Below are 57,671 nucleotides of genomic sequence, written 5' to 3'. Positions count from 1 at the left end.
GAAACTGTCCTCGGCCAACGCTACCAGAGGGTCGTTGCCGGTGATACCAGTCAGTTCCATCATGTAACGGCTCTTTATCGGCGATTTAAGCACCAGGCCCTGGTCCGCGGATTCTATCCTGTAAGTCGCTCTCAGGTCCTCGCTGTAGTATTCTCCGGCGTATTCTGCTCCCTTGCCGGAAATATCGTATTTCGAAAACTTGTACGGCGAGTCGTAATAGGTGGTAGTTTTCTCGCCGCTCCTCCACTCGATCCGCTCGACCACCCCCGCCCCGTCACGGAAAACCGACAGCGTGGCGTTGTCTCCCTCCGGAAAGAACTCGGTCGCCGAGAGCGGCAGCAGCTTGAATTTCCGGCTGCCGGGGAACCGCCCGGTCAGCATCTCATTTTCCAGCCGGAGCGACAATTTCCTTCCAGATTCCGTCACGTACTCACCGCTATAAACGTCGTAGAGTGACGGATCGGCCCCAACAGGGACTCTGGGGGCCGGGGCGCGGTCCCGTTCGGGGAGCTCCATGGCGTGCCATTGAGCCAGGCAGAGGTCCGCGATTTTATAGCACATTCTCCTGGGGCTGAAAGTATGGGTGTTGGACAGGCAGAGAACAGTCAAGCGCTGATCCGGGAAGCGCAGCATGTAGGCGAACGAGCCGGCCCAGTCCCCGTCGTGCCCCGCCGTTCTCAGCTCCCGGTACTCGCCGACCCACAGCCCCAGCCCATACTTGATCGCCTCTCCGTTGTTAAGTTCGCCCGCGTCTTCCATGCTGGCGGCCATCCCGGGCGGGCCGACATCCCCTGTGTAGAAATTCCGGTCCCATAGAAGCAGATCCCCCAGCGTGCTGTGAATGTTGCTGGAACCGGTAAACACCGGGTTGAAATAGTGCTCCATCAGCCAGCCGTCGCCCTCATCCGGGATATAGCCCAGTGCGCGGTTTTTGACCACCATCCGGCGGTCATCGAACACGCATGAGTTTTTCATCCCCAGGGGCTCGAATATTTCCCTGGAAACGAACCGTGAAAGCGGCATGCCGGAAACGCGCTCGATAATCAGTGACAGCAGGTTGTAAGCGGAGTTGCTGTAGACGAAATCCGATCCCGGCGCGAAAGCCAGGTTTTTCTGCCGGTAAATCAGTTCGAACAGCTCCTGCCTGGTGATGGCGTTTTCGAATGGGACGCCCTCCAGGGTCAGCAGCCAGACCCAGTCTCTGACACCGCTGGTATGGTTGAGCAGGCGTCTGATTTCGATTTTTGGGCCATAATCGGGGAACTCGGGGATGAATTTTCGGATATCGTCATCCAGCGCAAGCTGGTTTCTTTCGGCGAGAATCAGGATGCAGGCTGCGGTGAATTGCTTCGAGATCGACGCGATGTCGAAAACGGTGGCGGGAGTTACCGGAAGGCCGTAGTCCAGATTCGCCAGACCGTAGCCGCGCTCAAATGCAATCTGCTGGTCCTTGAAGACGGCCACCACGCAGCCCGGACCACCCGGTTCGAGCACTTCAGCGACCAGGCTGTCCACTTTCGCAGCCTGAATAAATGATGCTACGGGTTTACCGGATTCTGGTTTGTTGATGGAACAATAGGCGGTTAGTGCCAAACAGGCAGGCAGAAAAAATCCGATCATGTTCTTTATCATTTTTCACTCCGGACGGGGTGGCAGCGGGAATAATGCAAGTTTTACCGACATTCCCCATATTAAAATTGAAACTGTTGGAGACGGCTTTTTATTTTGGTTCGGCCTTCCAGGCCAGTGCCAGCTGCAGCAGGCCGTCGAAAGTGCCTTCGTGATAGAAGATTATCCCCCGGGCGGAAGTGCTGCCATGAGGCGGACAGTCACCGATTGCCGGGTCCGAATGGAAACAGGGGTTGCGCGGGTTGCAAAAGAGCACCTGGGTGGGGTCCCAGATCAGCCCCAGCCAGCGGGTACTGTCATCACTGGAGCGGATGGCAACCAGCGCCGGGTCTGCCACTTCGTCCACCATCCTGCCGGGGTGGTCCCCAATGAACCACCAGCCCACGTCTTCGATGGTGCGGATGTCAGGCCGTCCCCTGACGTTTATCCCCCAGACTATATTGCTCCTGACGTCGGTCCAGTCCCGGGCCGGGAATTTCCCGCTGAAGTGGGTTTCTTCGTGCAACTGCACGGCCCTGCCGTCAACGGGGAAGAAGGTCCGGGAGTGGCTGGTATCTCGGAAGGCGGTCATCCCGTCCGGGCGGCTGGGAGTGTTGATGGTGTTGTCCGGCTTGAAGCAGACCAGGGTGCGGATGTCTACGACCGGCTCATCGGTGGCGTTTTCGATTTCGATGGTCAGCCTGAGCGCCATTGAATCCGCCCTGGCCCGGGTCCGGAAGACCACTCCTTCGCGGGGGCTGCTTTCATACCAGGCTGCGCTGGAATCGGCGGCGAACTGCCAGGGGGAAGCCACCGCTGGGTCGGCGGCGTGGCTGGTGTTGGGCAGGTATTTTCCCCAGCAGTGTTCGGGCAGAGTTAACTGAGCGTAGCGTTGCCGGTCCCAGGGTGAATAGACAAAAAGATCGGTCCTGCCGTGTTCGCGAACCCCGGCAAAGGTCCCAAGTTTAATTCTTCCCGCGGAGCTCGCATTTGAATCGCTGTCAACCCGGGTGCAGCCGGCCAGCAGGCAGGCCAGGGCCAGCCAGGCCAAAATTGCCATCATCAGCCGTATCATGATTATTCTCCCTGTTAATTCCCACCGCTGTTTTCCGCTTCAGCCTTTGGCCCGAGATATACGGTGCTGATCACCAGGTCGTCGTACCAGCAGGTGTTGTCTTGCTGCGCCTGGTGAATATAGACTGCGAACCAGAAAAAATTGAGCCTCAATACGTCCGAATCCCGCCAGCGGAGGTTTTTCACGTGCAGCAGCTTTTTCCCGTCGATCCAGAAAGCCTGCTCGCCGTTCTTCTGGCCCGGGTCGTTCAGCCCGACCATCACCTCGTAGCAATACCACCGGCCGCGTTCAGGCACGAAAGGCACCTCCGGTAGAAGGTGGTTCGAGTAATGCACACTGTCGCGCCCCGGCTTCATTTCCGGCCAGGAACTGGCGAAACATAGCGCACCCGGCGGCGGGTATTTCTTCCAGTTGCGCCAGGGATCGAGCATTGTAGTGAAAAAGTCGGTGCCATTCGGCATGATCCCGGCTTTGCCGAACCCGGAGTATTTGTCATCGGTGCGGCTGCCGCCGATCATGGTCCAGTGCATGTGGTTGCCCTCGTCGAATTCGGGAGCGAATTTAGCGTACCAGCGGTAGTAGAGCCGGTCGTAGCCGGGCATGAACCAGCACTGCACCTGCGCCACCGAAGACTGGCCGTCGTTGGCCACAGCAGTCAACCGCAGGCTCCGCCGGCCGCTGAACACGTGCTCCGGGTTGGTTTCGTAGCCGCCGTGGGCTGGCGTGCGGATATTCACTTGGTTCCATTTGCCGGCCAGTTCACCGGACTCAAAATCATCGGCGAAAATTTTTCCCGCCTTCAGTATAGATGGATAGATAAACGCAGATAGAAGGAGGTAAAAAAAGCAGGCAGGAAAAAAATTCGATTCGAGACGGGCCATTGAGATTGTCCTGATAACTGGAAGTTTACAGCTGGTGTGTAACTTACAATTGTATGCCGTAAGGACAAGTTGAACATCCATGATAAGTATAGTCAAGGGGGAAACGGAGATTCCCCATACCCCCACGGATACGCTCCGGCGGTTTTTTTCATTTGCCAGCTGTTGTTTGCCGATCTTTTTTATCTTTTGTAAGGTCCGCAGGTCAAGCGACCAGACATCCATTTGCCATCTCAGGGGCATTTTCCCCTTCACGGAAGATTGAGTTTGGGTCAACCCGGCGTCCTCGAAACAGTTGGGAGTCATGCAGCCTTTTTCCGGCTCATGTAGTCCAACATTCTGCAAGGCACGCCGGGAAGATCGGTATAAAAACAGCTGTATGTGACGGGGCGTTAAACAGCCTGTTGCAGCGGCTCGAAATCGCTATTTCTTCAGATCAACGACCGAGCAGGTATTTAACCAGTTTGCGGGCCACGGCCAATGTGGCTTTGTTGTGGTTGCCACGGGCCAGTTCTTTTGCGTGAACCATAGCCAGTTGGTCGTTCCAGCGCGGAGCCAGCTTGGCCGCCTCGATCAGCATGGTTTGCAGGTGTTTATTACGCTTTTTTGAAATGGGGCCGCGATATTGTTTGCCCGCCGATTCATGCTGAGCACTGCACAGGCCGCAATAACTGATGGCCTGACGCGATAAACTGAAACGTGAGGCTTCCCCTATTTCCAGTACCCAGGTCAGAGCCAGCACTTCACCCACACCTTGAATGCTCATCAGACGTTCTACTCGCTGTCGAATCAGGTTGTTGCCTTTCAGCGTTTTAAGCAGTTTTTTCTGGATAGCGCTAAACAACTCAAGGTTGCTTCTGCTCAGCGCTAATAGCTCCTTTACCGATGTCGGCACATCTTCAATACGCTCAAGCAGGGAATTGAAATATCTTTTTCCATGAATGCGCCTTTTGTCGTAGGTCGCGCCCACTTCCATCAACAGGCCGGATATTTTGTTCTTCATCCCGACGGCGTTGCGTACGACCATGTTTCGGTAGCGCAGAATGCGTCTCAATTCACGGAACTCTGTCGGGGCCATATAGCACTCCGGCAGCAGGTTGACCCGCAGAAGATCGGCTATCTTCTCGGCATCGGCCCGGTCATTCTTTTTCTTGGCCGCCGTGATCGCTTTGAGCATCTCGGGATGGGCAACCTTCAGTTCCAAGGCATGAGGCTTCAGAAAATCATAGACCCAACCTGTGAACATGGTGGCTTCCATTGCACCTATCCAGTGGCCTGGTAACTCGGAAATCCATTCCAGCAAAGCCTTGCGCTCTGCCGATACCGCTCCCTGCCGGATCAGTACACCGTCTGAGCGTTTTACGCAATAAGCTATCGTTTTCTTGTGTATGTCCAGGCCAATGTAATAAATTGAATCCATGGGAGCCTCCTGGTGATAGTTGATTTCGCCACGGCAGTGTGCCGGTCCGACCGCTTGATCTTACAAGCTATCTGTATCACCGGAGGCTTCCGCTTGTTTCGAACACTTATGCATTCTAACAGTTGGTGATAAAAATTAAGGTGCACTTCTCTGTAATTGCAACAAAATTTTCCGTTTTCCTTTCCAAAGGTTAAAATCTTTCCTTGAACTGCTGCCCGCAAACGAGTCCGGTTTGATAAGTAGACCGAAGCCTCCACCGCCTGAATCTGCCCTAGTATCTCCTCCGGCATCTCTGCCAGAAAAGTTTTAAAATCGTCACGTGTGCCCCCCCCTCCCCCTGGTATGAACAGTGGGAGAATAGCCTCTTCTTTCTGCTTAGACCCGGAAAATCATTGATGTTCACGATGAGGACGGATAATTTTTCATAGAGACGATGGAAATCTCTCGCTTCAAGCTGAAAAAGATGAAAGTTGTCGCTCGGAATCGAAAAAGAAGGCGATCTTTTCCTGTTTCAATTTTGATATGGTGAATGTCGATTGAATACTCTGGAGTGAAGGAGACCGTTATGCGGATTTCATTTACATTGCTGCTGGCAACTTTGCTTTGTGTGGCAACCACTAAAGTTGCCCTTGCCATGGACGAGCCCTCGGCCGAAGTGGTCCGGGTCGAGCGCGAATTGATGCAGCAGGCCGAGCGTGACATCGAAAAGTACCGGAAAACTGATGCCCGGATCCGGTTTGTAGATGCAGAGGGCCAGCCGATTTCCGGCGTACGGGTCAGCATCAAGCAGCAGAATTCGCCGTTCCTGGTGGGCAGCATCATCTTTGACCAGATCCGCGAGGGCCAGCCCTACAACCCTGAAACCTACCGGGCGCGCTTTAAGGAGATCTTCAATTTCGCCATTTTCCCGTTTTACTGGGCGGCCTACGAGCCCGAACAGGGCAAACCCCTCTGGCGGCGGATGGAGCCGGTGCTGGAATGGTGCCTGACCAATGGGATCACCGCCAAAGGGCACCCGCTGGTCTGGACCGCCCCCAGCGGCAAACCAGCCTGGATTGAAAAATATTCGGACAGCGAGCAACTGGAATACCTGGCAGCCCGGGTAAAGAACGCCGTGGGCGGTTGGACCGGCCAGATAGATCTCTGGGACGTGGTCAACGAGGCGGTGAACACGCGGGCCTGGACGGACGACAGCAGCGGGGTCTGGATTGCCGTGGGGCCCGAGGTGAACGCCGGCCTGGTCGAGCAGGCGTTTGGCTGGGCCCACCAGGCCAACCCGGGTGCACACCTGGTGCTGAATGATTTCTACCAGATTACCAAAGAGGAAACCCGGGAGAATTTCTACCAACTGGTCAAGGAACTGCTGCGCCGGGGAGTGCCAATTTCAGGCCTGGGGATCCAGGCCCACGAACCGCGCCAGGAATGGTACCCGCCCCGCCAGGTGCTGAAAACCTACCGGCGGATTTCCGAACTGGGGCTGCCGCTGCACGTGACCGAGTTTACACCCCAATCCGGGGGTAAGCAGATCACCGGCGGCTGGCGTACCGGAGAATGGGACCTGGAGGCACAGAGCCAGTTTACCGAGCAGATGCTTACCCTGGCGTTTGCCCAGCCCGGCATGATGTCGTTTAACTTCTGGGGCTTTACCGACCGCAACGTCTGGCAGAAGGGCGGCGGCCTGCTGGATGAACGTTACCGGCCCAAGCCGGTCTACCACAAGGTCAAAGAACTGCTGCACGAAAAGTGGCGAACCAACCTGGAACTGACTGCCGATGCCGGGGGCGAGGTCAGCTTCCGGGCTTTTTTGGGAGATTACTTGATTGAACTGAGAATAGCCGGTGGCCGGGAAAAGGCATGGGATGTGAAGCTGCGGCGAGACGAACAGAACAGTTGGGTTTTTACGGTGGAGAAGTAGGCAGTGCCCCTGGCTGTTGATCCAGCGGGGGCCAGAGGTCGGTGCTCAGGTATTTGAGCCCGCTGTCGCAGAGCATCACGGCCACGGTACGTCCCCGGCAGGGACCTTCCAGCAGCTTGGCAGCGGCGGCCACGTTAGCGCCCGAGGAAATAAAGATAACCATCTGAACTTCGGATGACCTGCCCGCCGATAATTTCGAATATTGCCCACCATTTCTTCCAGCATTCAATCAAAGGGAATCCCCCGCAGCTTTGCTCCGGGGCTAACCGCCTCAGATCAGCTCTAGGGTGAACCCGCGTGTTCGCCCGTGGGGTGGAGTCAAAACCGATCAAATCGAACATCCGTTACCCCGCAGACTCGCATGCAGAGTATTTCATTTGTCGTACCCAGCTAAAAGTATCCGGCAGGCTTCCACGAGATCGGTGGCTTCGTAAGCGTTTGCAACTCCCAGCGCCGGGCTTTTTATCCTGTAACTGCCGAGAAACTCGGCCGCCTTCCGGGCCCGCAGCAAGGCTCTATCATATTCGGCGCCGGCGGAACCCTGCTGCGTGATCAGAATAATCAGGCTGTCGAACAGATCGGTGCTAGCTTCGAGGTGCTGGAAGCCGTACTCATCCTCCTCGATCCGGCGCCGTAGGGCAGGAGGAAGGTCAGCGGCCAGAATTCGGTCGAGGGCGCTCCTGCACTGGTGGATTTTTTCAATCATCGGAATCCAGTCCAGGGCGTCGTCGGTTTCAGAAGAGCAGGCCTGGTAGTGGAGGTGCTCTTTCATCACTGGAATTGGAAAGATCGAGTCGGCCCTGCCTGAGGCTACCGCATTTATCCGCGGCCGGAGATAATACCGCCAGGCCTTGACATTGGCCACTGCTGTTTCCAGCAAGTCGTAGAACTCTTTCATCGCTGGTGCCGCCGGGCCATAGAGACTGTTGAAGTAATCATCCAGCAGCTGGTCCGTATCGAGCTCGGGGTCCCACAGCGTTTGCGCCAACTGGTAGTTGATCAGCCGGCGAACCCCCATTTCAGCGATTGATGGATGCATGTAGTGAAGGCCTGCGATCCCCGAATTCAGATAAAAGGGAATATCGTTGGCCATTGTGGTCTTGAAAACCAACGGCAGGTCCCTGAAACCGGAGATATTGTAGTATTCGCCCAGCAGGAGCTTGCCCCTGTACAGGCAGGATTCGGAACTCCAATCGAGCAGCACTTGCAGGTATTTGCAGTTTACCTCGGTGCAGAGCGTGTCGTTGAAATTATGTGCGTAACAGCGGCCGATCGGAAAGTAAGTCAACACTATGTTGTCATAGTCGAAATCCGCGGGAAGCTCGCGGGAAGGCAAAGTTTTGGTCTGCACGTATATCAGGCTGTGGACCGGGATGTCCCTGTCGAGTTCACCGGTATGGTAAGCTTGTTTCAGACCCTGCCGTATTTTGTAAACCAGTTCCAGCAATATATCCGTGTCGTTTTTGTCCTCCGCGCTGCACCTGGCGCAGCTGCACCATTCACCTCCATCCAGGGGCCAGAAACTGAACGTATCCGCATTATGCCCATCGCCATTGCGGAGATAGACAATGATGTTTTTCATCAGTTCGGCAAAGCCTGATTCGCTCGATGTGCAGTAGTTGGTGCCGAAGGGCCTTACCGGGAAGAATCTTTCGCCTTCCCTGGTTATCCCGTACCATTCCGGATGCGCTTCGGCGTAAGACAACGTGCCGTCATTGTCGAGATCGCCCCTGTATTCATCGCCGACTGGATAGGGGTCCTCCGGCAGACTGCCGTCATCGTGGAACAGGCTGTGGTCGTATGGGTAGGGTTTGTCCGCCCTGAGAAGCTCGTAATAGGTGACATGCTCCCCGGCGGTAAGGCCGATACCGAGTTTCTTCATCGACCGCCATTCCTCTTCCCTGTTCCAGAAGAAGTTAAGGCGGTTTCTGGCCATCCAGGTAAAAAACGCATCGTCACCCCTGTCGGTCAATCGGCCCTCCCAGGTCATGTCATTGACCTCGGCCTCCACTTTGCCGTTTGAAACCCAGAAGCCTCTTATCTCCGCCGCCGGCTGCCTGGTAATATCCAGGTTGCCCAGCACCAGTCTGTCCCTGCGGGGAATAATCTCTCCATCGGGGCCCGGAGCATACCAGCGGCATCCGAGTAAATTCAGCAGGTGGTAGACACCATAGAGGGTTCCGGACCTGGTTTTCCCCCTGATAACAATTGTGTTTTTCCCGTCTAGCCTGCCGCTTCTGATAATGAATGCATCGCCGCTCGCGCTTTCGATCTCCCGGTCCAGCTCTCGATAGATGTTCCTGCCGGCCGTCTGCCCGACAACGATGACATTATCGACTTCCATCACCTTATCCCCGGGTTCGAGGATCGGGATTACCGTGCTGTCACTTTGATCCAGGCCCGCTATCCTGCACAGGAATGTCCTCAGTTCCATCGCCGCGAACGCCTCGGTACAGACAGTAGCTGCCCGCTCATCCCGGCTGTTCCAGTCAACCAGGTCCTCGCTGCCGGCTGCCGCAGCGTTGTCAGCGTAATCTCCAAAATCCGTAACGATCGCCAGCCGGGCATTACCATTGTCTGAAATCAGCATTTCTTCCCTGGAGCAGGCTGCGCAGAAAGACAGCAAGATGAACAACAGGATTTTACTCGCTGGCGATTCAACCGGTCTTACCATGATTCCTCTCAAACGGATTCAAGGATGAAAACCGAACTGTTCGTTTCGAGATAGAAGTAAATTCAGGCAAAACCCGGGATCGTTGACTTTCAGCGTGTGGGCGCCAACGCTATGTTGGCCTTGATCAGGTAGCTGCAGTCACACCTGGCGGTGGCGTCCGGCATCAGCACCAGCCCGCCTACCGGTAAGGCGTTAATCCAACAGCCGGGACGGATTCCACCATAGTTCTCAGTTGAGCCGCCGCGGGTGAGGTCTAGGTAGCCCATCGTGGCCGAGCGGAAGACCAGCATCTCCGGGCAGCCGGTGATAATCCCGCAGGCGTAGGAGCGGGCCATGCTGAAATCCAGGCGCATGCCGGTCTCCAGTTCCCAGGCGCCGGGTTCGAGGTAGACCGTATTGCCGATAACCAGCGGCCGGGAACTGTAGTTGTAGCCTTTCTTTTTCTCTATGCCCACATCCCAGAGCCTTACCCCGCACGAGGCGCGGAAGGCCCTCATCTTTCCGCCAAACTCAGAATCCTGCTTGAAACGGGTGTCCTGGTAGCTCATCAGCAGCACGTCCCGCTCGCTGCTCAACACCAGCAGGGTGCCGAAAACCTTCTCCTGAGAACGCCAGAGTTCGCTCCCGGTGCGGGCGTCCAGCGCCAGCAAGGTCCCCTCGGGGTGGAGGTCGCTTTGGGTGAGGGTCCTGCCTGCCCGGTGGGGGTTGCGCACCACCGCGTCAGAGACGGCCAGCGGGCGGTCGATCAGGTACACCGCGCCGCCGCCGATAGCGATGGCGTTATGCCGGATCGAATGCTCGGGGGTGAAGCTCCAGAGCCGCTCGCCGGTGGAGGCTTCCAGGGCGAAAAACCGCTTCGACTCGGAGAACAGCTTGTTCATGTCCGACTCACGGTAGGAGTACTCGAGGACGTGATCGGTGTTCGCCACCGAACCGTAGAGGATACCGTCCTGCACGGCCAGGTAGCCCCAGAATTTACTGCCTTCACTGTTTTCATCGTCGCCGGGGATCGTGTACTCGGCGATTTTCCTACCGCTGGCCACGTCCAGCACCAGGCAGCTCTTGCCCGCGAAATCACCGTCGGTCGGGTTTCCCGGCGAGCGGAGATAGAGCCTGTCGCCTTCCAGGCAGATATTGCCCTGGGTGGCCGCGGCTCCCACCAGGTGTTCCTGGTCGTAGGCCTTCATCAGGTCCATCAACGGGTAGGACCACACCGGGCGGCCGTTGTAGGCGTCCACTGCGCGCAGCTCGTCGATCCCCTGGACGAACAGCAGACCCCGGCTGAACAGCGGCCCCACTCCGCGTCCGTGGCGCGAGGGCATCAACTGGTCGCTGTCCCGGTACCAGAGGATGGAAAGTTTTCCGCCGACCAGGCTGTCCGAGCTCGAAAGCGTGTTGGCCGGATCGTGGTAGAGGTGGCTCCACTCGGGGTCGGCCCCGGCCAGCGCTTCCCTGCGCTCGAGTTCCATCCGCTCCGGCCGGCCCACACAACTCATCCCGCCCCAGGGCCGCATCAGCCGCCGGGCCTCGGCCCCGGCGAACGCTTGAGCTTCCTGTTCGACCGACTGGGCGGAGACAACCAAGTTGGCGAAATAATCCGGGTAATCAGTTGCCTGAGGGTCGGCCAGGTGGACCGTGACCCGCGTGCCGTACAGCCCGGCTGAATCGAGTAGACGGCGGGCGCGGGCCACCCGCTCCGGGTCCGGGTCGACGGCGTAGATCCGCAGGTTGGTCAGCCGGGCCAGCTCGAAGGCCAGCCGGCCATCGCCGCAGCCCAGGTCCACGCAGTAGCCCTCGGTAACTCCCGTGCGCTCGATTATCTCGCGTGCGGCCCGCTCGTACAGGCTGTTGTCCCCGTAAGGCTCGTTGACCCGCGGCTGGTGGATATGTTCCGGCCCGGAAGTCGCCTCTCCGCCAAAGCAGTAGATCGAGCCATTGTCCGAGCTGACGAACAGCTTGCCCCCGCAGGCGGCCAGTCCCAGCGGCCGGCCCTCGATCGCCGCCGACCAGGCCAGCCGTTCACCGGTCAGGTCCACCACGGCCACGCGGCCGTCGGCCGTACCCATCACCGCCTTGTCTGCGGCGACAATCAGCGATACACCGCCGGTGAAACCCGGAGTTGGAATATTCAGCGAGGGAGCTTTGAGGTAATCGCGGGGGCTGGCCTGGCCGTTACGGTCACGGACCGGCCGCTGCTCGAACGCGCTGTCCAGGTCCCAGCCATGAAACCCGGAGCGGTCGGAACAGTAGAGCCATCCATCGGGAGTGCAGGCGACCGCCGTGGCGTGCAGCTCGTTGACTGCCGCCCGCGAGCCGTCCGAGGCGCGGAACAGCGCCTTGTGCGGGCCGGCTCTCAACTCGGTCGAGCGTGAGTTGCCGGCATCGGCCAGAAAGAACCCCGCCGTGGCCATCACCCTGGAGCCACCGAGCGAGCGGTTGTTCTGCTGGTGGAAGTAGCGGAACCGGCCGGTGTGGCTGTCGAACGCGGCGGGGACCGAGCGGCCTGTGGGCACCAGCAGGGTCGTGCCGTCGAGCGCCAGGTAGCCCTGGGCCGAGACTCCGCTTCTGGCTCGCGCTCCGCCGTGGGGCTTGTCCATCACCATCCCCCCACTGCTGTCGTTAACCCAGATGGAACCGCCGGTGCGGGCCTCAACGGCATGGAGGTAAATCCCCTCGCTGGGCCAGATTCCCGCGGCGAAAAACACCGTGTCGCCAACCACCGCCAGCCCGCCTCGCGCGGGCCAACGCGAGACCAGATGGTCATTGCCCAGCACCAGGCCACCGCCGGGGCCGCCGCGCACTTTCCACTGAAGCCGGCCGTCGGCGGCCGACAGGCAGTAGAGGAAACCGTCATCGCTGAGAGCGTAAAGCCTCTCTCCCCGGACAGCCGGGGCGAAACGCACTGGCGAGCCGGTAAAGAAGCTCCAGAGTTCCCTGCCGCTCTCCGCGTCCAGGGCGTAGAGCTTGCAGTCGGCGCTGCTGCCGAAAAACAGTTTTCCCCCGGCGGCCACTGTGTGGAAGGCGTAATCAAACGGCATGCGGGTGTCTACTCCCCGCCAGGCGGGTGCCGGGGGCTGGGCCGGATGGAAGACCCACTGGAGGTAGAGCCTGTCGGGCAGCGGCTCGGCAGTGAATCCACCGCGGGTGGCATCGGCCCGATACTGGTTCCAATCCGCCCGGAGCGGGCAGGCTGCGCAAAGCAGCAGGATGGCGGCGTAGGAAATGACAGAGAGCATGGTGGGCTTGGCTCCTGTGGCGAGAATGTGTCCGGGCCGCTGCCAACAGGCAGGCGGCCGGTATGTCCCGGCGGGGACAGAGGCCGAGAACAGAGTATCAGGGTTTATACCGACATTCACCAAATCAAAGTTGATAGAGATTATCTAAATCTGCTTTTTCGATTTTGGAGCCGGGCTTTCGCTTTTTCCGTCCCGAACCAAGAGTTTCTTTATTGACTTTCATGCTAAATTAGCCGTTCTCACCAGGAGTATCAATGAGTTTCTGGCTCTGAGCAGGAAAAAAGAGACTGTTCTCCCACTGTTAATACAGTGGAATTCGCCATTTGGGGGTAGTGGAGCAGTGAGGATCGAGGGGTACGTTGCAAAAAAAGACAATCCGCCTTTAGCCGCTGAGCGGCTTTATCTCTGTGCTATGATAATCAGGCCTGCCCGCAATGGAAATCGTCGATTGCGGGGCGCCTTTGGCTGTCGTAAATGCACTCCGCACAGGGGTATAACCCCGCATTATTCATGAATCTTGAAAAAAGAATTTACTGCCGGAAGTAGCCGGGATGGGAGCTGTCCGTTTCAGTCTGGGAAGAGCTACTCCGGCAAGTGAAATCGATTACGTGATCGATCGGCTCGGGGCCTTTTGTTAGCCGTACCGGCCGAAATCCCGGTAGGAGTCGAAGAGGGTGGTGATGTTCTCGAGCGGAGTGTCAGCCTGGATGTTATGCGCCGTGCAGAAAATGAAGCCGCCGTGGGGGCCAAGAGTTTCAAAGCGCTCTTTCACCTCGCTGCGGACCTGGTCCGGAGTGCCGAACGGCAGGGTCTTCTGAATCGAGATCGACCCGTGGAAACTTAAATTCTCCCCGAAAAGCCTTTTCAACACCCGGCGGTCCATATCGCGGACATCCGGTTGAAGCGGGTTAAGGATATCGAGTCCGCAATCGATCATATCCGGGATGATCGATTTAATCGAGCCGCACGAGTGGTGCGCCACATGGAAGCCGTACTTTTTCCCGAGTCTGATAAATTCCCTGAAACCCGGCGCCAGAAATTCCCGCCACATCCCGGGTGAGACGATCTCCCCGTTCTGTGTACCGAAATCATCTCCGGTCATGAAAACATCCATCCCCCCCGGGCCCGCAGCCTCGAACGTCCTGCGCGCATACTCGAGATAAAACTCCACGGTGCGGCTGAAAATGCACTCGGCGATCCCGGGGTTCAGCACGAAATCCATCAGGATCTGCTCGATCCCCCTGAGGTACATCGCAGGCTTGAGTTGAGCGCAGCGGTTCATCCGGTCGCCCATGAAGACCACGACCTTTCCGGTTGCTCGAGCCTCAGCCACCTGGGTGCGCACACACTCGTAGTCGAACCAGTCCGGGCTGGGCCAACCGGGATAGTCCCTGATTTCCTCGACCGACCCGGCAGCGGCAAGCGGAAAGTCCTTGACTTCCCAGTAAGTCCCGCCGGAAGGGAGCTCCATCCGCAGCCGCTTGACTCCCCAGTGGTCCACCCTCCAGGACCCGTCCTCTGCTGACTGCAATTTCGGGCCGGTGTATTCAGGACCGGAGATGTAGCGGAAGTCCACATCGAGGTGCTGAAGCAGTTCCTCCCGACAGGAAAGCCCGAAATGATCGATCAGCCGCCGGGTGATCTCGGGTGCCGCCCAGTAGTCGATTGGCACGCGGTCGGGCTCTTTATGAGCCAGGGCGAGCTCGAATCTTTCGACGGAGTCGGTCAAACCTGTCTCCCCCGCTCCCTGACTGAGCGGGGCCCGACCTTCCAGAGCACGGCGACCAGGGCCGCGGCCAGGAATACCGTGGAGCCGAATGTGGCAAAAGTCACCTTGTAGCCCGCCCTGTCGATCAGTGCTCCAGCCCCCCATCCGGCAACTGTTGCGCCGAAATAGCCCATTGCATCGATAAAACCGGCCGCCCCGGCGGCTCCTTCCTTTTTCCCGAAGTCCTGCGCCGCGTGGCCGACCATCAGCATGTGAGGCCCGTAAGTGCAATAGCCCACCAGGGCAACGACCACTACTACCAGAACAGTATTATTGGGATCGATATAGGCGAAAGTCAGCGAGAATACCCCGAGCAGTGTAAGCAGCACCACAATCACCGGTGCTCTCCGGCCACCGAAAAACCGGTCCGTGGCCCACCCGGCCGTGAACGCCCCAACCGCCCCTGCGAGGGGGTGAATGCAAAGTTTCATGATCTTCTTGAAATTCGCCATCAGCGTACCCGCTTCACCATCGGCGTGCGCATCCAGGTAGGCGGGCATCCAGTTGACGAATCCGTAGCGGTTCGCATCCAGCAGGAAAAATGCAACAGCAATTACCCAGAGATATGGATTACTCAGAGTCAGGATTACGTTCCGGTAAATAGTCCGCCTTCCGTTCCCGGCGCCGCTTTTTTCCTCTCCCGGCTCTTCTGCACCAACAGAGGGGAGCCCGAGCTGCAAAGGGTCGTTCCTGATCAGTATCAGGAAAAGGATACCGATGGTGAAAAGGATCAGTGAGGGAACCAGGAAGACCATTCTCCAGTCGCCGCTTAAGCTCTGTACGTAATAGCCGGTAAGAAAAGTGGCCAGCAAAACTGACGCAGCGGCGCCGAAATGGAGGCAAGTGCCCCAGAGTCCCATTACCTTTCCCCGCGCGGAGACCGGGAACCAGAAGGCCATCAGCCTCACCAGCGGCGGCCAGCCCATCGCCTGGAAAAATCCGTTCGCTCCCCAGAAGATCAGCAGGAAGCGCAGCACGCTGCCCCGGTCCGCCTGGGCAGGTGAGGCGATCATGACGAGAGCAAAAACACAGAGGTTCATTACCGCCGAGCCCAGGGCGCCGATGGTGGAGATAGTCCGCGCGCCGAAACGGTCTCCGAGCTGGCCGTTAACAAACTGGCCCACGGCGTAGAAAATGGTGAGCATCGAAAACACCTGGCCGAACTCGCTCGCGCTGAAAGAGAAGGCTTCCGAGAAAGGAGTCTTGGCCAGTGTCATATTGTAGCGGCAGAGGTAGTACGAGAAATAAGTGATCCAGGCTGTGGCGAAGATCCTTATCTGCCATTTCCTGAGTTCGTCATTCCTGCTCAAGGCCATTGATTTCCCTTCGAAAGTGGTTCAAAGGATTCCCCGGCCGGTTATTCAGCACTCACCGGCCTTTAAAAGCTCCAGTCAGGATACGGTAGAACAGAATCTGCCATTCCCCATATTATAAATGAAACCGATAAAGATCGCCTTCTTTTTCGATTCTGAGCGAAATTCTCTCGTCTTTCCCTTCTTGAATCGAGAGACCCGGCAGCAGACGAGCTCGCCGGAGGCGGCTCTAGTGACTGTTCGGGAAGTAATCTGGGGCAACCGGGGATCCAGCTTAAAAACGGTCTTCGCAGACCAAGGGGGATACGATTTCCCGGTTGCTTCAACCAATCCTAACACTTACCCTCTATTATACAAGGGGGATTTGCTTCCCCCCTTTGCCAAAGGGGGGGCAGGGGGGATTTCAGCTTGAGTTGATCGGACCATTGCCAGAGCGTCGAATTATTACTTATACTTCCGGGACACCACACTAGTGGTTGTTTCATAACCCTCAAATGGAAATGATATGAGTGTAAAGCATAAAAAAACGAGAGAACCGGTCATTTTTAAAATTCGACCGCCGCAGGGACGGGTTCCAAACCCTCCCCGGCCTGTCTTCCATGCAATTCAGCAGTTATGAAACACGCTTCTGAATATATCCTCGGAATTATACTTTAGTAAGTGAAGGGAAATTTGCAAAACAATTGATCTTTAAAAACCAAATAGGTATAATATGAATAAGTTCATATTTGCTTAATTGGCCGCCGGGTGTTAAGTCTTTAGGGTCACAATGCCCGGTACTTACTTGTTTGTTGCATGACTCCAGAGCATGGAATCAAGTTAATGATCGGCAACTCACGCTTGAGTCGAATCGCGATTTCAATCCTGACAGCCCTGCAACTTGCCGCACTGCCGCTGGCCGCCGAGATAATTATCGACGAGGGTTTCGAATCCGGCGCGCTCGGAGATAACTGGGAACGCTACAAAAACGACCCGGAGCGCGGGGATTTCGAGTCCCGGCCGGAGCACGTGCACAGCGGGAAAAAATCCTATCGGATTACCACCTACGCCGTAACCGGTGAAACCAGGCTGATCCGGGGGCACGAGTACAAGGAATCGGACAGCTGGCTGCGGGCGTGGTTCCTGCCCGGCTACGATACCACCTATATTCGCTGGTACGTCAAGTTTGCCCGTGATTTCGATCAGGGCCGGGGCATGCACTGGTGCCAGTTCTGGGGCTGCCGTCCCGATAATCCGCAGTCGGTCCTGGGCGGGGCCGGACGCAGGCCCACGGGCGAGGACCGGTTTATCACCACGCTGGACCTCAAGCCAATGCCCGATACCGATCCTCCCGGGCAGGTGGCGTTCTACACATACTGGCCCGAAATGAAACAGGCGCCCGACGGTTACTACTGGGGCAATTTCTTTTACCCCGACACTCCCGTGATAATCGAGCGGGACAAGTGGTACTGTTTCGAGGTGATGGTCAAGACCAACCGACCGGGGGAAAAGGACGGCGAACAGGCCGCCTGGGTAAACGGGGAAAAAATCATGCACATCACCGGCATGCGCTGGCGTGATGTGGAAAGCCTGAAACTCAACATGGCGATGTTCGGCTGTTATATCGGCTACTGTGAGCACGACTGCACCTACTGGATCGACGACGTGGTGATCAGCACCGGGTACGTCGGCCCGCTGCGGTGAGGATCACGAACCAATTGCGCGTTCGGCGGTTAACCTGTAAACTATTAAGCCGGATTTGAAGATTCGGGTTCACTCTGAGAGCTGGAGAGAGAGAAGATGAACGCCAGGAAAAATATCGGCAGGAGAGATTTTATCAGGACTTCGGCGGCCGCCCTCGCGGCGGCATCGCTGACAGGCCGTGGCGAGCTGCGGGCCGCGGCGGAGAGCAAATCCCGCGTAGTCCGCGTGCACAGCTCCGAGGCCACCAGGCCCTGGGACTACAGCGCCAACGCTCCCTGGGATCACACCGTGGAGCCGCGTGACGGCAAGCCGGGAAAGATCGCCGAGCGGTATTTCGACTATATCAACGACGAGGTGGTCGATTCCATGCTCGAGCGCGGGCTGCGCGAACTGACCGGCAGCGGAACGGCCACGGAAGCCCTGCGCAAGCTGATGCCGGGAGTGGCGCCGGGCCGGAAAATCACGATCAAGCTCAACCTGAACAACGCAACCTACGATCCGGAAATCACCAACAACCGGATGGACCAGACCATGCCGCTGGTCAACTCCGTGATCGGTCTGCTGCACGACGGGCTGGGGATCGAGCAGGAGAACCTCACCATTCTCGACGCCTCGCGCTGGGCCCACCCGGTAATAATGAAAGGCCGCTGCCGTTTTCCTCAGGTCAACTGGATCGATTCCACCGTACCCGTACCCGACCGGTGGGACAAGTCGGAAACGGTGACCTTCACCAGGGACGAGCCGCTTCCCGGCGGCGCTTTCTGGATGCCGAAAGCTTACACCGGCGCCGACCACATCATCAACATGTTCCTGATGAAAAACCACGGCTGCGGGATCACCGGCGCGATGAAGAACCATTTCGGCTCCATCCCCTCGCCCAAGAAACTCCACGAGGGCCTGGGCGACAAATCATACATCGCCGACCTGTGCAACACGCCCAGTATCCGCGACAAGGTGCGGCTCAACCTGGCCGACGCCCTGTTCGCCAACTGGCACAACAACGTCTGGTGCCCCCGTCCCTGGAACACGTTCCCCGAGCAGTCGCCGAATTCACTGCTGATGGCCGCGGACCCGGTGGCGATCGACTCGGTGATGCTGGACCATATCGCCGAGGAAATCGACACACAGGGAGACAACGCCCCGGCCTGGGTGCGCGACTGCCTGAACCACCACTACTTCCTCGAGTACGCCATGACCGAGCACGGCCTGGGCGTGTTCGAGCGCAAGCCGTACAAACGGATCGAATACAAAGTGGTGGAAATCTGAGCGGGACTGGTTTCACCCGGCGGGAAAGAGTTTACGCAAGCGGTCGCGGTCCGGGAACCTGACCGGAATTTCAGTCTGCCAGGTAAGTGCGTGCGTAACAGTCTGCGTACCCGCGCAGGGAAGCCAGGTAATCTTCCAGCCCCAGCAGCTGTTCGTCGCAGATCAGGTAACTCATGTCCGGCCGCCGGTTGGCGAAATTCCTGCCCCGGTCCTGACGGTGGAAATACTTCTTTTCCGCCGTGTCCATCCCCTTGGGCACCCTGGATTTTTCCCACACATTCACGAGGTTGCCGAACGAACTCTTCCGGTCAGCGAGGTTGCGCTCCACGATCCGGGCGGCCTCCAGCAGCGCCGAGTGGACGGCCTGGTGGCTGACGAAACGCTGCTTGTGGGCCCGGGTGATAGTATTCTCCAGTTCGGAGAGCGCCAGGTATGTCCGGGCGTTGTGGGCGATCAGGCCGGCGATGGATGCGAACACCTCCATGTCGTAAGCGTGCCTGACACCGGCGGCGATGTTCTGGCGGCAGATCGTCTCCGCTCTGCGCATCAGGGGCAACTGCTTCCGCGAGCGGGCGACCATCTCCGCGTTTTCCGTGTTCCAGAACGGGTCGTATTCGATGGCGTCGCCCCGCGGCAGGTCGGGCAGGTGGGTTCTGCCGATTTCACCCCAGTGCCAGACCTTGCGCTCGAAGGAGTCCATGAAATAGTAGCTGGCCCGGTTGAGCAGCTCGAACAACTCCTTCACGTCGTGCGCGGCGGACCCGTAGTAGTTTGTGAAATACTTGTCGATAAACTCCTCCAACGACGGCCCGCTGCCGCTCCAGGCGTACTCGGCCGCGTTGACGAACCGCATCATCCACACCTGGTTGTGCAGGCCGGAGGCATCCCAACTGGCCACGATCATGCCCTCGTACAAACCCGAGCGCGATGCAGTGGTCAATGTCTCGTAGGCGTTTTCCAGCGTGGTGCCCGGGTGACGGCTCTCGCGGTAGAAATACGGCAGAAACGGTTCCTCCAGCCCGGGGTTGAGAGTGTAAACCCAGTGCGTGTACCCGTCGGCCAGCCCCTTCCGCGCGATCTCCAGATCGAGGTATTCGGCCATCAGCGGGCCGCTTTTCAGCGGCTTGATCTTTTCCTCGGGCCTGTACTCCGGGGTCCAGGCAATAAACTTGCGTCCCCTGCTGACGATATACTCAGCACAGCGGTTGACGAACTGCATGTAGAACGAATAGCGTCCCAGCCTGTCCACGTGCTCACCGCAGGCGCAGTCCGGCCCGCGGCCCAGCTCGAAAGTCTCATCTGAGCCGATATGCAGGTACTCCACCCCCGGAGTAGCCTCCATCGCCTCCCGCCAGAGATCGAACAGCAGCTCGTAGGCGCCCTCTTTAAGCGGACAGAACTCCCAGTTTGACGCAGGGATTTCGCGAAGGTGAGTGTTCCGCGGCCATTTGAGTATGTAGCTGACATGGCCCAGACCCTGGATCAGCGGAACGAGCTGGACGTGATAGTCAGCCGCGTAGCGGGTCAGCTCCCTGATCTCATCCGCGGTAAACGCGCCCGGTGCGCCGATTTCCGGGTGGCTGACATAAGCGAACTTATCTTCCCACTCCCAGATCAGCATGTTGATTTTGTAGTCGGCCAGATCGCGGATGAAGTCCTTCAGGTATTCCATGCGGTCCTGGTGGTGTTTGGTATCGTAATGAACCGCCCTGATCGGAATATCCGGCTTGTCGGTTATGCTCACGCTCCGGAGTTCGTAGCCGTCCCTGCCGGGCTTCACCATTTGCAACAGGGTCCTGGTTCCGTAGAACAGCCCCGCGGCGCCGTCCGCTTCGATCCTGATCCCATCGGGTCCGGCCTCCAGCGTGTATCCCTGGCCGGTTTTCCAGGACTGTCCGCCGCTGTTTAGCAGCACTATCCCGCCCGGGCTATCGCCCTCGCCCACTACCGCCTCGATGCCGAAATCGCTGTTGAGCCTGGCGGCCAGATCCCTGGCGGTAAATGATTCGTCGCCGCCGGCCGTACCCTCGATCTTGATGGTCACTGTACCATCGAAGCTGTACTCCCCATTTCCCGGCAGCGCTTCCTGCGGAGACGGAATAACATTGATCCCCTCGCGCCACAGGGCGGTCTGCTGAGCGTAGCTTGCCACCGGAAGGAGAAACGACACCATGCAGCTCAGCCAAATCGTTTTTATTTTCTCCGTCATTTCAATTTCCTTGAGTCAGGTAGAGCTAAAACGACAAATGAGTCTAATATGAATTTGTTCATATATGTTTAATGGCTGGAATTATGTCAAGTTTCTTCCGGCATGGCGAACCGGTTCCGGATACACTCGAATAATACCAGAGGATTTTATTTCCGACAGAGCGATGGCTGTCTGCCGATGCAATCTTAAGAGCACAATTCAAAAAGGACTTGCCTTTTCATGCCCGAAACGGCAATATGCTTTAACGTGAGCGGCAGTAAACGTCTAAAAGCAACCGGGAGCCACCCATGAGCGGACAGGAAAAACGATTCCTCGTGGCCGATGACGACGAGAGTATCCGCAAATTATCGAAACTCACGCTCAGCTCAATGAATTTCACTGTGGCCGGCGAATCCTGATTATCAAACATATCTGAAATGTGGATAAAATGCCTGCCAATGCTTCCAGCTGTCTTGCAACAGCAGAAAATACTATTCGAGCTGAACTGACCCGCTACTTAGCTCAGGAGTACGATCAAAATGAACAGAATGAGCCTGGCATTACTTGCAGTCCTGACAGTGCTGCTTGCCTGCGGCAGGCCCGCCAGTGAGTCCCGTGGCGATGGCGACTATTACGACATCGTGGTCTACGGGGGCACCTCCGGCGGCGTGATCGCGGCGGTGCAGGCGGCCTCCGAGGGCAAGAGCGTGGTCCTGATCGAACCCGGCAGCCACCTGGGCGGACTGACCACCGGCGGCCTCGGCGCCACCGATATCGGCAACAAGGGAGCTATCGGCGGCCGCTCCCGCGATTTCTACCGCAGGATCGCCGACCACTACCGCAAGGACGAATCCTGGGTTTACGAACAGAAAGAGGACTACCGCAGCAACCGCGGCAACGATGTGGACGCGGAGTTCATGTGGACCTTCGAGCCGCACGTGGCCGAGGATATCATCAACGAGCTGCTGCGCGAGGCGGATGTGCCGGTCGTCTTCGGTGAGCGTCTCGACCTCTCCGGCGGCGTCAGCAAGGACGGCGCCCGGATCGTCTCCATCAGAACCGGGAGCGGACGGGTGTTCAGCGGCGGAATGTTTATCGACGCCACCTACGAGGGTGACCTGCTGGCCCTTGCCGGCGTGAGCTATACAGTGGGACGCGAATCTAACGCGGCCTACGGTGAAACACTCAACGGGGTGCAGACCGCCAACGCCGTGTACCACACCTTCGATCTGCCTGTCAGCCCGTATGTAATCGCCGACGACCCGAACAGCGGGCTCCTGCCCGGAATCGACCCCGCCGGGCCGGGCGAGGAAGGCAGCGGCGACCGTCGCGTCCAGGCATACAACTTCAGGATGTGCCTGTCCGATGTCCCGGAGAACCAGGTGAAGTTCGAAAAACCCGCCGGCTACGACAGCCTGGTCTACGAGCCGCTGTTCCGCTATTTCGAGGCGGGCTACGACGGGGTCCCCTGGTCGCCCACCATGATGCCCAACCGCAAGACAGACACGAACAACCGCCAGGGGTTCAGCACGGATTATATCGGCTATAATTACACATACCCCGAGGCAGATTACGCCACCCGCGAGCGGTTGATCTCTGAACACGAGCAGTACCAGAAAGGCTTAATGTGGACGCTGGCTTACCATCCCCGCGTGCCGGAAAAAGTACGTAACGAGGTTTCGCGCTGGGGGCTGGCCGCCGACGAGTTCACCGACAACGGCAACTGGCCGCACCAGATCTACGTGCGCGAGGCCCGCAGGATGGTGTCCGATTACGTCATGACCCAGCATAATTGCCAGGGCCGCGAGGTCGCCGGCGACCCGGTGAGTCTGGCAGCTTACACCATGGACAGCCACAACGTCCAGCGCTACGTAACCGCCGACGGCTGGCTCAAGAACGAGGGCGACGTGCAGGTGGGCGGGTTCGAACCCTACCCGATCTCCTATCGCTCGATTGTACCCAGCAAGAGTGAGTGCACCAACCTGCTGGTGCCGGTCTGCCTCTCGGCCAGCCATATCGCGTTCGGGTCGATCAGGATGGAGCCGGTGTTCATGGTGCTGGGCCAGAGCGCCGCCACCGCTGCGGGCCTGGCGCTGGATAACGGGGTTGCCGTGCAGGATATCGATTATCAGACTCTGCGCACAAAGCTGCTTGCCGACGGCCAGCACCTGGAGTGGGACCCGGCCCGGAACTGAGCATGGAAAACGACCTGGCTGCCCTTGCCCGGGCCGCGGCGGCGCACCTGGAGACCGACGCGGACGGACTCAAGCTCCGGCGCTGCACGACCGGCAAATACAACACGACCTGGTTTGTCGAGGGAGCGGACCGGCCGCTCGTGCTGAGAGTCGCCCCGCCGGATATCCGCGAACAGAACCTGTTTTACGAGCACCGGATGATGCGCCAGGAGCCGGGTATCCACCGGGCGATCCTGGAAGGTGCCGGCGTCCCTGTACCCGAAATCCTGGCCGCTGATTTCAGCCGCGGGCTGCTGGACAGGGATTTCCTGCTGATGGAGCGGATGCCGGGTACTCCATTGTCGGAAGCCACGGGGATCGGCCGGCGGGAACTCGACAGGCTGCTGGGCGAACTCGGCCAGGCCCTGCGCCGGGTGCACGGTTTCCACGCCCGGCGCTACGGTTATCTCGGCGAACACGAGCCGGCCCCGTCGGCTGACAACTGGACCGACGCTTTCGCAGTGATGTGGGGTTATTTGCTGACTGATATTTCCGGCTGCGGCGGGTATTCACTGGCAGAGGCCGACGCCCTGCGCCGTCTGCTGGATACCAACCTCGATAAGTTCACCCGCTCCGAACCCTCATCCCTGCTGCATATGGACATCTGGGCCCAGAATGTCATGACCGGCCCCGAAGGCGAACTGCTGGGCCTGCTGGACTGGGACCGGGCCTTGTGGGGTGACGTGGAGATCGAGTTCGCGGTGCTGGATTACTGCGGAATCAGCGAGCCATCGTTTTGGGAGGGCTACGGCAGCCGCCGGGAAAACGACAGCGACGCTCAGGTCCGCCAGGCGTTTTACCTGCTCTACGAGCTGCAAAAATATATTTTCATCCGCCGGGTCCGCGGCGGGAATCCCGCGCTGGCCGACAACTACCGGCGTCAGTCGCTACAGCTTGCCGGCCAGCTCGGTCTCGAATTATAGTCCCCTACTCCAGTTGCCGCCGCACGGTATGGACCAAGTTGCCGTCCTCTTCGTAAAACTCGAACACCATCTCCGGCACGTCCGCGTCCTCGGCCAGCACACGCACGGCCAGGAAACCGCCGTTGCCCAGGTGCCATTTCCTCTCGGCAAGCTCGTCGGCGTAGTCCGGGTCCTGCACGCTGGCCCCATCGGTGAGGGCGCCGCAGCAGAACTCCTCGTAGCCCGTTGGAATATGCACGGAGTGGTATTTCCAGTGCCGGTCCCCGTTGACGATGAAGAAGTTTTTGACCCCCTGCGCTTTCAGCCGGCCCAGGAACTCCTGGCCCTCGCTAAAGAAGCCGTTGCGGTTGGCGTGGCTGTCTCGCTTGTTGCCGCGGTCGGGGCCGACCAGCCCGGTGGGTGAGAGCAGAACCTTGAACATCGCGTCGCTGGCGGCGATAGTTTCCTCGAGCCACCGTCGCTGCTGAACTCCCCACAGCGTTTTCCCCGGCCCGTCGGGCATGCTGTTCGGACTGCGGTAATCGCGGCCCTCGGGCAGCCAGAACTCCACCGCCCTGCCCCAGCGCACCCGGCGGTGGGTGGGCACAGGCACAGGCGTCTGCTCCAAGAACACCATCCGGCCTTCCTCATCGCTTGGAGAGCCTCCCTCGCGGGGCGGCATGAACGGATCGGCGTCATCGAACCGGTAGTCGTGGTCGTCCTTCTGCCAGTAACCGGGCACCATCGAATAGAATTTCTTCAGCAGCGGCATGCCGAACATCCTGCGCCAGTGAAACCGCATGCCGGCAACATCGCGCGCCACCGGCGGGTCGGTGTCGTAATAGACGTCATCGCCGGTGAGGAAGTTGAACTCCGGCTGGAGTCGCGCCATGGCGCGGTAGGCGTCGAAACCCTCCTCGCTTTCCCGGTTGGCGTGATGGTGGCTGGTGGTGACCGTGAACAGGACGTCGCGCACGGCGTCCCTCTCCGGCGCGGTACGGAACGTGTTGCGCGCTCCCAGACGCACTTCCGCGCCGGCGGGGTTCGAGCTTATCTGCACCCGGTAGAAATACCGGGTTTCCGGGGCCAGGGAGCTGACAGTCTCCTTGACGATATAATCCCTGTCGGCCGAGGCATGCCGCCAGGCGGTGGTCCGGGAAGAGGAAAAATCCTCGCGCCGGGAAATCTCGAACCTGGCCCAGGCCTCGGCCCCCGCATAATCGCCGGAACTGTCCGGGCCGGTCACGGCGGTCAACCGTGTCTGCAAAATCGCCGAGCCCGGCCCGACCTCGCCGGTCAGCTCCCCCATTGCGTTATACGGCAGTTCGGCGGCAAGAGAACCCGCAAACAGCACCGCCGACACGATTAAAGTAAAGATTCGGCTCATCACGACCTCCGGAATACTTTGAGAACCACCTGTTTTTTCGGTTTCAGGCAGCGGACTCGACTTGCCCATCTGCGGGCATTGGTAATATATTTAGGCTCCGGAAATGAGGGTATTATCTAAATCGGAAGCTGCCCCAATGGATGAATACTACAGGCGCTACAAGGACAAGCTGATCCTGCGCGACATGCTCGCCGCCGACCGCACCCAGATGGCCAACGAGCGCACGCTGCTTTCCTACCTCCGCACCGCCCTGACCCTGTTTATCGCCGGCGTGAGCTTCATCAAGTTTTTCGACTCGCGGATTCTGGAAATTATCGGCTGGCTGTTCGTCCCGTCAGGTGTCTGGATCGCCTGGATCGGAACAGCCAGGTTCCTCAAGATGAAAGAACCGCTGGACTCGCTGATGCGCGAAGCTGAAAAGGATGAGCTTATTCCCGGCGATAACCGGCCTCCCCCGGATTGATTGTCAGCGGATCACTCCAACATCTCCGCCGCCGCTTTCATCGCCTGTTCGAGCCTGTACTCACCGAATTCCGCCAACCTGTTTGTAATCTCATTATCCCGGCTTTGCAAAGAAACGACCTCGCTTTCCAGCTTCCGGACCTCGGGCCACTGATCCCGCTCGAACTGCCGCCACCGCGCCCGGACTGTGTTGATATCCCGCCACCGGCGTTCGTCAACCCGGAGCGTCAGTTCGCGGAAAACACCGATCGCCTTGTCCCGGCCGGGCATCTCTCCGCTGGATGGGTCCCTGAACACATGGTCGTGCACCTCGAAACCCAGCGCCGCCGGCACCGATCCCGCGGCCGGATAAAGCGGCACGAACGGAGCGCTGCACGGCCGCCAGAAGCTGTACCACCATATCGTTCGCAGGGGCGAGGGTACATTGCCGCGCAGCTGGAACAGATCGCCATGGTTGGTGCTGCCGTGACAAACCGCCCGTGGACTGGCGCCGCAAGGTGTCACATGGGGCAGGCAATCACCGGCCTCGAACTGGCTGGCCTCGTAGTGGTCGCGCAGGGCGGCAAACATCTGCTCCGGCGTTAGCGGTTTCAGCGGCTCGATACTGAACGGCAAAGGTTCTCCATCCGGCGGAGGAGCATAATCCGGCGCTGCAAAATGCCTGAACCCGGTCCACTGACGGAGGCGCTGGTTGGGGTCGGTCAGCCTGCCGCGCCCGGCATAGGCTCGCTCGAAATCGAACTCCTTATCCATCGCCGGATCGTACCATCCCCGCTCTCTGGCGTAGTCGATCAGGTCCGCGCTGCCCATGAAATTAACGGTGTCGGCCAGGTCAATCCGGTGGATTCCGTAGCTGTTGGCCAGCACCGCCACCTGGTTGTCGGGAACACGGCGGGCAACCCAGTGTTTGCCGTTAACCATCGCCACCTGCCAGGCCTCTCGCGGATCGGCGATAGTCAGCGTGCGGCCGCTGGCGCTGTAACCGAACCGCTCGATCAGAGCGCCCGCCAGCTCCGCACCCTCGCGGGCCGAGCGGGCCCGCTCCACAACCAGCCAGCGCAGCAGCGGCCCGATCCCGCCATCGGTAAGCATCGGCCTGTCCTCGCGGCTGGGGCAGCTGTTACTCACCACGGCTACCGCGTGCTCGTTGACCATCCCGTGGGAAAAGTGCATCCCGGGCATTTCCCAGACCGTGTAAGCCCAGGTGGTGTCGGTCTGCTCCAGCCGCCCGCCGCCGTGCAGCTCCACGAACTCGCCGGACACGTGCACCCTGCGCTCGACACGCCTGAAACGGAACACCTTGTCGGTGCCGTTGTCCTCGTTATGGGCCAGCATCACGCTGCCGTCGGCAGTGGCGCTCAGACCGGCCACCACCAGGTAGCAGTTGTCATCCTCGGCAGCTGCGGCTGACGGAATCAGCAGCACAAACAGCAGGACAGAAAGTTTCTTCATTTCCGGGTTCTCCGTTGATAGCCGCTGCACGATCTGTAATAGTCGAAAGATACAACATGCCGGGACGATTGCAAACAACAGCCCTGCCGGCAGGACTCCGGGGTGGACACAGGCCCGGACCCCGTCTATTTTAGATAGCCGGCCTGCGGGCCGGGACTGACCGTTAAAATATCGTGAATCAGCGGGACGGGAGGCACGCGATGAGAATCAGGACGTTGGGCAAGACGGGAATCAGGGTCGGTGAGGTCGGTTTCGGGGCGTGGGCCGTGGGCGGGCCAGCCAGCCTGGGACCGCACCAGATCGGCTGGGGTGAAAAACAGGACGACACCGAGTCGATCCGGGCCATCGAGGCCGCGTTCGAGGCGGGAGTGAACTTTTTCGACACGGCCGATGTCTACGGCGCCGGGCACAGCGAGGAGCTGCTGGGCAAAATATTCGCCGGGCGGCGGGCGCAGGTGGTGCTCGCATCCAAGGGTGGCAACCTGACCGCCCCCGACGGCAGCTGGCAGAAAGATTTCAGCGGAGAGTTCCTGAGCGCGCGGATCGAGGAGTCCCTGCGGCGGCTGAACACGGACTATCTCGACCTCTACCAGCTGCACACTCCCCGCAGCGCGGAGCAGATGCAACAGGCGCTGGGTAACGCCGAAACCCTGGACCGGCTGGTGGAGCAGGGCAAGCTGCGCGCCTACGGGATCTCGATCGGTCCGCTGGAGGACGGCCTGACCCAGATCGAGGCGGGCTACGGCTCCGCGATCCAGGTGGTCTACAATATCCTCGATAACGAGCCGGAGCAAAAACTGCTGCCCGCGGCCAAGGCGGCAAATATCGGCATCATCCCGCGGGTGCCGCTGGCTTACGGGTTCCTGACCGGCAAGTACACGGCCGAGAGCACGTTCGACCACAAAGACCACCGCAGCCAGACGATTTCGCCGGAGCAAAAACTGGACTGGGTGTCCCGCGCCGACCGGCTGAAACCGATTGCCGCGGAGCTGGGCATTCCGATGGCGCAACTGGCTTTGCAGTATATCCTGGCCAATGATGCGGTCAGCGTGGTGATCCCCGGCGCGCGCAACGAGCAGCAGGCCCGGCAGAACGCGGCCGCCGGGACCGCCCAACCGCTGAGTGCTGAGGTAGTGGCGAAGATACGGGAAGCGGCGGGGTGAGGAAGGCAGCGGCATGACACACCCCGCCTGCCTCCGGCAGGCACCCCTCTCAAGAGGGGACTGGACCGGAGATCCGCTTTCCCGCCGACTCCGTTGTGCAGTTGGGGGTGAAAAAGTCCCCTCTACCAAGAGGGGTGACCCCGATAAATCGGGGGCGGGGTGTGTTTGGTTTTATCCTGCTTTCGGTTTCCCGCTTTTAAACATATTTCATACTTAAGCTAAAAAGCCCGGCGCTGAACGCACCGGGCTTTTTTCGTTGTCCGTGATGATAGCTCCTACCCCAGCGCCAGCACGTCCTCTCTGGAATAAGCTTTGCCGCCGTCCATCGAGCTGTGGTAGGCCATCAGGGCCATCACGCTGGTGGCGTGAGCGCTCTCGGCGTCCATCACCGGCTTGGTCCCGCCCAGCACGCAATCATAGAAATGCTCGAACTCGCGCGCGGTGGCGTCCTGGTAGGCGCCGTCGACCGAGAAATCCACCACCTTGGCCGGGGTGCTGCTCGGGCTCTCGTCTTCCTTGAGCGACTGGCCGAGCTTGATGTGGGTGAACTTGTGGTCGATCCCGGCGGTGTCCAGGTGGCGCGCGCTTTTCTCCCAGTAGAGCTTGAGCTTGCCGCCGTAGCTTTCCACCGTGCCGTGGGTGCCCAGCAGGGTGAACCCGGAGCCGCGGCTGCCGTTCGACAAATGCCCCGTCCCGACACCCATCACCCCGTCCTCCATCTCCCAGCTGCCCATGATACTGTCGTGGTGCTCGCGCCCGTCATGGTAGACCATGATTTGTCCGTGGAACGCAGCGGTTTTGGGCTTCGTGCCCAGGATATCGAGCACCTGGTCGATCTCGTGGGTGACGACCTCGGTCAGCAGGCCGCCGCAGTATTCCTTGTAGAGCCTCCAGTTGAGCAGGCGGTCCCACTTGCCCTCCAGCCCGTCCTTGCGCCAGGTCTGGTTGCGGTCGAAATGACAGTAGAACTGGGTAATTTTGCCGAACGAGCCCCCGGCCACCAGGTCTTTGACCATCTGCAGGCTCTCGTTGAGCCTGCTCTGGTAGCCTACCAGGTACACCAGGTCCGGATGTCTGGCGGCCGCGAGGCGCATCCGGTTAATCTGTTTCATATTCAGGCCCATGCTCTTTTCACTGAACACGTGCTTGCCGCTCTCCAGCCCGGCGACACTCATCGGCACGTGCAGGTAGAGCGGCGTGCTGATAATCAGCGCATCGACATCTTTGCGCTCAACGACCTCCTGCCAGTTCCCGGTGGCCCTGACCTTGTCGTTAGCGGAATCCTTTTTGCCCTCCTCGAGATTGGGCGGGTAGATATCGCAGACATCGGTGACTATCGACTGCTCGTGGCGGCTGATCGCCCGCAGGATCGAGTTGCCCCGGCTGCCCGTACCGATAATCCCGAAGGTTATCTTGCTGTTGGCGTTCTGCGCGCTGATAATCGCCGGGGCGCCCAGCGCCGCCAGCCCGGCCGCTCCCGCGACCGCTGCGCTGCCGTGGCGGAAAAAATCACGGCGGTTCAGGTTTTTGCCGCTTGCATTGCCAGTCATGGTTACTCCCTTGTGAAATACCGACCTGCGTGATTGTTGGCTGCATCGGTAAAAATTCAGCTTTCGATCCACTCAAGCGCACTGTCGATTTCGGCGCGGAGCTGAGCGTAGGATTCGGTGACCGGGAACTGCGGGAACTCGTCGACCACTTTCTGCGGCGGGCGGAACAGGATTCCCGCCTCGGCCTCGGCGAGCATCGAGGTGTCGTTGTAGCTGTCCCCGACGGCGATCACCTTGAAATTCAGCCCGTGAAGAGCCTGGATCGCCTTGCGCTTCCCGTCCTGCTGGCGAAGGCGGTAGTCCGTTATTCGCCCGCCGCTGTCAACCGTGAGGCTGTTACAGAACAAGATCGGCCGGTTCAGCTTCTCGATCAGCGGGTCGGCGAACTCGTAGAACGTGTCCGAGAGGACGATCACCTGGCAGCGGCGACGCAGGCTGTCGAGAAATTCCCCGGCGCCATCAAGCAGGTCAAGCCCGGCGATAACGTCCTGGATATCGGCCAGCTTCAGCCCGTTTTCCTCCAGGATTTCCAGCCTCATCGTCATCAGCTCGTCGTAGTCGCTGATATCCCTGGTTGTAAGGTTCAGCTTCCCGATCCCGGTTTTACGCGCGACGTTGATCCAGATCTCCGGGGTCAGAACCCCTTCCATATCAAGACATGTGACCACTGGCATTGGACTGTCGTCTCCCGCGATAAATTCAGATTCAAGTGAAATGCTCTAAAACAACTAGTCTGAAACTAAATAAATCCGGGGTTGCACTGAGTCAACCCGGAGCTTGCTCATTCATCAGCAGAATTTTCTTCGGTTTTGGCAGCAGAATCTTCAGAATCTTTCGTCAGGGATAAACCAGCATCAATAAAGCAAATTTCAATTGTTTTTTCAAGGATTATCTCATTTATCCGCCTGTAACGCTGCTTGGTTTTCCAACGAATTGACTTGCAGATCACGGATTGAATGCATGTATCGTCTCGGGGTGATACGTTTTTCTATTTCGTAGCACGCCATTCGTACCGGCTGAATTTGAGGGGAGATGAGCGGAAAGCTGCTTGCCGGAATGATTGCAGCCATTGTGATCGGATCCATCAATTCACCGGCGGCGTAATCCGAAACCGCCGCGCGCCCTGCTCGGGGAGGCCGGATTCGTGCTGGATGAACTGGTCGATACCGACGAGCGGTACCTCGCGACCGCCCGCAAGCAGTTTTAGCCCGCAAAATCGGTCCCGCTGCGGCTGAAAACCGACCCCGAGCCGCATAACTCCTCCTCCAGACCAGAACTGCATTCAAGTCTTTTGTTTCCAACCAGTTACACTCTGCTCTCCTAAAGTTTCAGTTTAAATCCGCCGATAAAGATATTGGGGAAATGCGCATTTGTGCGATTTTTTCCGGTATCCCGGATAATTATTTTTCTGATACCGGCAAATTATTCCCCTTCCCCGCCGTGGACAGGGAGCTTGTGATGGCGCCCAGGGAGGAGTTTCCGCGGCTAAGACACTATTTATTCATTGGTAAGCAGTTACGCCCGTATTGCAGGCTTTGCTGGCATAACTCTTGCCTTTTCAGCAGGCGACCGGCGGCTTCGCGCGCCTCCGGCCGGCCGCTAGCGGCCCGTTTCGAGCCCTGCCGGGCGGACGGGCATTTTCCTAGAGAGGGAACTCGTAAATGACCGCTCCGATCAGTTTCTCCGGATTGGCCTCGGGCATAGATACCAACTCGATTATCGAACAGCTGCTGGACGTCCAGCGCCAGCCGATCACGCGGCTTGAAGACAAGTCGCAGGTGCTGGCGGTGCAGCGTGAAGCATACCGCGATGTCAACAACCAGTTGCTGAGCCTGCAGAACGAAGCGCTTAGCCTTCGACTCGAATCAACTTTCCTCACCCGTCAGGCCAGTTCCAGCGACGAAAGCACTGTGACTGCCACCGCGGGATTCTCATCGGTCAAAACCAACCACCGGGTTAAAGTCACCCAACTGGCTCAGGAAGCGATAGTTTCCAGCAACCGCTTTTTCAGCGAGACCCGCCTGCTGGGTACAAACACGGTCGGGATAAACCTGCTCGGCGGAGCCAACCGCACCAACGCTCCCGGTGCGGGCCGGATCAAGGGCGGAGTTTCGCTTGATTCCACCACTACCCTGGGCGACCTCGGCCTGGCGGGCGATTTCACCCTGAGGATCGACCCCGACGGCGACGGCTCCCACGGGATGGTCACGATCAAAGGCCTGGACGCCTCGACTACGGTCAACCAGTTGCTGGGCGAGATCAGGGACCAGGTGGAGCCGCTCAAGGCCCACCTCGTGTACGACGAGGCCGCCGGCGGAAACGTGATGCAGCTCTCCAGCCGGTATGTCGGCATCGACATCTCGGTCACCGGAGCGGTGGCGGAGGCCGTCTTCGGGATCGACAACGGGGCGACTGTCAGGTCCGACTCAGCCGCGGACGCGGGCGCGGCGCGCACTTACGGCTCGACCACGCCGGAAGACATGCAGACCGGCGAGTACACGGTGGTCAGCTCCGACGGGCTGGCCGGCAGCCTTACCGGCACTGTCGATCTGGCGGCCGCAGCCGGCGGCGGCGATATCCTGGCTGTCACTCTCGATGATCTGAATGTCGGCGACTTCGAACCCCTGCGGATCGATCCGGATGCGGGCGGCGCCACCGGCAGTGTCGAAATTCTCAAGACCGACGGCACCGCGCTGAAGGGGACCGATACGATCGGCGACCTGATCGATGCGATCAACTACTCGGTCCCCGACGTAACCGCGATGGTGGTCGAAGGAACCGGCGGGGAAAGCTACCTGAGGATTGCAGCCAACGAGGGAGGACGCGATCTCACAATCGACGAGATCGGGACCAATAACGGGATCCTCAAGCGGGTGCTGGGACTCGGCGCCGATACGCACACCACGTCCAACGCGACCTCGGACACCGGCGATGTGACCCTGGTGGCGGAATTCTACAATCGCGGCAGCCTGGAACCGGCCAGCCGCAGGGTTGTCACCGGCGACAAGGAAGATTACCGCATCGTGGGTGTCAATGACCTGATCGATGGAGTGACCGTGGTCGGCAGTGTAACCGGATCGGTTTTCACCCCGGGCAGCGCGCGAATCCAACTCAACAACTCCGATTCGCTGTCGATCGGCGCCAGCTACAAGACGAAGCTGTTCGGACGCACCAGTGTCACCGATAACGCTTACGCCACCGGCCTTTCGCTGGATACCGACGGCAGCGGCACCGTGGGCCTGAACAAGGCCATTTCCGACCTGAACGCCGCCGGTGCTTTCAGCTACGATGACGGATCGGGTATCAGCGCGGGCTCGTTCCGCGTAGGAGACGCCAATCTGACAATTACCCAGGAAGAGATCGACGGCGGCCTGACAATCGCCGCTGTGCTGGCCCGGATCAACAGCGCCAACGAGGGCGTCACTGTGACCTATGAATCCGGCAACGACCGTTTTATCGCCATCTCGGGAGAATACGGCAGCCAGGAGGATATCTCGTTCGGCAGCTACACGGGCGAAGCCGGCCAAAGCAACGTCCTCAAGGTGCTGGGGCTGACCAACAACGCCGGGGAGATTTCCATCTCTGCCGGGGCCGGCAGCGGCCAGATCGACCCCGATTCCGAACTGTCCCAGGCCGGCTTCAGTATCCGTCCGAACTCCGGTACGTTCTCGATCAACGGAATCTCTATCGAGGTAGACGCCACTGCCGACAGCCTCGGCGACATAATCGAGAAAATCAATTCATCCGCCGCCGGCGTGATCGCCAACCTGGACCCTGTGTCCAACCGCGTGACGCTTGTCCAGGACGTGGACGACGACACTACCGCCAACTGGATCAACGTCGGCAGCAGCTCGGATACGAGCAATATCCTGGAAGTTCTGCGGATTACCGGCGGGGCCAATTCCGACGGCAGCGTGGCCTCCACCGAACGCCGGAGTTCGGTCAATAATGTCGGCAACGAACGAAAAACCGCCATTCTGGAAGTGAACAATATCTCCTATACCCGCAACTCGAACTCGATCGACGATATCACTGCGGGTATCACATACGAACTGAGGGGAACTTCCGATTCCCCGGTCACGGTTTCGGTCACCGGCGATACGGAAAAACCGCTGGAGGCCATCGCCCGCTGGGTGACCGAGTACAATAAAACCGTAAAGCTGCTGAACCCGGATATCCTCGAAACGAGCGAGCGGGAATTTCTCGTTCCGCTAACCACGGAAGAGCGCAACACTCTCTCTTTCGATGAGCTGCTTGAGCGGCTGGAAAAGTTCGATCAGTACAACAAGCAGGAAGCTATCCGCCGGGAAAGTAATTTCCGCATTCTCCAGGACCAGATCAGAAGCACTGTATTCAACCAGATGGATATCCCCGGCAGCGACATCCGCAGTATTGCCGACCTGGGCATTACCACCGGCGCGACCGGCGCCCCCCTGAGCCGGAACTACGAAGGCGTGCTGGTGGCCGATTCGGTCGACTACGAAGTGATTCTGGAGGCGCTCCAGAACAACGAGAAACTGAAACAGGCGCTGGAAGAAGATGACCGGGGAGTTCACCACCTGTTCAGCCAGAAGGCCGTCAGTGAGATCGAAGTCAGCGCCACCTCGGCGTTCGACGATTCCGCCCCGCTGGCCAACGATATCATTTTCCAGGTCTACAACGGGGTCAACACCGCCGAAATAACTGTCCCGGCCGGCAGTACAGACCAGAACGACATCCTGAGCATTATCACCGGCCAGCTTCTGCGCAGCGGGATCGGGAATATCGACGTCAAGTTCGATGCCAGCAACCATCTGGTGTTCTCCAGCGAGGTCAAGAAGGGCCGGGCGTATATCAGAATCCTGAACCTGACCGGTCAGGGCGAGACCGATGATCTCTCATCGCGCTTCGGAATCAACGGCGGTTCGTTTCTGGGCCAGGAAGCCGACTCCAGGGCCGGAATCAGCGAGAAAATGTATACAACTCTGCGCGAGGCGACCAGCCTGACCGGCTTTATCAGCCAGCACGCGTCCTTTGGAGGCAGCTACGGGCAGGGCACGATATTCGACGAGATAGTGGCGCTGCAGGACCAGATCCTTAAAATCGAGGAGCGGGTCGCACAGCGCGAGGAAAACCTGCGCCGCGAGTTCACTTACATGGAGCAGGCTATCGCCCGTCTCCAGTCGCAGCAGAATGCGATGGCGATGTTTTTCGGGATGGCAAGCTCGGCGGCGACTTCCTCCGGCGCTTAATCCGTGCCGGCCGATACAGGCTGAAATGATTATTCTGAAATTCCTGACAGAAAACTCAGCACGAACGGGGAACTTGATGATGAAACTCTTGCTTGACGGACAGGAAATGAAGTCCGCTGAATTCGGCGGGCAGACACTGAGCGAGTTGATCGACGGCGTGGAGAAAGAACTCGCGCCCGAAAGGGTGATCGTCTCCATGCTGCTTAACGGCGAACCGCTCGAGAACAGCGAGGAACGTCAGAACACCGCCCTGCCTGTCCAGGAACTGGACAGCCTGGTAATCAACACCCAGCAGGTAGGCGCGCTGGCGCTGAACACCCTCCACACCCTGACTCAGTACTTCCCGGAGTTGAAAAGCTCGGTCGCCGCCTGCGTGGAAACGCTCCAGAGCGAGGACGAGAGCGAGGGGCACATGAGCCTCAGCACGTTGGTCGAGGGCCTGCAGATGGTGTCGTCGGCCTGGCACGGAATCGCCCGCTTCCTCGAGATCGAGGGACGCAAGCCGGTGGACGTGATACCGGAAATGAACGGATTCAACGGCCTGCTCGCCGACACTCTTCGCGCCCAGCAGAACGGCGATATCGTCCAGCTCTGCGACCTGCTGGAATTCGAACTCGTTCCGATTATCGAGCAGTGGGAAACCCATGCCGGCAACCTGATCGGTGAAATGGAAAAACAGGAACAGGCTTGATGAACAACCGGCAGACAAACCTGGAGATTTTCCGGCGCAACCTTCAGACCCTGGCCCGGGTGGATCAGGACCTGGCCCGTCGCGTGGCCGCCACGCATCCGGCGGCGGCGGAGATTATCGCCACCCGCGCCGGAGTACCGTCGGTCAGGCTGTCCAACGCCGGCGGCAGGCCCTGTACCCTGGTCAGCACGGTCAACCCCCTGGCCGAGGCCGACCGGATCGTGGAAAGCCAGCTCGAGGAGGGAGCGAATTCCTGCCTCGTCTACGGTTTCGCCCTGGGCTACCACGTGGAACGCGCAATCGAGAAGCTCCCCGAGGGCAGCCGCATGCTGGTTGTCGACCCGCAGATTTCGATTTTCCGGCTGGCGATGGAGGTCCGCGACCTGACCGGCCTGTTCGCCAATCCGGATATCTGCTGGGCAATCGGAGAAAAAGAATACGAGGTTCCCGCCCGGTTCGGGCAGGTGTTCCGCGTAGTAACCCTGGAGGGCGTGACCGTGCTGGCGCACAAGCCCACTGTCAAGCTCTGTGGGGAATACTTCAACGAACTCGACCAGCTCTGCCGCAAGTGGCTGATCGCAGTCGGCGGCAATTTCCTGACCAATGTTTCCGCGGTGCGCACCTACCTCTCCAACTCGCTGGACAATATCCTGTCGATTGTCGACCATCCGCCCGTGCGCACCCTGTTCAACCGCTTCAAGGGGGTGCCGGGGATCGTGATCGGCGCGGGGCCCTCACTCGACCGCAATATCGACCTCCTGCGCGTACTGGAAAACCACGCCGTCCTGATCTGCGTGGACACCAGTCTCGGTCCGCTCTACAGGGCCGGGGTCAGACCGCACCTGGCGCTGGCCGGTGATGCCAGCGAGGCCAATTTCCGCCACCTCCAGGGCCTGGGTGAAACCGGCGCGGCGCTGGTGGCCGAGCCGATGACCCATCCGCGGATCGTCGAGGAGTTCGCCGGCGACAAATTTATCATGAGCTTCAATGAAGTGCTGATGAAAAAGCTGGGCGGGATTCTCGGCGATTTCGGCGTGGTCAAGGCCTGGGGCTCGATCTCCACCGGTGCGTTCGACCTGGCGGTCAAGCTGGGCTGCGACCCGATCGTTTTCGTGGGCCAGGACCTGGCGTTCAGCGATGGCCGCTACTACGCCCACGGCACCTATCAGGAGCGCCGCTGGCTGCGTGAACTGACCTACCCGAAAAGCCTTCACGACACCCACGCCTGGAGAATGTCGTGCGAAAACGCGCTGGATGTCACCGACGTATTCGGCAGGCCACAGCGGACCTCCAAGCAGCTCGAGGCTTACCGCCACTATTTCGAGAAGGAGATCTTTTCGGCGACGGCCCGGGTGATCAACGCCACCGAGGGCGGCGCAGGCTTCAGCGAGGTTGAAAACTTGCCCCTGGAACATGTGCTCTGGAAATACGCCTCCAGCCGCCGCGATGTGCGGAAAGTGATCGGTAAGGCGCACCAGGCGCGCAGCCAGAGTGAGATCGACAAGCTGTTCGATTACCTCCGCCAGACCACCGGTGAACTGGACAGCCTCCAGCAGCTCTGCAACCGCGGATTCGAGTCGGCTCGCGTGCTGCACCAGGGCAAAAGCGAAAACCGCCAGGCTGAATACGCCGCGCTGGAAGAAGCCTACGAGCAGGTTTACCAATTCGAAAATATCCGTGAAATGCTTGAAAACGCCAACCAGGGCGGGATTCTTACCTACCAGCGGGGTGCGGAAAAACTCAAGGGCCGCGAGCTGGACGATGGACTGATCAGCGAGGCCAGCCAGCTCTATGGTTCGTTCTTTATCAGTTGCTATCAGACAGTGGGCCTGCTGCGCAAGAAATTCGAGCAGGCCAGCCTGTCGCTCGGGCGCAGGTTGTCCGAAAACCATCCCGAAGCGGATGAGATTCCGGGGCTGAAAGAAACGGGATAAACATTGCCCGGATTTAACTTTACGAAATAAAGACCGATAAACAGATCAGGGGGAGCGCCCGGAGGAGGGCCTCCCGGCAACGCGAAGAAGTCTGGAGCAATGATGCAGAAAAACCCGGGAGTGCGCGATTACAAGTCGATGCAGATTCTCAGCTCCAAGCCTGAGAAACTGATCCTGCTGCTCTACGACGGTGCGATCAAGTTCATCCATCAGGGCCAGAGCTCAATGGAGCGGGAGGAGCTGGAAGAGGCGCACAACAACCTGATCAGGGCGCAGAATATCCTGGCCGAGTTGATGGGATCGCTCAATTTCGACAAGGGCGGCGAGATCGCCTCCAACCTCTTCCGCATCTACGAGTTCATGCACCATACGCTGGTCCAGGCTAACGTCAAGAAAGACCCCGTAGCCCTGGGCCGGGTCTGCGAACAGCTCAAGCGGCTGCGCGAGAGCTGGTTTCAGGCGCTGAAGAACGAAGAGAGTAAGAATGTCCGGGAAACAGAGAACGGGCTGGAACTCGGCGGCGGCAGTAAAAAAGGCATCAGTCTCCGGGGTTAATCTGCCGCTTTTAACTGGAACATTCATTCAGTGAGTGAAGGATGATCGGTGAGTTCGACCTGCTGATGCCCGGCAAGCTGATCCGGGAACTTGCGATAATGCTCGGGATCGAGCGCGATCCGATGGTCACTCAGAGCGCACTGGGCGCTAAAGCCGGCCTGGTGCCGTCGATGGTCAATACATATATCAGGCGGATGGCCGAGCAGGGACTGCTTGAAAAGCGCGGCGACAACCGGCGCACAACCTCCTACTACCTTACCGATGCCGGCCGCAGCCGTCGCGCTGAGCTGAGGAGGCGCTACAGTATCGAGACAGTCCGGCTCTACAAGTACGCCAAGGGGGAATTCCGCAGGCTGCTGGGAGCACGGGCCGATGAGCTGAAACGGATGCGGACCGTGATCTACGGCGCGGCCGAAACCGGCGAACTGAGCTGCCAGGTGCTGCTGGAAATGGGCTGCCGCCTGGTGGGCGTGGTCGACAGCGACCCCACCCAGCAGGGACGCGACATGTTCGGCCATATCGTGCAAAGCCCCGATGCACTCGAAGAACTCGACCCGCAAGTGGTGCTGGTGGGCTCGCTGGGACACGCCTCGGAAATCGAGAACCGGCTGGAGTACCTGGCCCGGCGCGGCGTGAAAATATTCACCGTGGGAATGGGCGCGGAACTCTGAGGGAGAGTTATGGCTAAACGCAAACAGAAAAAACCGGCCCCGCACGAGAACAATCCTGCTCCGTCCGGCTTCGAAAGCCTGGACCAGGCATTGGACTGGTGGCGGAACAAGATCCGCAGTGGGTTGCCGCCGTCGGGCCTGGCTGCCGGTCTGGACGGGTTGACCGCCGCCTCCGGCACTGATCTCGGCGGGCGGCAGCTTGCGGCGCTGGAAATACTGGCCGGGATCGAAATCGAGAGTTGCGGTGCGCTGGACAGAGCGCCTCAGGTGGCAAAACACCTGATAAGTACCGAGGAGCGAGTGTTTGTCGCATCGGCTGCCGGCGGGATTACCTGCCACGCCCGGGACTCCGGGAAAAAACTCTGGTCGATCCCGCAGGAACGCGCCTGCCAGGTAGGCGGGATGGCCCTGGCTGACAGCGTCCTGTTCTACACTGATAGCTGGCACGGTAAATTATACGCGGCGCACAGCGGCACGGGCGGTGAGCTGTGGAGAGCGGACTCGGCCTCCGACGGTTCTCCCCTGCTTGCCCCCGCCGGCGTGGCGATATTGAACTCCGATGACACCTCGCTGATGATAGTCAGCGACAGCGCAGCGCACCGTCTGTGCATGTTCAGCCTGGACGGCAGTCCGCAGGGAATGTGCGGTCGGCGCGGCCTTGACGAAGAGGAAATCGCGCATCTGAACTCCGCGCCCGCTGACGCCGCAATCGTCCAGTATTTCGAATACCCTCGCGAGGTTTTTGCCGCCACCGACAGCGATGGCTCGCCGGCGGTGTTCGTCTGGGACTCCGGCAACGGCAGAGTCGTTGTGCTGACCGCGGCCCTGGAGCGTAAACGGTCGGTGAGCATTGCCGATGACCGCGATGAGGTCAAACCTCGGATTGCTGGCCAGGTTACCGTGCTGGCCGGACCCTCCGGGCCGGTAATCCTGGTGGTCGACGACGCCCGCAGAGTGCTGTCGGTCCGCGGCTCCGAGGGCGAGCAGTTGCTCACTTACGACCTGACTCCGCTGATGAAATCTCCCCGGCGCAAGGCTGAATCGATCCGGGTGGATTGCGGCACGATCGGCTCCGGCGGCAGGCTGATGGCCGCGGGCAATGGCCGTCTGTTCCGCTTGCCGGACATGCTGCTCGATCCTCGTCTGCTGGCCGGGAATCTCCTGCCGCTCTTCCCCGCCGATTGCCGTCTGGTTCCTGCCCGGCTCGGGATTGTGCCCGGGGTACGGAAAACTGTTTCCCTGCCAGCTTCAAACTGGGACGAAATCTCGCCCGGCCTGGACCCGGCCGCCCTGACCGCTTGCCTGCTGGATGAGGATGATATCCTTTCCGGACGGTTCGAGCGCTCGGTTGCCGTCCTGGAATCTCTGACCGGGAGTCTCGATAGCGGCTCGATGTCAACCGGGGCATCGGCTCTGAAACAGGCCGTGTCAGCCAGGCTGGCTGAACTGCGTGAGCAAATCTATGCCAACTTACTCCGTCGCTGCCGCCCGTCTGCCGGAAAGCTGAAGAACTGGTCCGACGTCCGGGCCGAAGTGGACATGGAGCTCTATCAGAGCCGGGGGCGCTCGTCGAGCGCCGAGCTGCGGATGGACGACGAGCTTGAGCAGATCCGTGAACTCGAGCCATCGATCCGCCGGCTGGGCTGGTGCTTGAAAGCTGTCCACAAGTTGCTGATTCCCCGAGGCAACGGCAGCCTGGCCGCGGATATTGTCGAAAAACTGCTGGACGATCTTAACCGGCTCCTGGACGAAAGACTGGAAAGCCTGGCCGTTATCGCCGGACACCTCGAATACGGGCGCGATCCTCAGCGTGTGCACCGCGATGAAATCCAGGCCGCCCATGCAGCCGACCTGAGGATTACCGCCCTGGCGGACGCGGCTCTGGTACTCTCAGCGGAAATCTCCCGGCTGGCCGCCCTTAACCCGGCGGTACTTGACGGCGACAGGCGTGAGACTCTCGCCGGCTGCCTGAAAAAATCCTCCGGACTGGCCTGCCGTGAAATACTTGCCGGCATTGATAAGCAACAACTCGAGCCCGCTGACAATGGCGGACTGACTTTACCGGCGGTACCCGAACTGAACGGCAATACCGGGGAATGTCTCCGGCTGCTGGTGAATAACATGGCGTCATACCTGAAGAAACTAGAAACCGCCGCCGAGCAGGGCGGCAAGTTCGGGCTGGTCCTGCAACGGCAGCGCCATCTGTTCGCGCTCAAAGCCTCGGTGCTCTCCAATTTCCTCGCGTCCAACGACCAGGGCCGTGAACTGCTGGAAGAAGCGCGAACGATTGCCGGAGACGCCTGGCGGGAACTCGACAAACTCAGGCCGGCCTGGGCCGGAGCGGAGACAGATCGATGAAAGCCCTGGTAATAGCCGCGGGTATGGGTTCCGGGTTCAACGGCCATGGCCTCAGCAGCCACAAGACGCTGAATCCGGTCTGGGGCGTCAGCGTGATCGAGCGGATCCTGGCGGCGTTTCCCCCCCTGGAGGAACTGGTTGTGGTCACCGGCTATGAGCACGAAAAACTCGAAGCCGAACTTGCCCGCAAGCTCTCCGCAAGAGTGGAGCTGAAGTTTATCCACAACCCGGACTGGCGGGGCGGAAATGGCCTCAGCGTGCTTGCCGCCCGCGAGGCCCTGTCCGGCGAGCGGGTGTTCCTGCTCAGTATGAGCGACCATGTTTTCGACAGCGAACTGGTAAATCGCCTGACCGCCGCAACTCCCCCGGCCGGTGGCTGTGCGCTGGCGGTCGACCGTGACCTTGCCGGTGTTTACGACCTCGACGACGCGACCAAAGTCAAGCTGGCGGACGATGGCAGGATCACCATGATCGGCAAGACGATCGACAGCTTCGATGCAGCCGACACCGGAGTTTTCTACTGCACTTCCGCACTGTTCGAGGCTCTGGCCGAAGCGGCTGAAAAAGGCGGCGAAAGCCTGTCGGACGGTATCCGCCTGCTGTGCGGAAAGGAACGGATGGCCTGGCGCGACGTGACCGGGTGCCTGTGGCAGGACGTGGACAACCTGGACTGCCTGCGCGAGACCCGCCGCAGGCTGTGGCAGCGAGCCGCCAAAGCGCGCGACGGGGTGGTCAGCCGCCTGCTCAACCGCAGGATCAGCGGACTGGTTACCCGGCTGATCGCTCCCCTGCCTGTCAGACCGAACCATGTCACCGGCTTCAACCTCCTGCTGGCCGCGACAGCCGGGGCGCTGTTGGCCACGGGCCATCTGATCGCCGGCGGCCTGACGGTTCAGCTCTACAGCGTTCTCGATGGGGTCGATGGCGAACTGGCGCGGCTCAAAGTGCAGGGAAGCTGGCTTGGAGCCTGGCTGGACAACCTGACCGACCGGCTCTGCGACTGGCTGATTGTCGCCGGCGCGGCCCTGAGCGTGGTCCATACCGGCTATCCTGAATCCGCTGCCTGGATTCTGCTGTGCTTTGCGCTGGTCTCGAATATCGCCTACCGCTCCGGGATGGATACGCTGCTTATTTCCGGCGCGCTGCGTAACGGTGAATTGAGCGTTGGCATCCTGTCCCGTATCGAGAACTGGTTCAGGGACAGGGAAATGGTGTTCGGCATGACGCACGACGTCTACCTGCTGGTGCTGGCCCTGGGAGTGGCGGCCGGCCGGCCGCTGGCTACCCTGGCACTGCTGATCGCGCTCGAGTCCCTCTGGTGGCTGGCCAAGTCCGCCCAGGCCCGCTCGGCCAGACCCAGCGAAACATATACTGAGTATCTCCAGGCGCGTAAACTGGAAAGGTATAATGAATCGAGAAAGCAAATTGCTGAACTCGCCGCTCGCTGAATTGATATCAACCCTGCGTAAGCGCCGGGGCGGACGGACGCTTGTCTCCAGGTTCGCCGCCGCCGGGATCGTGATGCCCGTGGGTGCGATGCTGCTCTACACCCTGGGCTTGCTTCCCGTGCAGGTGCTGATAGCGGTCCTGCTGGCGGGCTGGCTGAGCTGGTCGTCGGGGAGGATGGAGCTGCAGCGCGACTCCGGCGGCGAGGCAGTCCATCGCTCGGCCCTGGTGGCCGTGCATGCCCTCGATGTGTCCCTGCTCCTCGGCGCCGGCTTGTTCTGCCACCTGATCTGGGGCCTGCCGTCGCATGTGATGGCCCTGTCCGTGGCCGCGGCGATGACCAATTACCTGGCCTATTACAGTGGCGCCGCATTTCTCAAGTCCGTTCCGGCCTCGGTCCGTACCGCCAGTCCCCGTTCGATGGTGGAGCTGGACCACGCGTTCCTGGCCTCCGGCGGAATCTGGGGCGCGGAGCGGGAAATCGTGCTCGGTCTTGTCTCGCTGGGTATGCTGACGGGCCGTCCGGAAATCGGCCTGGCCCTGGCCGTGGCCGCTGGCAACGTCTACTGGGTCTATAAATCCGTTGAATTCTGGCGTAAGGCGGGGGTGAAATGAAAAATGGCGGATACAAAAACGTACTGGTGCTCAACATGGGCGGTATCGGCGACCTGGTTTCCACGATGCCGGTGCTGGCCGCGTTGAAAAACTACGGCAGCAAAACGATAACTTCTGTGGTCTGGCCCGCTCAGGAGGACCTGGCCCTGATCGTGCCCTCGATTGACCGCGTCGTACCCCTGCCCGTCCCCTGGGAAAACGACCCGAAGCTGAGCCTGTTCGGCAGAAAACTGGCCGGCAAGTTCGGCTACGACCTGGTGCTCGATTTCGCGTTCATGCCCCGTTCGGGAATCCTCAGCCGAGAGGCTCGTGGCAACCGGACGGTGGGGTTCGCGCTCGAACGGAAACGCCGCCCGTGGTATACCGATATCTTTCCCAACCTCCCCGGCGAGCTGCGTCTGGAGCGTAACCTCCGGCTGATCGAACAGCTGGGACTCTCCCGGCCGGCCGCGCCGGATTTCCGCGTGAAGCTGCCCGCCGAGACACGGAAGAAACTGGATAAGATCCTGCGGGACAACGGGATCGCGCCCAATGTTTTTCCGCTGGCGGTCCATCCCGGCAGTGGAAACAGCGTGCGCAACTGGCCGGCTGAACGGTTCGCGGAGCTTGCCGACAAGATTGCCGCCGATTCAGGCGCGCCGGTTGTACTGCTCGGCGGGCGGGATAAAACTTATGATGGCAGTGATGAATTATCCCTGGTGCGGCGGGTGATTGCCCGGCTGCGGACTCCCGCGGTCGACCTGGCCGGCAAGCTCGATTTGCCGATGATGGTCGCCCTGCTGCAGCGTTGCAGCCTGTTCGCGGGCAACAACAGCGGTCCGGCGCACATTGCCGCCACGCTCGCCGGTGCGTCCAGCCTGCTTGTCTGGGCTCCGCGCAACGAAAAAGTCTGGCGGCCGTGGGGCCGCGATGTAGTGCTTGTCAGCGCCGAGACGGACTGCGCGGACGAATGCGAACTGAACCAATGCGACAGGATCGCGGAGTGCCTGGCGATGATTTCGGTGGACGAGGTCTACCGGGCTTACCTGGCCACAATCGGCGCTCCGGAGCAGGTGGCCGCAACTGGAGGAAGCCGGTGAGAGTTGAACTGGCCAGTGGAGAACGCCCGTTTGACGGGTACCTTCACTGCGACGAGCGGCGGCTGCCGGCCACCAACCTGGTCTGCCGGGTGGAATGCCTGCCCTTCGCCAGCGGCTCGGTGGAGTCGCTGCTGGCGAGCCACATCATCGAGCATTTCTCCTACCGCACGGTCGGCGAGGTGCTGGACGAATGGTACAGAGCGCTCAAACCAGGCGGTGACGTACTGATCATTACACCCAATTTCGCCTATGTGGCCCACGGCTACACCGAGGGCTGGATGGACCACAAAGAGGCCCGCGACCGGATGTTCGGCGGGCAGGACTACGAGGGCAACTATCACTACAACATGTACGACTACTCCTCACTTCAGCGGGCGCTGGAGGAGACCGGCTTCAAAAACGTCCGCGACGTAACCTCCAATTACGAGAGCCGCAAGGTTCCGATGAGTATCTACTTCAACGCGGAGAAATAACCATGGATAAGGTTATTGCCATACTCCAGGCAAGGATGCACAGCGAACGCCTGCCGGGTAAAATTCTGGCCGACCTGGCCGGCAAACCGCTGATCCTGCACGTGATCGAAAGACTACAGGGCACTCCCGGCGTGGACCGGGTGGTCATGGCGGTGCCACGCACGGAAACCGCCTACCTGGCTCCCCTGGCCGAACGGGCCGGCGCGGAGATTATCGGCGGGGCGTTCAACGACGTCCTCGGCCGGTTCTACCAGGCGGCCAAACGATACCCTGCTCCCTACGTGATCCGCGCCACGGGCGACAACCCGCTGCTGGACACGACCATGCTCGAGCGCTGTATCCAGGAGTGCCAGACCGGCTGCTGGGACATGGTCGGCGCGAGCAACCTTCCGCTGGGCACCGGCGCCGAGGTCTTCCCGGCCAGCCTGCTGGACTACCTGCACCATTTCGGCCGCAAAAGCCATCACCGCGAGCATGTCACCTCCCTGCTCTACGAGCACGAGGACGAGTTCCGGGTCTGCCGGCTGGATACGCCGCCGGAGTTGCGTGCGCCGGAGTTCCGCCTGACCGTGGATGCCGATGAGGACCTCGAGCTGATGCGCAGGATTTACGACCGGCTTTATGTCCCCGGCAAGCTGGTTGACCTGGCCGATGCAGTGAGGATGCTGCGTGATGAGCCTGGGCTTGCTGAAATAAACCGTCACGTCCGTCAGCGCGACTGGCGCAAGGACAGTATCGCGGCCTCGGTGGCCTGAGCCGGAGAACGAATGATGCCGGTCAACAGACAAAAACCAGCGGTGCTGTTCCACTGCGCGGGAAGCAGACAGCTCGGTCTCGGCCACCTTTACCGCTGCCGGATGCTGTTCGACAATCTCGCCGGTAATGGCAGCCTGCTGACAGCCGGACCGGACCCCGATGCCGCCGAATTCCTGGACTCCTCGGGATTGCCGTGGCGGCAGCTGGAGGAACGGCTCACCGGCGAAGGCCTCGGCCTGGAGTTGGCCGAAATAGCCGGTAATGCCGGGACGCGATTTGTTGTTCTCGACTGCAGGGACAACAGCCGCGAGTTCGTAATGGCGCTCCATCAGTCAGGGCTGACGGTTATCGATCTCGAGGATAACGGGCCCGGCCGTCTCGGAGCGGATGTCCTGATCGACCCGCATATCCAGCCGGGCAGCCACGAGGCGGCGTACCCGGGCCGGGCGGACTGCTGCTTCGGACCGGGCTGGGCGCTGATCGACCCGGTTTACGCCCGCCTGCACCGCGAAATCAATACGGACGGCGCGCACCGGACCGGGAATTCCGGGCCGTTGAACGTAACAGTCAGCCTGGGCGGCAGCGATGCCTCCGGCCTGACCGCCCGCATTGTCGAACTGCTGGCCAAGGTGGAAACCGGACTTGCGATCGACGTAGTACTCGGCCCTGCGGCCACGGCAGACCCGTTGCCGTCAGCCGGCAGCCACCGGCTGACTGTCCACCGGGGTATTCCCGGCCTGGCCGGCCTGCTCACTCACTGTGGCCTTGCGTTCGTCTCGGGCGGCATTACGATGTTCGAATCCCTGTGCCTGGGAGTCCCGACCGCGGTAGTCCCCCAGCACGAGGAACAGTACCTAAACGCATCGAGGCTGGCCCGTCGCGGAGCTCTTATCGTGGCGCCGCCTCCGGGTGATGAGGAAGCGGCCGTGGGTCTCGAAGTGGTCGTCAGGGAAACCTGCGCCGATTCCACCCTGCGCAACACTATCGGAGCGGCCGGTTTCTCGCTGGTTGACGGGCTGGGCATGGAGCAGCTGGCGAGCAGGTTAAACTGTTTAACAGGGCAGAATGAAGATCCGTTCCACGCTGCTCTGCCGGGGTGGAAACAGACGGGAAAGGAGTCCAGGGTTGGATGACAGACGCGGCGTTATCATAGTCGGCGCGGGAATCATGCAGATACCGCTGATCGAGGCGGCCCGCCGGATGGGGCTGCGCACCGTGGTGACCGATTACAACCGTAACGCGCCGGGGTTCTCCATGGCCGATGTGGCTCTGGAGGTCTCGACCCGCAATATCGATTTCTCGGTGCTCAGCGCGCGCAGGATCGCCGAACATATCCCGATCCACGGCGTACTGACAGTCGGCACCGACGCCAGCAGGACTGTCAGCGCGATGGCCGCTGCGCTCGAGCTGCCCGGTATCCGCTACGATGTGGCCGAGCGGGCCACCAACAAGGTCAAAATGCGCGAGTGCTTCCGCGAACACGGAATACCGTCGCCCGATTTCGACTATGTCTGGACCCGCCGGGAAGCTGCCGATGCGGGCAAGCGCCTGGGATTCCCCTGCGTGATCAAACCCGCCGACAACATGGGCGCCCGGGGCGTGAAAATGCTCACCGCGCGCTCCCAGGTCGATGACGCGTTCACCGAGGCGCGCCGGGCCAGTGTCAGCGGGATGATCATTATAGAGCAGTTCATGGACGGCCCGGAGCTGTCTATCGACGCGCTGGTCTGGGACGGAAATATCGAGATCGTCAGTGTCGCCGACCGGATTATCAGCGGCGCGCCATACTTTATCGAGCTGGGTCACACGCTTCCCACCGCGCTGGACGAGGAGACAGTGGCCGGAGCAGCGGAGGTGATGAAACAGGGGATCCGCGCGCTGGGGATCGATATCGGCGCGGCCAAGGGCGATATCAAACTCACTCCCGAGGGCCCGAAAATCGGCGAATTAGCCGCCCGCCTTTCCGGCGGCTACCATAGCGGCTTCACTCACCCGCTGGCCACCGGGGTGGACCTGATGAGCGCCATCCTGCGGATATCGATGGGCGAAGGCCCCGGCGAACTGACTCCCAGATGGAACCGGGTCTCCGCCGAGCGTGGAATAATCCCCCGTCCCGGCGTGATCACGGCCATCGAGGGCCTGGAGAAGGCGCGTTCCTTGCCAGGTGTGGAAAATATCTTTACCATGTACAAAGTGGGCGACACTTTCCGTTCGCCTACCAGCAACATGGGAAAATTCGGCAACCTGATCGTCGTGGCCGACACCAGGGACGAGCTGCTCAAACTCTGCGCCCGGGCGCTGACCACGATCAGGATCCACACCGGGCAGCCGGATGCCGGCAAACGGGATTCGGTTGCGCTCAGTGCAAAGAGCGCATGAGATGAACGAAGTCAGGATCGGTGACGAGCGCTGCGGAATCGTGAGGGTCGGCGACGGCCGGGGCGTGGCCGTGATGGCCGAGATCGGGATCAACCACGACGGCAGCGTCGAACGCGCGCTCGAACTGGTGGACCTGGCGGCCGAATCCGGCGCCGACCTGGTCAAGTTCCAGTATATCGACCCGCCGTCGATGGTTCACCGGGGCAGGATGCCCGAGCTGTTTGATCTTTACAGCCGCTATACACTGGAGCTTGATGGATACGGCAAAATAATCGAGCGCTGCCGCAAGCGTGGCGTACCGTTCGTCTGCACCGTGTTCGACGCCGACGGCGCCGCGCGGATGGCCGAACTGGGAACCGCCGCGTTCAAGGTCGCCTCCTGCGACATGACTCACCTCCCACTGCTCAAATCGCTTGCCTCGTGGAAACTCCCGGTTATTCTCTCCACCGGCCTGGCCGATCTGGCCGAGGTCCGAGCCAGCGTGCGGACGCTCAAGCGCGCGGGCTGCAAGACCCCCGTGCTCCTTCACTGCCTAAGCCGCTACCCCGCTCCACCCGATTCCCTGAACCTGACAGCCATGCTCCACATGCGGCGCAAACTCCGTCTGCCTGTCGGCTTTTCAGACCACAGCGAGGGAATCCTGGCGCCGGCGCTGGCGGCCGGGCTTGGCGCGGTGATGGTGGAGAAACATTTCACTTACGATCCCGCCGCCGACGGCCCCGACCACGCGCTCAGCCTGGGACCGGAGCAGTTCGCCGCAATGGTGCGCCAGATCAGGCTGGCCGGGCAGATGCGCGGCAACGGACGCAAGGTACCCGCGGCAGTCGAAAAAGAGGAACGCACGGTGGGCCGGAGAGGGTTTTACCTGGCGCGCGATGTGAGGCAGGGCGAACGGGTTCGCCTGGACGACCTGGTGGCGCTCAAACCCTGGACCACGGCCGGACCGTCAGAACTCGGACTGTTGCGCGGTAAAATCTATTCCCGCAACCTGGCGGCCGGCGCTCCGCTTACCGCCGATGATTTCGTCACCGGCGATTCTCAATCCAAAGACTGAACCGATGCCCGCAGGGAACAGAAAATTGACCGCAGCGCTGGTGGGCTGCGGCCGGATCGGCTGGATGCTGGAGCGGGATGAGCTGCGCGGCAAGCCATGCACCCATGCCGGTGCGATAACCGAACTTGATAATATCGAAATTGTCGCCGCCGCCGATCCCGACCCGGAACGTACAGCCGAATTCGGCAGGGCTTTCGGAGTGACGAACCTCTACCCGGACCACGCCACCCTGCTGGACAATCACCGCGTCGATATCCTGGCTGTCGCATCCCCCACCGCTACCCATTGCCGGATTGTCTGCGAGGCCGCGCTCAGCGGACGGGTACGCGGAATTTACTGCGAGAAACCGATCAGCCGGACTCTGACTGAAGCCGACCGGATGATCGAGGCCTGCGAGGCCGCGGGGGCAGCCCTGCTGATCGGTCACGAACGCCGCTTCGGCAGCCACTTCCAGTTGGCCCGCAGGCTGGTGCTTGACGGCCGACTCGGCGAAATCCGCACCGTGATCGGCCAGGCGCTGGGCGGAGACCCCGGCAAACTTTCCCGAAAACAGGCCGGCGGCGGACCTCTGCTGCACGACGGCACCCACCTGACCGACCTGTTCGGCTATTTCTGCGGACCTGCCGAGTGGGTGATCGGCCATGCCCGCCGCAGCCACGGTACGGGAAATGTGGAGCATACCGCCGCCGGGATAGTGGGTTTCACCTCCGGAGCGCTCGGATTTATCGAGGGCGGCGGGCGGCGCAACTATTTCTCGTTCGAGATGGAAATCCAGGGCGAGGACGGTATCCTGCGGATCGGCAACAGCCCGCCCCGGCTATGGCTGGCAGCACCCAGCGCCCGCTGGAGCGGCTTCAGCGAGCTGACCGAAGCGGATTTTCCCGACTACAAAGCGAATAACGGTTTCGTGGCCGCGTTCGCCGCGCTGCGTGAAGAGATCACAACGGGCAGGCCAAGCGGCAGCAGCGGCATTGACGGCCGAGGGGCGCTGGAGCTGATCCTGGCGCTCTACGAAAGCTCAGCCCGCGGCGCCCGCAGAGTTCGGCTGGATAGATTCAGGCCCTGACCACTTGCCAACAAAACAACTCCTTGACTTAGCAGTCAAAAGAGATTAAGAATTACTCGCAATTAAACTTCACCAGGATACGGCCATGAGATTTTTGTCCATCAGTTCCACCTCTGCAATTTCGTCTATCGCCACAATGTTGATTGTGTTTACAAGCAATCCGGCGGCGGCTGGTGAAGTGCGGGTCGTGCAGCTTCCGGGCAGCGGGATCGTGCCGGACGCGGTTGTCGACAACTCCGGCACGGTCCACGTGGCTTATGTGGACAGTACCGACCTTTATTACGTCAAGAGTACCGATGGTGGCAGTTCGTTCAGCGCGCCCGTGCGGGTCAACAGTGAGCCGGGCACCGTGCTGGGCGGACGCTACCGTGGCCCGGATCTCGATCTCGGGGCGGACGGCAGGCTGCACGTAATCTGGTACAATCTCGGCTACCAGCAGGGCCTGCCACCGGAAGAATGGGGCGTGACCTACGCGCAGATCGATAAATCCACAGGCGAGGTCTCCGGTGAGCGCAATCTCAACCGCAGGCCGAGCGACAACTATTCGCTTGCGGCTCACTCCACGGGCGCTGTCGCCGTAATCTGGACGGCCGGGGGCATGTATCTGCAATCTTCCGACGACAACGGCGACACGTTCTCCGAACCGGTCCGGGTACTTCCCGAGTCTGTTGATCCATGCGAGTGCTGCGCCACCCGTACGCTGTTCACATCGGCTGGCGGCCTGTATGTAGGCTACCGTGAGAAGGCGGACAATGTGCGCGACATGTACCTGCTGAGCTGGCCCGATGCCTTATCAGGTGGAAAGCCGGATTTCAGGCGTAAGCTGCTGGCGGTGGAAACCTGGAAGATCGATCTGTGCCCGATGACCGGCTCCTATCTTATCCCCGCTCCCGGTGGAGGTGTGCTGGCGGCATGGGAGACCCGCAGCAAAAACCGGTTCGCATCACTGGACGGCCCAGGCCGGGAGTTTAAACTGCAACCCTCTCTGGTTACGGAGAAAGGCAACTACCCGGTTGTGCTTGCCAATGATCGGGGACAGCTGCTGGTGGCCTGGAAATGGCGCAACGTGCTGCACTGGAAGCTCTACGACTCCCCGGATGACAGTGACCCCGAATCCGGCTCATCCGAAGCCCGCACCGGCGACCGTCCCGGCGGCGCTGTCCTGGCCGATGGTGATTTCCTGCTGATACCGTAAAAGATATCTCTCAGCGCAATAAACGCAGAATCAGGCTGAGCAGAATAGACAGCACAACGCTGGTAGTCAGTTGTTGGATTTTCCGCTCAGCTTTCGCCGAACAGGTCTGACTGGGAGGGAGAATCGGCCCGGCCCCCTGGCGGTTCCAGGCCCAGGTGACGGTACGCCAGGGCGGTGGCCTCGCGGCCGCGGGGAGTGCGCTGGATAAACCCGCGCTGGATCAGGAACGGCTCGTAGACCTCCTCGATCGTGTCGGGCTCCTCGCCCACGCTGACCGCCAGGGTGCTCACACCCACCGGTCCGCCGTTGTACTTATCGACCAGCGTGCGCAGCAGGGCCAGGTCCATCTCGTCCAGACCGGTCTCGTCCACCTCCAGCATCTCCAGGCCGGCGCGCGCCACGCTGCCATCAATCCGCCCCTCGGCGCGCACCTGGGCGTAATCGCGGACCCGTCGCAACAGACGGTTGGCGATCCGGGCGGTGCCCCTGCTGCGGCGGCTGAGCTCGACGGCCCCCTCGCTGTCGAGCTCGATCTCGAGGATTCCGGCGCTGCGGTTCACAATCCGCTCCAGCTCGCCGTCATCGTAGAAATTCAGCCGTCCTACTACGCCGAAGCGCGAGCGCATGGGGCTGGTGAGCAACCCGCTGCGGGTGGTGGCCCCGATCAGGGTGAACCGCTTGAGTGGAATCTTGACACTGCGGGCGTTGGCCCCGGAGTCGATTATGATATCCAGGCTGAACTCCTCCATCGCCGGGTACAGGTATTCCTCAACCGTGCTGCGCAGACGGTGGATCTCGTCGATAAACAGGACGTCGCCATCCTCGAGGTTGGTCAGCAGGCCGGCCAGGTCGCCGGCCTTTTCGAGCACGGGGCCGGAGGTGACCCTGATACCCACCTCCATCTCGCGGGCGATAATGTGGGCCAGGGTGGTTTTGCCCAGACCCGGCGGGCCGCAGAACAGGCAGTGGTCCAGCGCTTCTCCCCTGCTGCGCGCCGCCTCGATGAAGACCGCGAGCTGCTCCTTGAGTTTGGGCTGACCCACGAACTCCTCCAGGCTCTGCGGCCGCAGACTGCCCTCGAACGTAACTTCGTCTTCGAGCACGTCCGGGCTGGTGATATCGATATGCCTGCCGGTCTCGTCGGTCATTCTTCCCTGTCCGGTCAAGTTTTACCTTTACGCGCTCAGCAGACTTACATCGATGCCAGGGCGCGTCGCACCAGCTCGCCCGTATCGAGCTTGTCGCCGGTTTTTTTCACGGCCTTGCCCACTGCCTTCTCCGCCTGGGTGCGGCTGAAGCCCAGTGACAGCAGCGCGTCAACCGCCTCCTCGTTCAACGGTCCCGCCGCACCGTCCTCCGCCAGCAAGGCGATATCCACCTCGCCGAGTTTGCCTTTCAGCTCCAGGATCAGCCGTTCCGCGGTTTTTTTACCCACTCCGGATATTTTGTTGAGTCTGTCTGTCTGGCCGGTTTCGATCGCAATCACCAGGTCGGATACTTTCATGCCGCTCAGGATCGTCAGCGCCAGCTTGGGTCCCACTCCGCTGACCGAGATCATCTTCTCGAACGTCGCCCGGTCCTCGCGCGTGGCGAACCCGAAGAGCTGGAGCGTGTCCTCGCGGACATGCAGGTAGGTGAACAGTTTTGCCGTTTTATCCCTGGCGGGCAGTATCTCGAAAGTGGATAACGGGATATTGACCGCGTAGCCTACTCCTCCGGCGCTGATCACAGCCGTTCCGGGCGCTTTTTCAACCAGTATCCCTTCCAGCATCGCGATCATCCGACCAGCCTCTTTTCCGGGTATGCAAACATGTCTACAGGGGAATCTAGGGGGGAATCGGTCCGGGCGCAACCGCTAGCCCGGGTGACGGTGGGTGTGGCAGAGCGCAACCGCCAGAGCATCGGCGGCGTCGTGCGGTTCGGGCGGCGAGGACAGCCCGAGCACAGCCTGGATCATCCGCTGGACCTGCTCCTTGGATGCGCTGCCGCGTCCGGCTACGGCCAGCTTGACCTCGCGTGGCGCATATTCGTAAACGTCCAGCCCGGCCAGCGCTCCGGCCAGAATAATCACTCCCCGCACCTGGCCGATCGATTTCATGCTCTGGGCGTTCCGGCCGTAGAATATATCCTCCACCGCCATCTCACCGGGTTCGTACTCTTCGATCACGTCCTGGACGAAACGGAAAATCCGGGTCAGCTTATCCGCCAGCGACTCACCCCTGACAGCGCGGCTGGCGCCGCAGGCCACCATGCCGCAACTGGCGCCCTGCTTGCGCAGTACACCGAAACCGGTCACCTCGCCGCCGGGATCGACCCCAAGCACAAGTCTCGTCTTTCTCTGCCGCCGTTCTGCCAGCTTATTGGTCAAGCTTGGCCATCACCTCGTCGTTGATATCGAAATTGGAGCTGATCTGCTGGATGTCCTCGCACTCCTCCAGCGCGTCCATCAGCTTCAGCACCTTGCCCGCATCGTTCTCATCGAGCTGGATCGTGCTGCCCGGGACCTTGACCATTTCAGTTTCACTGACCTCAATTCCCGCCCGCTGAAGGCCGTCCTTGACCTTGTGCAGGTCCTCGACCGCCGTGGTTACCACGTGGCAATTTTCCTCGGCCACAACATCCTCGGCTCCCAGCTCGCTGGCTTCCATAAAAACCGTCTCTTCGTCATACTTGGCGGCGTCGATCGAGAGCTGGCCCTTGGCGGTAAACATCCAGGCCACCGAACCGGCCTCGCCCATACTGCCGCCGTGCTTGGTCAGGATATGCCGCACCTCGCTGACGGTCCGGTTGCGGTTATCGGTCAGGCACTCGATAAACAGCGCCACACCGCCGGGACCGTAACCCTCGTAAATCGCCTCCTCGTAATTAACGCCTTCGAGTTCACCGGTACCCTTTTTGATCGCACGCTCGATATTGTCGTTCGGCATATTCGCGTTCTTAGCCATCTCAACCGCGGTCCGCAGACGGGGGTTGGCGTCGAGATCGCCTCCGCCATCGCGGGCGGCGACGCTGATTTCCTTGATCAGCTTGGTAAAAATCTTGCCGCGCTTCTCGTCTTCCTTGGCTTTCTTGCGCTTGATAGTCGCCCATTTTGAATGGCCCGACATGCTTCCTCCAGACTTTTCCAATGGGTCGCCGGCTTGTTCACCAGCCGGTGGCAAAGCTCTAACTAATTACACAGTATTGCGTAACACATATAAGCCTGTACAATATAGCCAGCCCGATTTTAAAAATCAATCAATTTCAGTGGGTGTCGCCTTGTATGCTCGTTGTCGGAACCGGGCTATAATGTTATTTTAATTAATCTGTATTCAGTCAATTTCCTCATCGGGAAACGAGACTGCTAAATGGTCAGAACCGTATTGCTGTGCGAGGGTGCATTTGATGATTTCGGCGTGTGCAAGACCGCCTATGGTGTCCTCAGGTTCGCCGCCGAAAACATCGTTGCCGTTATAGACAGTAAGCATGCCGGCAAAGACAGCAGCGAGGTCAGCAGGCTGGGCGAAGGTATCCCGGTGGTCGGCAGCCTGGAGGAAGCGATGGCGTTCGCTCCCGAGCGGATGCTGATCGGCGTGGCGACCGTGGGCGGTGTGCTGAATTCCGGTTTGAGAGGCACCGTGGCGGAAGCCCTGGAAAAAGGACTGGAGGTCCACAACGGGCTGCATGAGATGCTGGCCGAGGTCCCGGACCTGGCGGCGGCGGCAAAACGCGGCGGCGGCGGAATAGTCGACCTTCGCGCGGAACCGAAAGACCTCGAATGCGCCAGTCTCAAGGCGCAGGATGTGGCGGCGTTCGTGGTGCTGATGGTGGGTACCGACTGCAACGCCGGTAAGATGACCGCCGCGCTCGAGCTGTTGCGTGAGGCCGAAAACCAGGGGATCAAATCCGCCTTCTGCGCCACCGGGCAGACCGGTATCGCAATCGCCGGCCAGGGAATCGCGATCGATCATGTCCTGAGCGATTTCACCGCTGGAGCGGCCGAGCGCCTGGTGGTTGAAGCCGGAGCCGACAAGAAGGTCGAGCTGATCGCGATTGAAGGCCAGGGTGCGCTGGCCCAGCCCGTATACTCGGGGGTAACACTCTCGCTGATGCACGGCAGCCTGCCGGACGCGATGATTCTCTGCCACCGGGCCGGCCAGGACCTGATCGAAATAGTAGAAACGCCGATGCCCCCGCTGGCCGAGCATATCCGGCTATACGAGGAAACGATGAAGCTGGTCAAACCCTCACGCGTGGTGGCGATAGCGCTTAACGCTATGGACTTGTCCGAGGACGAAGCCCGCCGCGAGCTGAAACAGGTATCCGCCGACACCGGCCTTCCCGCCACAGACCCCTCCCGCTTCGGGGCCGGCGTTCTGCTGGATGCTGTCCGTTCAACGGGAATGAACAAAGTACCCCTCTACAGGGGTAAGAAAGATTGAATTTCCCTTCCCCGGCTCCAGTCTGACAGGGTGAAAGTTAACTTTTCCGCAACTAGTTCCGATTCGGAAGGCGAGATGAGACATATCGCAGTCATCTTGGTTGTCTTGGCTAGCCTGGCGGCGTGCAGCATGCCTCCGGGGCTCAATGCCGTGCGCGAGGGTGATATGTTCCTCAAGAATTACGAGTACAGGCAGGCGATCGGCAGCTACCGCCGCGCGCTCGAGGAAGACCCCGGCAACAGCGACGCCTATCTGGGAATCGGGTTCTGCCAGATCGAGCTGCAGGACTTCGCCGACGCTGAGCGGACGTATCTGGAACTGCTGGAATATGAACCCCGTAACGAGAAGGCTCTTTACCGTCTTGGCCAGCTGATGCTGAACAAGGAGGATTACCAGGCCGCGATTGATTTTCTCGAGAAAGCACTGTTGGTGAACCCCGGTTACGCCGACAGCCACTACCAGCTCGGGCTGGCTCATGGCAGGCTGAAAAAATACGAGCAGGCGCTGGCCGAGTTCGAGTCCGCTGTCGAAATAAATCCGCGCTATGTGGACGCCTGGTACACGATGGGCAACATCTACACCAGGCTCAAGCGCCGCGACAAGGCCCTGGAAGCCTACAGCCGGGTACTCAATCTTGACTCCGACCACATGATGGCTCTTTACATGAGCGGCGACTGTTACTATTCGATGGGCAGCTACGAGGACGCGGTGCGGATGTTCGAAAAGGCGCTGGAGGTCAATTACGGGTTCACCGCCGCGCACACTTCGCTGAAAAAAAGCCGTGAAAAGCTGGAAGCGCAGGGCGGTTGAGCCGCTGGCCCGGACATTTCAGGTCCAGAGGGTTTATACCGATAACATATAAGGGAATGCGTGTAACTTGCAACCCGTTCGTTATTGAACTATCATAAATCCGCTTCCCCGTCAAACGGCAAAGGTAACCTGCCAATGTTCGTCCGTGCTTTATTTCCCGTCATAATTATTACCGCGGCAGTATGGTTAACGGCCGCTTCAGCCCGCGCCGATATCTACTCGTGGCGTGAGAGCAACGGCACGGTTCATCTGTCCAACCTGGATCAGCCCGACCTTCCGCTGTTTCGCCGGGCAGCGCCGCCCGCCGCTCCGGCTCTCAGGCGCAAGGCTCCGGTCCGGCGTTCGAGTGGCATCACCGGGCGTTTCGATGATTTAATCCGTGACGCGGCCAACCGCTACGGTGTCGATTTCAGGCTGATCAAGGCCGTGATCCACGCCGAAAGCGCGTTCAACCATCGCGCCGTGAGCAGCAAGGGGGCGCGGGGCCTGATGCAGCTCATGCCGGGCACCGCCCGCTATCTGCGGGTGTCCGATTCGTTCGACCCGCGGCAGAATATTTTCGGCGGGACGCGCTATCTCAAGCAGATGCTCCGCCATTTCCGCAACGATATTTCGTTGAGCCTGGCCGCGTACAATGCCGGCCCGATGAGAGTGAGACACTACGGCGGGGTTCCGCCTTTCAGGGAAACCCGGTCGTACATCCGGCGGGTCAAGGCCCTGATGCGGCGATATGAACGTGAAAAAGAACGGTACGAAAGCAGGG

At 60.2% G+C, this 57,671-nt stretch carries 44 protein-coding genes and 1 pseudogene (2 of these 45 only partly in view); 26 read left to right on the top strand and 19 right to left on the bottom strand.

The genetic code is table 11. The annotated features are described in order from the left end of the window. From FVQ81_00890 to FVQ81_00875, 4 genes are all read right to left on the bottom strand, one after another. On the bottom strand, positions 1–1,632 hold the 5' portion of the coding sequence (locus FVQ81_00890; protein MBW7995132.1) for a beta-lactamase family protein. Its footprint begins 150 nt before the window's first position; 1,632 of the gene's 1,782 nt are visible here — the first part of the coding sequence; it begins with the start codon at positions 1,630–1,632; the stop codon falls past the left edge of the window. Between the two features lie 88 nt (positions 1,633–1,720). Further along, positions 1,721–2,683: a hypothetical protein gene (locus FVQ81_00885; GenBank protein MBW7995131.1), complete on the bottom strand. Its 963-nt coding sequence runs from the start codon at positions 2,681–2,683 to the stop codon at positions 1,721–1,723. A gap of 14 nt (positions 2,684–2,697) precedes the next feature. Then, positions 2,698–3,564 (bottom strand): hypothetical protein, encoded by an 867-nt coding sequence (locus FVQ81_00880; GenBank protein ID MBW7995130.1) that lies wholly within the window; start codon positions 3,562–3,564, stop codon positions 2,698–2,700. A 433-nt stretch (positions 3,565–3,997) separates the two neighbouring features. Beyond that, positions 3,998–4,981, bottom strand: coding sequence for an IS110 family transposase (locus tag FVQ81_00875; GenBank protein MBW7995129.1), 984 nt, complete (start codon positions 4,979–4,981; stop codon positions 3,998–4,000). A gap of 529 nt (positions 4,982–5,510) precedes the next feature. On the opposite strand from FVQ81_00875, the gene FVQ81_00870 reads away from it, so the two are divergent. Beyond that, positions 5,511–6,896: a glycoside hydrolase family 10 gene (locus FVQ81_00870; protein ID MBW7995128.1), complete on the top strand. Its 1,386-nt coding sequence runs from the start codon at positions 5,511–5,513 to the stop codon at positions 6,894–6,896. Here the strand turns inward: FVQ81_00870 and FVQ81_00865 are convergent. The 5 genes from FVQ81_00865 to FVQ81_00845 all read right to left on the bottom strand — a co-directional run bounded on the left by FVQ81_00865 (position 6,880) and on the right by FVQ81_00845 (position 15,890). Further along, positions 6,880–7,059 (bottom strand): hypothetical protein, encoded by a 180-nt coding sequence (locus FVQ81_00865; protein ID MBW7995127.1) that lies wholly within the window; start codon positions 7,057–7,059, stop codon positions 6,880–6,882. The genes FVQ81_00870 and FVQ81_00865 overlap by 17 nt on opposite strands. A 210-nt stretch (positions 7,060–7,269) precedes the next feature. Next, positions 7,270–9,570, bottom strand: coding sequence for a DUF4838 domain-containing protein (locus FVQ81_00860; GenBank protein MBW7995126.1), 2,301 nt, complete (start codon positions 9,568–9,570; stop codon positions 7,270–7,272). A gap of 89 nt (positions 9,571–9,659) precedes the next feature. Beyond that, positions 9,660–12,806, bottom strand: a complete 3,147-nt coding sequence (locus FVQ81_00855; protein ID MBW7995125.1) for a PQQ-binding-like beta-propeller repeat protein — start codon at positions 12,804–12,806, stop codon at positions 9,660–9,662. 634 nt (positions 12,807–13,440) lie between these two features. Beyond that, positions 13,441–14,679 (bottom strand): hypothetical protein, encoded by a 1,239-nt coding sequence (locus tag FVQ81_00850; protein MBW7995124.1) that lies wholly within the window; start codon positions 14,677–14,679, stop codon positions 13,441–13,443. Next, complete coding sequence (locus FVQ81_00845; protein MBW7995123.1) at positions 14,532–15,890, bottom strand: MFS transporter; 1,359 nt, start codon at positions 15,888–15,890, stop codon at positions 14,532–14,534. The genes FVQ81_00850 and FVQ81_00845 overlap by 148 nt, the downstream gene beginning before the upstream one ends. A gap of 819 nt (positions 15,891–16,709) precedes the next feature. Between FVQ81_00845 and FVQ81_00840 the strand changes: the two genes are divergently transcribed. Next, positions 16,710–17,570 (top strand): hypothetical protein, encoded by an 861-nt coding sequence (locus FVQ81_00840; protein ID MBW7995122.1) that lies wholly within the window; start codon positions 16,710–16,712, stop codon positions 17,568–17,570. Between the two features lie 96 nt (positions 17,571–17,666). Then, on the top strand, positions 17,667–18,836 hold the full coding sequence (locus FVQ81_00835; GenBank protein MBW7995121.1) for a DUF362 domain-containing protein: 1,170 nt from the start codon (positions 17,667–17,669) through the stop codon (positions 18,834–18,836). Between the two features lie 70 nt (positions 18,837–18,906). On the opposite strand, the gene FVQ81_00830 is transcribed toward FVQ81_00835, so the two are convergent. Beyond that, positions 18,907–21,045 (bottom strand): family 20 glycosylhydrolase, encoded by a 2,139-nt coding sequence (locus FVQ81_00830; protein ID MBW7995120.1) that lies wholly within the window; start codon positions 21,043–21,045, stop codon positions 18,907–18,909. 527 nt (positions 21,046–21,572) lie between these two features. On the opposite strand from FVQ81_00830, the gene FVQ81_00825 reads away from it, so the two are divergent. Both FVQ81_00825 and FVQ81_00820 read left to right on the top strand, forming a co-directional pair. Then, a complete protein-coding gene (locus tag FVQ81_00825) occupies positions 21,573–23,219 on the top strand; it encodes an FAD-dependent oxidoreductase (protein ID MBW7995119.1) in 1,647 nt (548 codons plus the stop codon). 2 nt (positions 23,220–23,221) lie between these two features. After that, a complete protein-coding gene (locus FVQ81_00820) occupies positions 23,222–24,181 on the top strand; it encodes an aminoglycoside phosphotransferase family protein (GenBank protein ID MBW7995118.1) in 960 nt (319 codons plus the stop codon). A 4-nt stretch (positions 24,182–24,185) separates the two neighbouring features. On the opposite strand, the gene FVQ81_00815 is transcribed toward FVQ81_00820, so the two are convergent. Next, on the bottom strand, positions 24,186–25,616 hold the full coding sequence (locus FVQ81_00815) for an alkaline phosphatase (GenBank protein ID MBW7995117.1): 1,431 nt from the start codon (positions 25,614–25,616) through the stop codon (positions 24,186–24,188). Between the two features lie 67 nt (positions 25,617–25,683). On the opposite strand from FVQ81_00815, the gene FVQ81_00810 reads away from it, so the two are divergent. Beyond that, complete coding sequence (locus FVQ81_00810; protein MBW7995116.1) at positions 25,684–26,010, top strand: DUF202 domain-containing protein; 327 nt, start codon at positions 25,684–25,686, stop codon at positions 26,008–26,010. An 11-nt stretch (positions 26,011–26,021) separates the two neighbouring features. Here the strand turns inward: FVQ81_00810 and FVQ81_00805 are convergent, their stop codons facing one another. Beyond that, positions 26,022–27,461, bottom strand: coding sequence for a dipeptidase (locus FVQ81_00805; GenBank protein ID MBW7995115.1), 1,440 nt, complete (start codon positions 27,459–27,461; stop codon positions 26,022–26,024). Between the two features lie 200 nt (positions 27,462–27,661). Between FVQ81_00805 and FVQ81_00800 the strand changes: the two genes are divergently transcribed. Further along, complete coding sequence (locus FVQ81_00800; GenBank protein ID MBW7995114.1) at positions 27,662–28,624, top strand: aldo/keto reductase; 963 nt, start codon at positions 27,662–27,664, stop codon at positions 28,622–28,624. A gap of 275 nt (positions 28,625–28,899) precedes the next feature. Here FVQ81_00800 and FVQ81_00795 read toward each other — a convergent pair whose 3' ends face one another. The 3 genes from FVQ81_00795 to FVQ81_00785 form a co-directional block, all read right to left on the bottom strand. Continuing rightward, positions 28,900–30,174 carry a Gfo/Idh/MocA family oxidoreductase gene (locus FVQ81_00795; protein ID MBW7995113.1) on the bottom strand — a complete coding sequence of 425 codons (1,275 nt, stop codon included), beginning with the start codon at positions 30,172–30,174 and terminating at the stop codon, positions 28,900–28,902. 56 nt (positions 30,175–30,230) lie between these two features. Then, on the bottom strand, positions 30,231–30,848 hold the full coding sequence (gene thrH, locus FVQ81_00790; GenBank protein ID MBW7995112.1) for a bifunctional phosphoserine phosphatase/homoserine phosphotransferase ThrH: 618 nt from the start codon (positions 30,846–30,848) through the stop codon (positions 30,231–30,233). Between the two features lie 219 nt (positions 30,849–31,067). Continuing rightward, positions 31,068–31,259, bottom strand: a complete 192-nt coding sequence (locus tag FVQ81_00785; protein ID MBW7995111.1) for a hypothetical protein — start codon at positions 31,257–31,259, stop codon at positions 31,068–31,070. 576 nt (positions 31,260–31,835) lie between these two features. Between FVQ81_00785 and FVQ81_00780 the strand changes: the two genes are divergently transcribed. The 16 genes from FVQ81_00780 (at position 31,836) to FVQ81_00705 (ending at position 51,677) form a co-directional block, all read left to right on the top strand. Beyond that, entirely contained in the window at positions 31,836–35,405 is a 3,570-nt protein-coding gene (locus tag FVQ81_00780; protein MBW7995110.1) for a hypothetical protein, read from the top strand. Positions 35,406–35,484: 79 nt separating this feature from the next. Next, the gene (locus FVQ81_00775) at positions 35,485–36,096 is read left to right on the top strand and encodes a hypothetical protein (GenBank protein ID MBW7995109.1); all 612 of its coding nucleotides are present in this window, start codon (positions 35,485–35,487) and stop codon (positions 36,094–36,096) included. Next, entirely contained in the window at positions 36,096–38,030 is a 1,935-nt protein-coding gene (locus tag FVQ81_00770) for a motility associated factor glycosyltransferase family protein (GenBank protein MBW7995108.1), read from the top strand. The genes FVQ81_00775 and FVQ81_00770 overlap by 1 nt, the downstream gene beginning before the upstream one ends. A gap of 99 nt (positions 38,031–38,129) precedes the next feature. Next, positions 38,130–38,585 (top strand): flagellar export chaperone FliS, encoded by a 456-nt coding sequence (gene fliS / locus FVQ81_00765; GenBank protein ID MBW7995107.1) that lies wholly within the window; start codon positions 38,130–38,132, stop codon positions 38,583–38,585. Positions 38,586–38,626: 41 nt separating this feature from the next. Next, a complete protein-coding gene (locus tag FVQ81_00760) occupies positions 38,627–39,256 on the top strand; it encodes a hypothetical protein (protein ID MBW7995106.1) in 630 nt (209 codons plus the stop codon). Positions 39,257–39,265: 9 nt separating this feature from the next. Continuing rightward, positions 39,266–41,614 (top strand): hypothetical protein, encoded by a 2,349-nt coding sequence (locus FVQ81_00755; protein MBW7995105.1) that lies wholly within the window; start codon positions 39,266–39,268, stop codon positions 41,612–41,614. Further along, positions 41,611–43,062: an NTP transferase domain-containing protein gene (locus FVQ81_00750; GenBank protein ID MBW7995104.1), complete on the top strand. Its 1,452-nt coding sequence runs from the start codon at positions 41,611–41,613 to the stop codon at positions 43,060–43,062. Before FVQ81_00755 ends, FVQ81_00750 begins: the two co-directional genes overlap by 4 nt. Then, complete coding sequence (locus FVQ81_00745) at positions 43,022–43,675, top strand: hypothetical protein (protein ID MBW7995103.1); 654 nt, start codon at positions 43,022–43,024, stop codon at positions 43,673–43,675. The genes FVQ81_00750 and FVQ81_00745 overlap by 41 nt, the downstream gene beginning before the upstream one ends. Further along, positions 43,672–44,754 carry a glycosyltransferase family 9 protein gene (locus tag FVQ81_00740; GenBank protein ID MBW7995102.1) on the top strand — a complete coding sequence of 361 codons (1,083 nt, stop codon included), beginning with the start codon at positions 43,672–43,674 and terminating at the stop codon, positions 44,752–44,754. The genes FVQ81_00745 and FVQ81_00740 overlap by 4 nt, the downstream gene beginning before the upstream one ends. Next, positions 44,625–45,227, top strand: a complete 603-nt coding sequence (locus FVQ81_00735) for a methyltransferase domain-containing protein (GenBank protein ID MBW7995101.1) — start codon at positions 44,625–44,627, stop codon at positions 45,225–45,227. Before FVQ81_00740 ends, FVQ81_00735 begins: the two co-directional genes overlap by 130 nt. Before the next feature lie 2 nt (positions 45,228–45,229). Further along, positions 45,230–45,982, top strand: coding sequence for an NTP transferase domain-containing protein (locus FVQ81_00730; GenBank protein ID MBW7995100.1), 753 nt, complete (start codon positions 45,230–45,232; stop codon positions 45,980–45,982). Positions 45,983–45,997: 15 nt separating this feature from the next. Continuing rightward, complete coding sequence (locus tag FVQ81_00725; protein MBW7995099.1) at positions 45,998–47,116, top strand: hypothetical protein; 1,119 nt, start codon at positions 45,998–46,000, stop codon at positions 47,114–47,116. Then, positions 47,049–48,362, top strand: coding sequence for an ATP-grasp domain-containing protein (locus tag FVQ81_00720; protein MBW7995098.1), 1,314 nt, complete (start codon positions 47,049–47,051; stop codon positions 48,360–48,362). Before FVQ81_00725 ends, FVQ81_00720 begins: the two co-directional genes overlap by 68 nt. Beyond that, on the top strand, positions 48,316–49,416 hold the full coding sequence (locus FVQ81_00715; GenBank protein ID MBW7995097.1) for a hypothetical protein: 1,101 nt from the start codon (positions 48,316–48,318) through the stop codon (positions 49,414–49,416). The genes FVQ81_00720 and FVQ81_00715 overlap by 47 nt, the downstream gene beginning before the upstream one ends. After that, on the top strand, positions 49,379–50,482 hold the full coding sequence (locus FVQ81_00710) for a Gfo/Idh/MocA family oxidoreductase (GenBank protein MBW7995096.1): 1,104 nt from the start codon (positions 49,379–49,381) through the stop codon (positions 50,480–50,482). Before FVQ81_00715 ends, FVQ81_00710 begins: the two co-directional genes overlap by 38 nt. An 85-nt stretch (positions 50,483–50,567) precedes the next feature. Then, positions 50,568–51,677, top strand: a complete 1,110-nt coding sequence (locus FVQ81_00705; protein ID MBW7995095.1) for a hypothetical protein — start codon at positions 50,568–50,570, stop codon at positions 51,675–51,677. 86 nt (positions 51,678–51,763) lie between these two features. Here FVQ81_00705 and ruvB read toward each other — a convergent pair whose 3' ends face one another. From ruvB to FVQ81_00685, 4 genes are all read right to left on the bottom strand, one after another. Next, positions 51,764–52,825, bottom strand: coding sequence for a Holliday junction branch migration DNA helicase RuvB (gene ruvB / locus FVQ81_00700; GenBank protein ID MBW7995094.1), 1,062 nt, complete (start codon positions 52,823–52,825; stop codon positions 51,764–51,766). Between the two features lie 44 nt (positions 52,826–52,869). Beyond that, the gene (gene ruvA / locus FVQ81_00695; GenBank protein MBW7995093.1) at positions 52,870–53,457 is read right to left on the bottom strand and encodes a Holliday junction branch migration protein RuvA; all 588 of its coding nucleotides are present in this window, start codon (positions 53,455–53,457) and stop codon (positions 52,870–52,872) included. A 75-nt stretch (positions 53,458–53,532) separates the two neighbouring features. Continuing rightward, the gene (gene ruvC, locus FVQ81_00690) at positions 53,533–54,045 is read right to left on the bottom strand and encodes a crossover junction endodeoxyribonuclease RuvC (GenBank protein MBW7995092.1); all 513 of its coding nucleotides are present in this window, start codon (positions 54,043–54,045) and stop codon (positions 53,533–53,535) included. Then, positions 54,035–54,784, bottom strand: coding sequence for a YebC/PmpR family DNA-binding transcriptional regulator (locus FVQ81_00685; protein MBW7995091.1), 750 nt, complete (start codon positions 54,782–54,784; stop codon positions 54,035–54,037). Before FVQ81_00685 ends, ruvC begins: the two co-directional genes overlap by 11 nt. A gap of 240 nt (positions 54,785–55,024) precedes the next feature. On the opposite strand from FVQ81_00685, the gene FVQ81_00680 reads away from it, so the two are divergent. The 3 genes and pseudogenes from FVQ81_00680 to FVQ81_00670 form a co-directional block, all read left to right on the top strand. After that, the gene (locus FVQ81_00680) at positions 55,025–56,098 is read left to right on the top strand and encodes a DUF1611 domain-containing protein (GenBank protein MBW7995090.1); all 1,074 of its coding nucleotides are present in this window, start codon (positions 55,025–55,027) and stop codon (positions 56,096–56,098) included. A 75-nt stretch (positions 56,099–56,173) separates the two neighbouring features. Next, complete coding sequence (locus FVQ81_00675) at positions 56,174–56,908, top strand: tetratricopeptide repeat protein (GenBank protein MBW7995089.1); 735 nt, start codon at positions 56,174–56,176, stop codon at positions 56,906–56,908. A 135-nt stretch (positions 56,909–57,043) separates the two neighbouring features. Next, positions 57,044–57,671: pseudogene (locus tag FVQ81_00670) on the top strand (lytic transglycosylase domain-containing protein) (it continues 95 nt past the right edge of the window).

The sequence above is a fragment of the Candidatus Glassbacteria bacterium genome, assembly GCA_019456185.1.
Classification (GTDB): Bacteria; Gemmatimonadota; Glassbacteria; order GWA2-58-10; family GWA2-58-10; genus JAJRTS01.
This window is presented reverse-complemented; position numbering and strand designations above follow the sequence as displayed.

Coding starts and splice junctions, on each gene's coding strand:
- FVQ81_00885 (MBW7995131.1), bottom strand. CDS start 2,683: ATGATACGGCTGATGATGGCAATTTTGGCCTGGCTGGCCCTGGCCTGC.
- FVQ81_00880 (MBW7995130.1), bottom strand. CDS start 3,564: ATGGCCCGTCTCGAATCGAATTTTTTTCCTGCCTGCTTTTTTTACCTC.
- FVQ81_00875 (MBW7995129.1), bottom strand. CDS start 4,981: ATGGATTCAATTTATTACATTGGCCTGGACATACACAAGAAAACGATA.
- FVQ81_00870 (MBW7995128.1), top strand. CDS start 5,511: ATGTCGATTGAATACTCTGGAGTGAAGGAGACCGTTATGCGGATTTCA.
- FVQ81_00865 (MBW7995127.1), bottom strand. CDS start 7,059: ATGGTTATCTTTATTTCCTCGGGCGCTAACGTGGCCGCCGCTGCCAAG.
- FVQ81_00860 (MBW7995126.1), bottom strand. CDS start 9,570: ATGGTAAGACCGGTTGAATCGCCAGCGAGTAAAATCCTGTTGTTCATC.
- FVQ81_00855 (MBW7995125.1), bottom strand. CDS start 12,806: ATGCTCTCTGTCATTTCCTACGCCGCCATCCTGCTGCTTTGCGCAGCC.
- FVQ81_00850 (MBW7995124.1), bottom strand. CDS start 14,679: ATGGGGGGCTGGAGCACTGATCGACAGGGCGGGCTACAAGGTGACTTT.
- FVQ81_00845 (MBW7995123.1), bottom strand. CDS start 15,890: ATGGCCTTGAGCAGGAATGACGAACTCAGGAAATGGCAGATAAGGATC.
- FVQ81_00840 (MBW7995122.1), top strand. CDS start 16,710: ATGATCGGCAACTCACGCTTGAGTCGAATCGCGATTTCAATCCTGACA.
- FVQ81_00835 (MBW7995121.1), top strand. CDS start 17,667: ATGAACGCCAGGAAAAATATCGGCAGGAGAGATTTTATCAGGACTTCG.
- FVQ81_00830 (MBW7995120.1), bottom strand. CDS start 21,045: ATGACGGAGAAAATAAAAACGATTTGGCTGAGCTGCATGGTGTCGTTT.
- FVQ81_00825 (MBW7995119.1), top strand. CDS start 21,573: ATGAGCCTGGCATTACTTGCAGTCCTGACAGTGCTGCTTGCCTGCGGC.
- FVQ81_00820 (MBW7995118.1), top strand. CDS start 23,222: ATGGAAAACGACCTGGCTGCCCTTGCCCGGGCCGCGGCGGCGCACCTG.
- FVQ81_00815 (MBW7995117.1), bottom strand. CDS start 25,616: ATGGGCAAGTCGAGTCCGCTGCCTGAAACCGAAAAAACAGGTGGTTCT.
- FVQ81_00810 (MBW7995116.1), top strand. CDS start 25,684: ATGGATGAATACTACAGGCGCTACAAGGACAAGCTGATCCTGCGCGAC.
- FVQ81_00805 (MBW7995115.1), bottom strand. CDS start 27,461: ATGAAGAAACTTTCTGTCCTGCTGTTTGTGCTGCTGATTCCGTCAGCC.
- FVQ81_00800 (MBW7995114.1), top strand. CDS start 27,662: ATGAGAATCAGGACGTTGGGCAAGACGGGAATCAGGGTCGGTGAGGTC.
- FVQ81_00795 (MBW7995113.1), bottom strand. CDS start 30,174: ATGACTGGCAATGCAAGCGGCAAAAACCTGAACCGCCGTGATTTTTTC.
- thrH (MBW7995112.1), bottom strand. CDS start 30,848: ATGCCAGTGGTCACATGTCTTGATATGGAAGGGGTTCTGACCCCGGAG.
- FVQ81_00785 (MBW7995111.1), bottom strand. CDS start 31,259: ATGGATCCGATCACAATGGCTGCAATCATTCCGGCAAGCAGCTTTCCG.
- FVQ81_00780 (MBW7995110.1), top strand. CDS start 31,836: ATGACCGCTCCGATCAGTTTCTCCGGATTGGCCTCGGGCATAGATACC.
- FVQ81_00775 (MBW7995109.1), top strand. CDS start 35,485: ATGAAACTCTTGCTTGACGGACAGGAAATGAAGTCCGCTGAATTCGGC.
- FVQ81_00770 (MBW7995108.1), top strand. CDS start 36,096: ATGAACAACCGGCAGACAAACCTGGAGATTTTCCGGCGCAACCTTCAG.
- fliS (MBW7995107.1), top strand. CDS start 38,130: ATGATGCAGAAAAACCCGGGAGTGCGCGATTACAAGTCGATGCAGATT.
- FVQ81_00760 (MBW7995106.1), top strand. CDS start 38,627: ATGATCGGTGAGTTCGACCTGCTGATGCCCGGCAAGCTGATCCGGGAA.
- FVQ81_00755 (MBW7995105.1), top strand. CDS start 39,266: ATGGCTAAACGCAAACAGAAAAAACCGGCCCCGCACGAGAACAATCCT.
- FVQ81_00750 (MBW7995104.1), top strand. CDS start 41,611: ATGAAAGCCCTGGTAATAGCCGCGGGTATGGGTTCCGGGTTCAACGGC.
- FVQ81_00745 (MBW7995103.1), top strand. CDS start 43,022: ATGAATCGAGAAAGCAAATTGCTGAACTCGCCGCTCGCTGAATTGATA.
- FVQ81_00740 (MBW7995102.1), top strand. CDS start 43,672: ATGAAAAATGGCGGATACAAAAACGTACTGGTGCTCAACATGGGCGGT.
- FVQ81_00735 (MBW7995101.1), top strand. CDS start 44,625: ATGCGAACTGAACCAATGCGACAGGATCGCGGAGTGCCTGGCGATGAT.
- FVQ81_00730 (MBW7995100.1), top strand. CDS start 45,230: ATGGATAAGGTTATTGCCATACTCCAGGCAAGGATGCACAGCGAACGC.
- FVQ81_00725 (MBW7995099.1), top strand. CDS start 45,998: ATGCCGGTCAACAGACAAAAACCAGCGGTGCTGTTCCACTGCGCGGGA.
- FVQ81_00720 (MBW7995098.1), top strand. CDS start 47,049: ATGAAGATCCGTTCCACGCTGCTCTGCCGGGGTGGAAACAGACGGGAA.
- FVQ81_00715 (MBW7995097.1), top strand. CDS start 48,316: ATGCCGGCAAACGGGATTCGGTTGCGCTCAGTGCAAAGAGCGCATGAG.
- FVQ81_00710 (MBW7995096.1), top strand. CDS start 49,379: ATGATTTCGTCACCGGCGATTCTCAATCCAAAGACTGAACCGATGCCC.
- FVQ81_00705 (MBW7995095.1), top strand. CDS start 50,568: ATGAGATTTTTGTCCATCAGTTCCACCTCTGCAATTTCGTCTATCGCC.
- ruvB (MBW7995094.1), bottom strand. CDS start 52,825: ATGACCGACGAGACCGGCAGGCATATCGATATCACCAGCCCGGACGTG.
- ruvA (MBW7995093.1), bottom strand. CDS start 53,457: ATGATCGCGATGCTGGAAGGGATACTGGTTGAAAAAGCGCCCGGAACG.
- FVQ81_00685 (MBW7995091.1), bottom strand. CDS start 54,784: ATGTCGGGCCATTCAAAATGGGCGACTATCAAGCGCAAGAAAGCCAAG.
- FVQ81_00680 (MBW7995090.1), top strand. CDS start 55,025: ATGGTCAGAACCGTATTGCTGTGCGAGGGTGCATTTGATGATTTCGGC.
- FVQ81_00675 (MBW7995089.1), top strand. CDS start 56,174: ATGAGACATATCGCAGTCATCTTGGTTGTCTTGGCTAGCCTGGCGGCG.